A 54,281-nucleotide genomic window follows, 5' to 3' on the forward strand; every position below is an offset into this window, starting at 1 on the left:
AGGAACGACACCAGCGCCGCCCCCGTCTCCGGCTCGCGAGCGAGCGCCCGCAGCACGTCCAGGCACTGGATGTTGCCGCTGCCTTCCCAGATCGAGTTGAGCGGCGCCTGCCGGTACAGCCGCGGCAGCAGCGATTCCTCCACGTATCCAGCGCCGCCCAGGCACTCCTGCGCCTCGTTGACGAACCCCGCCGCCCGCTTGCAGATCCAGAACTTCCCGATCGCGGTCGCGATCCGCGCGAACGCCGCCTGCGACGCGTCGCGTGGCGCCGCATCCACCGCCCCGGCCACCCGCATCGACAGCGCCAGCGCCGCCTCCGCCTCGAGCGCCAGGTCCGCCAGCACGTTGCGCATCAGCGGCTGCTCCACCAGCCGCCGCCCGAACGCCCGCCGGTGCCGGCAATGGTGCAGCGCCTGCGCCAGCGCCATCCGCATCAGCCCCGCCGAACCCAGCATGCAGTCCAGGCGCGTGAGCATGACCATCTGGATGATGGTCGCGACCCCGCGCCCCTCCTCGCCGACGCGATAGGCCCGCGCCGCGTCGAACTCGATCTCCGAGGACGCATTGCTCCAGTCGCCCAGCTTGTCCTTGAGCCGCATCAGCCGGAAGCCGTTGAGCGCGCCGTCCGGCAGCCGCCGCGGCAGCAGGAAACAGGTCAGTCCGCCCGGCGCCTGCGCCAGCACCAGGAAGGCGTCGCTCATCGGCGCCGAGAAGAACCATTTGTGCCCGCGCAGCACGTATCCGCCATCGGCCTGCGGCGTCGCCGTGGTGGTGTTGGCGCGCACGTCGCTTCCGCCCTGCTTCTCGGTCATGCCCATTCCGAGCGTCACCCCCGGCTTGTCGGCCATGGGCACGTCGCGCGGGTCGTAGCGGCAGGACGCCACCTTGGCCACCCATTCCCCAAGCGAGGGCTCGCGCGCCAGCACCGGCACCGCGGCATGGGTCATGGTGAGCGGGCAGCTGGTACCGGGCTCGGCCTGGTAATGCAGGTAGGACAGCGCGGCGCGCGCCACGTGCGCGCCCGGTTCCGGGCTCGCCCACGACAGCGCGGCCACCCCGCCGGCGATCGCTGCCTCCATGATCCGGTGGTAGTGCGGATGGAACTCCACCGTGTCGATGCGGCGCCCCTGGCCGTCGTGCGTGCGCAGCCGTGGCCGGTCGCGGTGCGCATCGAAGGACCACGCCAGCAGCTCGCCACCGGCCAGCGCGCCGTAGCGGGCCACGGCGTCTGCGAACGCGCCGCCGCCCTCGCGCGCCAGCGCCTCGCGCAGCGCGGCATCGTCGCGCCACAGGTCGCACGGCCCGAACTGCGGCGGCTGGTTCTCTACGGCGTGGGTCGCGAACGCGTCCATCACTCTCCCTCATTCCCGGCGCCTGCGGCACGCCCGTGCCCGCGGCACCCGGCGTACCTGCCCGGCACGGTCGCGCAGCCGGGCGGCCATGTCCAGCCCACAAAAAAGCCCCGCCGGAGCGGGGCTTGAAGAGCGTGCCTGTCGGGCTTCTCAGGCGACCGGCTGGACCCCGGCGGCCTGCGCGCCCTTCGGGCCCTGGGTGACTTCGTACTGGACGCGCTGTCCCTCCTGCAGGCTGCGGAAGCCCTTGGCGTCGATCGCCGAATAATGGACGAACACATCCGCGCTGCCGTCTTCCGGCGCGATGAACCCGAACCCCTTGGCGTCGTTGAACCACTTCACTGTGCCGTATTGCATGACTCGTCGAACCTCGTGATGGCTGGTGGCGCCCGGTCGGCCATACAACAGCCGCCCTCCCCGGACCAGCCGAGTATGCAAAGCATCAGGGGCGTATGCAATCATCGGGCCAGAAGCGCCGACACCAGCGCCGGGATGCCGGCCGAGGCCGCGGCCACGTTCGCCAGCACCTCCTCGAGGGTAATGGTTTCATCCGGATCGGGCCCGGCGCCGGCCGCCCAGTTGGCGACGATCGCCAGGCAGGCGTAGTCCAGCCCCATCTCACGCGCCAGGCCCGCCTCGGGCATGCCGGTCATGCCGACGAGGTCGCAGCCGTCGCGGCGCATGCGCGCGATCTCGGCCTTCGTCTCCAGCCGCGGCCCCTGGGTGGCGCCGTAGCAGCCGCCGTCCACCACGGCGACGCGCGCCTCGGCCGCCGCGGCCAGCACCCGCGCGCGCAGCGCGGGCGTGTACGGATCTCCGAAGTCCACGTGCAGCACTTCGCTGCCCGGTTCCTCGCAGATGGTCGCGATCCGGCCCCAGGTGTAGTCGATCAGCTGGTCGGGACAGGCCAGCACCCGCGGGCCGAAGCGCCCGGTGATGCCGCCGACGGTGTTGAGTGCCAGTACGCGGCGGGCGCCCAGCGCCTTGAGCGCGGCGAGGTTGGCGCGGTAGTTCACCCGGTGCGGGGGCACCGAGTGCGACTCGCCGTGGCGGGCGAGGAAGGCGACCCGGCGGCCGCCCAGCGTGCCGACGCGGACCGGCCCCGACGGGGTGCCGTACGGGGTGTCGGGCTGGTGGCTGGAGACGTCCTGCAGCTCGGCCAGCGCGTACAGGCCGGTGCCGCCGATGACGGCAAGTTCGATCGGATCGTGGTGCATGTCGGGTCGGGCTGGCATGGGGCGGGCAGGATAGCGCGCCGCCTCGGCGCGGTGCCCGCGGGGGCTCAGTCGCCCAGCGCGTAGATCCCGGGCAGGTTGCGTCCCTGCTCGTGGAAGTCCATGCCGAAACCGAACACGTAGCGGTCGGGCACCTCGACCCCGCTGTAGTCGGCGCAGATGTCGTCCACGCAGCGGTCGTGGGCCTTGGTGGCGAGCACCGCGATCCGCACGTCGATCGCGCCCTGGTCCTCGCACCAGTACTTCACCGCCTTGAGCGTGTGGCCCTCGTCGAGGATGTCGTCGACCAGCAGCACCCGGCGCCCGCGCATCGGCGTGGCCGGGCGGTGCAGCCAGGCCAGGCGCGAGCCGGTGGTGGCGCCGCGGTAGCGGGTGGCGTGCAGGTAGTCGAACTCGACATCGAGTCCGCGTTCGCCCAGCGCGAAGGCCAGCTGGCCGGCGAACGGCAGGCCGCCATGCATCACCGTGACGAACAGCGGCGGCTGCTCGTCGTCGGCGTAGTCGGGATGGATCGCGTCGGCGATGTCCTCGATCGCATCCTCGAGCTCCTCGCGGTCGAACAGCAGTTCGGCCGCATCCATGATTTCCGAGAGCTTCGGTACGTTCATGCCATCTGCCCCATGCGTGCGGCCAGCCGCGCCTGCGCGCCGCCGTAGCGCGCATCGGCCAGCAGGCCGTCCCAGCCCAGCGCACCGCGGCCCAGCAGGCCGACCAGCGCCATCGTGTTGAGGCTGCGGTTCGCGACCGCCGCCAGCGATTCCTCCACCAGCTCCGGGTGGCAGACCAGGACCACGTCGCAGCCGGCGTCCAGGTGCGCGTCCACGCGCGCCTTCACCCCGCCGGCGGAGAACGCCGCGGCCATGCCGATATCGTCGGAGAACACCACGCCGCGGAAGCCGAGCTCGCCGCGCAGGATGTCGTTGATCCAGCGCGAGGAGTAACCGGCCGGCTCCGGCGCCACCTGCGGATAGACCACGTGCGCCAGCATCACCGCATCGGCCCCGGCCTCGATGCCGGCGACGAACGGCACCAGGTCGTGGGCGCGGATCTCGTCGAGCGTGCGCGGATCGACCGCGGTGTCGAAGTGGGTGTCCTCGCGCACCGTGCCGTGGCCGGGGAAATGCTTGAGCGTGGCGGCCATGCCCACCGCGTGCATGCCGCGCACGTAGGCGCGGGTGAACTCGGCCACCACCTGCGGGTCCTCGGAGAACGCACGGTCGCCGATCGCGAGGTTGCCGTGGCCGACGTCGACCACCGGCGCGAAGCTCAGGTCCAGGCCGGTGGCGCGGATCTCGCTGGCCATCAGCCAGGCGTGCTCCTCGGCCAGGCGCAGCGCGCCCTCCGGATCCTCGCGGTACAGGCGGCCGAAGCCTTCCAGCGCGGGCAGGTCGCTGAAGCCCTCGCGGAAGCGCTGCACGCGCCCGCCTTCCTGGTCGACGCAAATCAGCACGGGCCGCGGCGCGGCCTCACGGATCGCCGCGCACAGCTCGGTCACTTGCGCCCGCGAGGCGAAGTTGCGCTTGAACAGGATCACGCCCGCGCAGGCGTCGTTCTGCAGCCAGTCGCGCTCCTGGGCGCCGAGTTCAAGGCCGGCAATGCCGATCACGAGCATCCGGGCGGTCTCCTTCACGTGCGCGGTCGCGCACCGGCACATTGTGGCAGATGGCCGCGCACACGGCGGCCCCGCGACCGCCGGCGGTCTTCACACGCGGCAGCCGCCGGGCCCGCAATCCGCGCCCGCCCCGGCCGCGCCGTCGCCCGGCCCCGCCTCGCCCGCCGCCTGCCGCAGTGCCTGCGCGAACAGGTCCGGCGCCTGGGCACCCTGGACGGCGAAGCGGCCGTCGATGACGAACGTCGGCACCGCATGGATGCCCATGGCCTGGGCCCGCGCCACCGCGGCCCGGACCTCGGCCGCGCCTTCGTTTCCCGCCAGCAGGGTCCGGACGCGTCCGCCCGGCAGCCCACCGGCCTCGCCCGCCGCCACCAGCACCTCCGGGTCGGCCAGGTTGCGCCCTTCGGCGAAGTGCGCGTGGAACAGTGCTTCGCCCACCCGCCCGGCGTCGCCCTCGCGCGCGGCCAGCCACAGCAGGCGGTGCGCCGGCAGCGTCGTCACCCGCACCTGTCCACGATCGAAGTCCATCGGCAGCCCTTCCGCGCGCGCCGCGGCCTGCGTGGAGGCGAGGACCTGAGCGGTGCGTTCGGGCCCGCCGAACTTCGCCGCGTAGGCCTCGCGCAGCGGCACCGGATCGGTGCCGGCGTCGGGATCGAGCAGGTACGGATGCCAACGCAGTTCCACCGGCGGCGCGCCATCGCCCAGCAGGGCGAGGCCACGCTCGAAACGGCGCTTGCCGATCCAGCACCAGGGGCAGACCACGTCCGACCAGACATCGACCCTCAGCGGGCGGGTTCGGGCATGCATGGCGGCACCTCCGGTCGGTTCAGTCCTGGTCACCGCGCTCGGCCGCGATCCAGCGCGAGTACGGCCGCGAGGCCAGCGCCAGGTTGTAGTAGCGCGGTTCGTCGGTGACTTCGCGCCCTGCCCACGGCGGCAGCGCGAACGCCTCGTCGGGACTGCCGAGCTCGATCTCGGCCACCACCAGGCCGGCGTTGTCGCCAAGGAACTCGTCGACCTCCCACACGTGGCCCTCGTGGCGCACCAGGTGCCGGCGCTTGTCGATCATCCCGCCCACGCACAGCGCCAGCAGCGCACGCGCATCGTCCACCGGGACCGGGTAGTCGAACTCCTGCCGGCTGCGGCCGATCTCGCGCGACTTGATGTTCAGGAAAGCCTCGCCGCCCTGGATCCGCACCCGGATCGAGGCGTGCTGCTCCCCGCGGTCCATCGCGCCGATGTCGTTGAGATAGCCCTGCGCCATCGGCAGCACGGCGTGCGCGGCCTCGCGCCAGCCTTCGCCGGTCACCAGGAACTTGCGCTCGATCTCCAGGGCCATGTCAGCCGTGCTCGAACAGGGCGATGCTCTCGACGTGGGCCGTGTGCGGGAACATGTCCATCACCCCCGCACTCAGCAGCCGCCACCCCCGCTCGTTCACCAGGAACCCCGCGTCGCGCGCCAGCGAGCCCGGGTGGCAGCTGACGTAGACGATGCGGCCGAAACGCTCCAGCGGCAACTGCTTCAGCACCTCGATCGCGCCCGAGCGCGGCGGGTCGAGCAGCAGCTTGTCGAAGCCCTGGCGCATCCACGGCGTGCCGCGCTGGTCCTGGGTGAGGTCGGCGGCGTGGAACACGGCGTTGCCCAGGCCGTTGAGCGCGGCGTTGTCGCGCGCGCGCGCCACCAGCCCGGCCTCGCCCTCCACGCCCACCACTTCCGCGGCGGTGCGCGCGATCGGCAGGGTGAAGTTGCCCAGCCCGCAGAACAGGTCGAGCACGCGCTCGCCCGGCCGCAGGTCGAGCAGCTCCAGCGCGCGCGCGATCATCACCTCGTTCAGGCGCGCGTTCACCTGGATGAAGTCCAGCGGCCGGAATGACAGGGTGATGCCCCAGGGGTCGAGCCGGAACGCATGCCGCGGCCGTTCCGGCCACAGCGGGTGCACCGAGTCCACGCCACGCGGCTGCAGGTGGATCGCGACCCGGTGCCGCTGGCCGAACTGCCGCAGCGCCGCGAGATCCGCCTCGCCCAGCGGCTGCAGGTGACGGAACACCAGAGCCGCGCCGTCGAACTCCGGTTCCGGGTCACCGACGATGAACTCGATCTGCGGCACCTCGCGCCGCGCCTGCAGGCCATCGACCAGCGCCGACAGCGGCACGATCAGCGCGGCCACTTCCGGCACCACGGTGTGGCACTCGCGCAGGTCGGCCACGAAGCGCGGATCGCGCTCGCGGAAGCCGACCAGGGTGCGATCCTTCTTCTCCACCCGGCGCACCGAGAACCGGCCCTTGCGCCGGTAGCGCCAGGCACCGCCGGTGAGCGGCGGCAGCACCGCGCCGGGCGCGACGTGGCCGATCCGCTCGAAGTTCTCCAGCAGCACGCGCTGCTTGGCCAGGATCTGCCTCGACTCGTCCAGATGCTGCAGCACGCAACCGCTGCACACGCCGAAGTGGGCGCAGCGCGGCGCGACGCGGTCGGGCGAGGCCTCCAGCACCTCAAGGGTGGCGGCCTCGTCGAAATGGCGCGAGCGCCCGGTCTGGCGGGCCAGCACCCGTTCGCCCGGCAGGGCGTCGGCCACGAACACGGTCTTGCCGCCCTCGCGGCGGGCGACGCCACGCCCATCGTGGCTCAGGTCGATGATCTGGAGTTCGAACGGCGTCTGGTCGATCCGGGCCACGTGGCGTCAGCCTGTTTGCGGGGCCGGCGATTGTCGCAGATGTGGCCGCCCGGGGCTGCGCGGCCGCGCGTGGATCGCGGCTACTTCTGCTTCCAGCTCCCGCCCTGCTGGTACCACCAGCCCGGCCGGGCACTGGCGATCCACTGCCGCGCGAACACCTCGCGGATCTGCGGCTCCCATTCGGGATGGCCGTTGGCCACCGCGATCTCGCGGTAGACCGCGTTGCGGTCGCGGTTGTCGTCGGCGACCGCCGCGTTCACCGCGACCCGGTCCTGGAGCGCCAGCTTCGACGCGTCGCGCACCACGATCGTGCCATCGCCGGCAAAACCCAGCGCACCCGAATCGAAATGCTTGCGTAGCACGGAATTGAAGCGCGACTCCATCCGCGCCTGGATCGCCTGGATCACGGGCGTGCGGATGGTGATGTCCGGCGTCTGCGCATGCGCGGTACCGATGCCCAGCAGCATGAGGGGATCGAAGCGCAGGTTGCCCGAGGCCATGCCGCCGTCGCCGGGCGGCACGGCCCCGGGCGGCGGCGCTTCGCCGTCCTCGCCGATGACCTTCTCGACGAACTCGCGCGCCGCCTCTCGGGCTTCGGCGGCCGGGAAATAGACGTTGATGGTGACACAGGCGCACAGCACGAGCGCGATCAGGATGGGCATTCCCAGCAGGCGAGGCATGGTTGGCTCCCGTTTCGTTGCCGCCGGCCCGGCGACCGGTCAATCCACCACCGGCGCGACGTCGCCGGCCACCGCGGCGGCCAGGCGTTCCACCAGGGTCGGCCAATCGACGTTGCGATGGAACCCCACCACCTGCAGCCTGGGAACGCCCGAACCTTCGACGATAGTAAATCCAGCGCCCGCTGAATGCAGGCCCGACATCCGGCAGACCTCGTTGGCCAGCCGGCAGCCGATGCCGATGCGGCGGTAGCCGAAGTCGTCGAACAGGGCCACCAGCCGGCCCTGCAGGCTGCCGACGAACGAGGCGTCGCCCACGCTGGAGATGTCTTGCACCGCGCGCTGGCTGATGCGCTGGCGCACGCCCGGCGCGGGTTGGGTGTGCAGCCAGGCATCGAAGGCGGTGGCGGTCCAGTCGACCAGCCGCAGGCCGTCGATACGGCCATGCAGGCGCCCGGTGATGCTGCCGAAGTCGAAGGCGCCGGTCAGGCCTTCCAGGTCGAGGCCGTGCAACGAAAGATCGGCCGACAGCGAGGGCGCGACCCCGAACGGACGTTCCATCGACAGCGCGGATACGTCGACGCGGCCATCGAACACCCGCATCGAGAGGCCACCGTCGAAATCCAGCCGCTGGCTGGCGTAGCGCGCCTGCGGGATGCGGCCGTCCAGGGTGCCGCGGAACGCCGGCCAGCCGAGCGCCCCGGACAGCCGGGCCACGTCCAGCCCCTCGAGTTCGAGGCCGAAACCCAGGCGTGGGCCGTCGCCGGCATCGGGATCGAGTTCGAAATCCAGCAGCCGCAACTCGCCGCCGAGCACGGCCACTGCCGCGGGTTCGCGCAGCGACATCACCCCGTCGCGGCTGGATAGCGCCAGCGCGACGGGGCCGAAGCCCAATCCGTACAGCGCACCGCCGCGCCAGGCGAGTGCGCCCTGGGCCTGGCCACGGGCGCGATGGCGCACGGCGCCGGCCAGGCCCTGGATGCGCAGGCGTCCGCGCGGGTCCACCAGTTCCACCCCGTGCAGGCCCGCGTCCAGCGCCTCGAGCGCGCCTTCGGCCACCCGCACGGTCGCATCCGCGGCGCCCGCCAGTTCCAGCCCCGAGAGCCCCGCCAGGCCCAGCCAGCCCGACAGGTAGCGCGCGGGCAATCCCGCCAGCCGCGCGCTGCGTGCCTGCAGCGACAGCCGCTGCAGCGCACCGTCGGCCGCGAGCACGGCATCGGCCTCGGCCTGCAGCGTGTCGCCGTCGTGCAGCGCCAGGCGCGGCAACCGCCAGCCGCCCCCGGGCAGCCGCCGCACCTCCACGGCGACGCGGACCGGCACGCCGGACAGCGCCACGTAGGTGTTGCCGACCAGGATCTGGCCATCGTGCACGACGCCATTGGCGGCGAGCCGCATGCCCGCGGCGTCGGGCAGCACCCATTCGAACGCGACCCGGCCATCCAGCCCCGCCATGGCGACGGCGGCATCGGTGGTTTCCAGCGCGAGCCCGCCGACCTCGAGCGTACCCTCCACGCGCAGCGGCCGCCGGACCGGCGCGTGCACCTGGATCGTGCCGTCGGCCACGCCCGCACCCGGCTGCGCCTGCGGCCACGCGCGCGCCAGCAGCGACCGCGCCCAGGACACCGGCACGCACGCCAGGTCCAGCCGGGTCGCGTCGGGCGTGGCGGCGTTGCGCCGCAAGCGCAGGCGCGCTTCGCCCTGCGACAGGCGGGCGTCGGTATACGCCGGCGACAGGTCCACTTCCAGCCGCATCGGCGCGCCGCCACGACCCTGCAACGGCCCGGCGCAGCGCCAGTCGCCGGCACCGTCGCCCCGCAGCGGGCATCGCCAGCGCACCTGGCGGTACTCCGGCCCCAGCCCTGGCGCCGCGATGCGGTCGGCGGCGATCGACAGCTCGCCCTGCGCCGCGCCCGCGGGCCAGTGCAGGCGCACGACGAGCCGCTCGAACCGCACGCCCGCCACCTCCAGGCTGGCGATCCGCGCCGTCGCGGTGCGCGCCTGCACGGGCCAGGCGCAAAGCGCCAGCAGCAATAGCGTTAAGATGCGCGCGGGCATGGGCCGAGCATATCCGCAGCGCAGGGAGGCGAGGATGAACCCAAGGATCCTGCTGGTCGAGGACGACCCCACCAGCCGCGCGTTCCTGCTGGCCGCGACCCGCGCGCTGCCCGCCGAGGTGGACCTGGCCTGCGACATGGCCGGCGCGATCGAGGCGGCGACCGCGTGCGCCCATGCGCTGTGGCTGTTCGATGCCCGGCTTCCCGACGGCAGCGGCGCGCAGCTGCTGGCGCTGTTGCGCGAACGCGGCCTGGACACCCCGGCGATCGCGCACACCGCCTCGCCCGAACGCGACGAACACGAGGCGCTGCGCGCCGCCGGGTTCCGCGACGTCGTTGCCAAGCCACTGCCGGCGGCCGAATGGACCGCGGCCCTGCGCCGTGCGCTCGGCCAGGGCGCCGCCGGTACCGCCGAGGAGGCGGGCGTGTACGCGCGCACGCCCGGCGCCGTGCCGGTCTGGGACGAGGCGCAGGCGCTGGCCGCGCTGGGCCACAACCCGGCCCACGTCTCCGGCCTGCGCCAGCTGTTCGTGTCCGAGCTGCCGGGCGTGCGCGACGCGGTGGTGGCGGCGGCCGAACGCGGCGATGCGGCCGCGGTCGGCGACCAGCTGCACCGGCTGCGCTCGGGCTGCGGCTTCGTGGGCGCCGCGCGTCTGCTGCAGGCCACGCTGCGCTTGCAGGCGGCGCCGGGTTCGACGGCGGCGCTGCACGCGTTCCTCGACGCGGCTCAGGACACGCTGTCGTCGTCCTGACCGGGGGCGCGGATCGACATGCGCGCCAGGTCCGCGGCCAGCTGCCAGGAGCGCAGGCCGCGCGGCCCCACGTGCTGCGCGATCACCGTGCGCATCGCAAGGCGCAGGCTGTCGAGGTCCTCGGGATCGGGACGCACGTCCGCGGCCAGCGCCAGCAGCGCGCGTCCGGTGGCGTGGCGCTGGCGCGACTCGCCGCTGCGCTCGCCCAGCACCCGGCGCGGGCCGTGCTCGGCCTCGAGCCGGTAGCGCGCCGCCGGGTCGATCGGCGCGCCGTCGCCGTCGACGCCCGGATCGAAGCCCACGCCCAGCGCCTGCAGCAGGTCGCGTTCGAACCGGCGCAGGGTCCAGGCCAGGTCGGCCGCGTCGTGCAGCCGCGCGCGCACCTGTGCGTAGAGCGCGTACAGCTCGGGATGGGGGTCGTGGCCCGGGGCCAGCCGCAGCACCAGTTCATTGACGTAGAACGCGGCCAGGCTGGCGTGCCCGGCGAGCAGCGGCGGCGCGTCGAGCGCCTCCACCGACGACAGGTAGCCCAGTTCGCCGCGCTGGACTCCATCGAAGCGCACGTGCTGCAGCGGCTGCAACGCGGCCAGCTGCGCCTGCCGCCGCGGTCCGCGCACGCCGCGCGCGATCATGCCGATGCGCCCGTGCGCACGCGTCAGCAGGTCGACCAGCAGACTGGACTCGCGCCAGGGCCGGGCGTGGAGGACATAGGCGGTTTCCCCTGCGTAGCGCATGTCACCACCAGCGCCGCGCCCCGCCGGCGCGGTCAGTCGCCGTAGCCGAGGGTGCGCAGCGCCGACTCGTCGTCGGACCAGCCCTCGCGCACGCGCACCCAGGTCTGCAGGAACACCTTGGCGTCGAACAGCTGCTCCATACGCTCGCGCGCGCGGCGGCCGATCTCGCGCAGGCGCGCGCCGCCCTTGCCGATCACGATCGCCTTCTGGCCTTCGCGCTCGACCCAGATCACGGCGCCGATCCGGTACAGCACGCCCGCCTTCGGCGAAGGCTCCTCGGTGAAGGTCTCGATCTCGACCGTGGTCGCGTACGGCAGTTCGTCGCCGAGCTGGCGCATCAGCTGCTCGCGCACCAGTTCGCCGGCGAGGAAGCGCTGGCTGCGGTCGGTGATCTCGTCCTCGCCGTACAGCGGCGCCTGCTCGGGCAGCAGCGACAGCAGCGAGCCGACCAGCGGTTCGAGCCCCTGCCGGCGCAGGGCGGAAATCGGGTGCACGGCGGCGAAGTCGCGGCCTTCGGTCACCTGCTTGAGGTACGGCAGCAGGCGGGCCTTGTCGGCGATGCGGTCGACCTGGTTGACCACCAGCACCACCGGCAGGCCGCTTTCGCGCAGGGTGTCGAAGGCGAGCGCATCCTCCTCGTCCCAGCGTCCGGCCTCGACCACCAGCGCGGCGGCGTCCACGCCTTCGAGCGCACCGCGGGCGGCGCGGTTGAGCACCCGGTTGAGCGCCGACGACGGGCGCTTGCCGCCCTCGCGATGGATGCCCGGGGTGTCGACCAGCACCAGCTGCCCGCCGGGCACGGTGGCAATGCCGAGCAGCCGGTGGCGCGTGGTCTGCGGCCGGTTGGAGACGATGCTCAGGTCGGCGCCGACCAGGGCGTTGACCAGGGTCGACTTGCCGACGTTGGGACGGCCGATGACCGCGACGTGGCCGGCCCGGTGGGTCTGGGTATCCATGCGCGGATTGTCCGCGCATGCACCGGAGGAGGGCAAATCTCAGCCGCCCGCCAGCCGCCCGAGCACGGCTTCGGCCGCCACCTGCTCGGCGGCCCGGCGCGACCCGCCGACGCCCTCCGCGTCCAACGCCGGGTCGGCCAGGATGCAGCGCACGGTGAACACCCGCGCGTGCTCCTCGCCGCCCTCGTGCTCGAGCACGTACTGCGGCAGCGGCTTCTGCCGCGCCTGCAACCACTCCTGCAGCCGGGTCTTGGCATCCTTGCCGACCTTGCTGGCCGGCACCGCGGACACCGCCTCCTCGAACCAGGGCAGGACCACCCGGCGGCATACCTCGTAGCCGGCGTCGAGGTAGATCGCCCCGATCACCGCCTCCAGCGCGTCGGACAGGATCGAGTCGCGCCGGTGCCCGCCCGACTTCATCTCGCCCGGCCCCAGCACGAGCCGCTCGCCGACCTCCAGCCGCCGGGCCACGGCCGCCAGCGCCGATTCGCGCACGAGCTCGGCGCGGGCGCGGGTGAGCGAGCCTTCGTCGGCCTTGGGCCAGCGCGCGTACAGGGCTTCGGCCACGACCAGGCCAAGCACCGCGTCGCCGAGGAACTCCAGCCGTTCGTTGTGCGGCGCGCCGGCGCTGCGGTGGGTCAGCGCCTGGGCCAGCAGGGACGGCGTGGAGAAGACGTGCCCGGCGAACCGGTCGGCGCGTCCGTCAGTTGAGCTCACCGGAGCGGATCAGCTGCTGGGTGGCGTGGAACTTCCCGACCACGTCCAGGTTGGCGACCAGCGGCTTGCGCACCTCGTACTTGACGTCCACCTGCCAGCCGTTGTCGATCCTGGTGATTTTCACGTGTTCGCGCTTGATGTTGCTCGAGTAGCTCACGTACAGGCGCCGGAACAGCAGGTCCTGGATGCGCGAGGGCTCGTAGCGGGCGACGCCCGCTTCGGTGGCCAGTCCCTTGAGTGCCGACTTGACGGAGTAGTACTCGGAGTACATCGGGAACAGCTTGATGCCGATGAAGATGAAAAAGCCCACCACGCCGGCGACGATGATGAACCCCAGCAGCGTGATCCCGCCCTGCCTGCGACGCATGTTCATGTCCGCTCCCCCGTTGATGCAGTGCCCGCCAGCCGTCCCGGTGGACTACGGGATGCCACTGCCGATCCGGCTCCAGTCGACCCAGCCAGGCGCGGTCGAGTCGAGGTTCATCCAGACCAGGAAGGCCTTGCCCCTCAGCTGGCTCTCGGGGAGCGTACCCCAAAACCGGCTGTCGTCGCTCCTGTCGCGGTTGTCGCCCATCACGAAATACTCGCCCTCCGGAACCCGCCATTCGCCCTCCCCGGGATCGAAGCCGCCCGGCCTGCGGGTCTCGAGGATCTGGTGGGTGCGCCCGGGCATGGTTTCTTCGATCAGCTCGGCGCCGGTCATGTCGCGGCCGCGGCCGACGCCTTGGTACGGGCGCGGCGGGCCGTAGGCGAACGGCTCGCCGTTCACGTACACGGTGTTGTCGCGGTAGGCCACCACGTCGCCGGGCAGCCCGACCACGCGCTTGATCCAGTCCTGGTCGGGGTGGTGCGGCGGGCGGAACACCACCACGTCGCCGCGCTGCGGCTCGCCGATCCCGATCACCTTGCGGTTGGTCACCGGCAGGCGGATGCCGTAGCTGAACTTGTTGACCAGGATGAAGTCGCCGATCAGCAGGGTCGGCATCATCGAGCTGGACGGGATCCGGAACGGCTCGGCGACGAAGCTGCGCAGGACCAGGACCACGAACAGCACCGGGAAGAACGCCCGCGCGTAGTCGACGACGATCGGCTCCTTGGGCTCGAGCAGGCCCGCCCGCTGCGCGCGCCGGCGCGCGAAGAACAGGCGGTCGAGCATCCAGACCAGGCCGGTCGCGAAGGTGAGCACGACCAGCGCCAGCTCGAACCACTTCATCATGTCAGCCCATCCCCTACTTGTTGTCCACCTGGAGCACCGCCAGGAACGCTTCCTGCGGGATCTCGACGCGACCGACCTGCTTCATCCGCTTCTTGCCCTCCTTCTGTTTCTCGAGGAGCTTCTTCTTGCGGCTGATGTCGCCACCGTAGCACTTGGCCAGCACGTTCTTGCGCAGCGCCTTGACGTTGGTGCGGGCGATGATCTGCGAGCCGATCGCGGCCTGGATCGCCACGTCGAACTGCTGGCGCGGGATCAGTTCCTTCATCTTCTCGGTCAGCTCGCGGCCGCGGCGCTCGGCGTGGCTGCGATGGACGATGATCGACAGCGCGTCGACCCGGTCGCCGTTGATCAGGGTATCCACGCGCACGAACGGGCCGGGTTCGAAGCGGATGAAGTGGTAGTCGAGCGAGGCGTAGCCGCGGCTGACCGACTTGAGCCGGTCGAAGAAGTCCAGCACCACCTCGGCCATCGGCAGCTCGTAGCTGATCTGCACCTGGCTGCCGAGGTACTGGATACCCAGCTGCACCCCGCGCTTGTCCTCGCACAGCTTGATGATCGGGCCGATGTAGGCCTCGGGGGTGAGGATGTTGGCGCGGATGATCGGCTCGCGGACTTCGACGATCTGGTTCACCGGCGGCAGCTTGGCCGGATTGTCGAGCGGCATCACCTCGCCGTCGGTGCGCAGCACCTCGTAGATCACCGTCGGGGCGGTGGTGATCAGGTCGAGGTCGTACTCGCGCTCCAGCCGCTCCTGCACGATCTCCATGTGCAGCATGCCCAGGAAGCCGCAGCGGAAGCCGAAGCCCATCGCCTCGGAACTCTCGGGCTCGAAGCGCAGGGCGGCGTCGTTGAGCCGCAGCTTGTCCAGCGCCTCGCGCAGGTCCGGGTAGTCCTCGGCGTTCACCGGGAACAGCCCGGCGAACACCCGCGGCTGCATTTCCTGGAAGCCCGGCAGCGGTTCGGGCGCGGGATCGCCGGCCAGGGTCAGCGTGTCGCCCACCGGCGCGCCGTGCACGTCCTTGATCGAGGCCGTGATCCAGCCCACTTCGCCAGCCGAGAGCTTGCCGGTGGACTTGCGCTTGGGGGTGAACACGCCGACGTCGTCAACCTGGTGGGTGCGGCCGGTGGACATGACCAGCAGCTTGTCGCCGCGCTTGACCTCGCCCTGCATCACCCGCACGAGCGAGACCACGCCCAGGTAGTTGTCGAACCAGGAGTCGATGATCAGCGCCTGCAGTTTGTCGGTGTCGCGGCGCTTCGGCGGCGGAATGCGGTGCACGATCGCCTCGAGCACCTCCTGCACGTTCAGGCCGGTCTTGGCGCTGACCGCGACCGCGTCGGAAGCGTCGATGCCGATCACCGCCTCGATCTCGGCCTTGGCCCGTTCGACGTCGGCGGTAGGCAGGTCGATCTTGTTGAGCACCGGCACCACCTCCAGCCCCTGCTCCACCGCGGTGTAGCAGTTGGCCACCGACTGCGCCTCCACGCCCTGGGCGGCGTCGACCACCAGCAGCGCGCCCTCGCAGGCGGCCAGCGAGCGGCTGACCTCGTAGCTGAAGTCGACGTGGCCCGGGGTGTCGATGAAGTTGAGGTGGTAGGTCTCGCCGTTGCGGGCGGTGTAGGACACCGACACCGAGTGCGACTTGATCGTGATGCCGCGCTCGCGCTCGATCGGGTTGTTGTCGAGCACCTGCGCTTCCATCTCGCGCTCGGTCAGCCCGCCGCACAGCTGGATGATGCGGTCGGCCAGGGTCGACTTGCCGTGGTCGACGTGGGCGATGATGGAGAAGTTGCGGATCTGCCGCATCGGGTCTGACATGGGGGAGGCGGCAGCCGCTCGCTCGTTCCGGGACAACGCGGGATTATCGCACAGGGCCGGCCCCGCCCCGTCTGCGCGCGGCCGCGGCAGGCGCCGCGGACCGACCCCCGCGGCCCGTTCGCGCGGGCCGCGGGCGGGGCCGGCGGGGCGGCCGACCGGTCAGTCGTCGCCGTCGGGGGTGATCGCCACGAAGCGGGTGCCGCCGGACCGGCCGCGCACCAGCAGCATCACGGTCTGGCCCGGCTTGACCCCGCGCAGCTCGCGCTCGAGCGCGGCCACGCTGTCCACCGGGGTCCGGCCCACGCGCAGCACCACGTCGCCGGGCGACAGCCCCGCCTCGCGCGCCGCGCGGCCCTCGACCCGGGCGATGGCCACGCCCTCGCCCGCCTGCAGGCCCAGCTGGCGGCGCTGCGCCTCGCCCAGGTCCTGCATCACCAGGCCGAGCACGTTGGCCGCGCCGGCCGGGCCCGCGGACGGGCCGCCCGGGCGGGCGGGGGCAGCGCTGGCGACCGGATCGTCCTCGAGCTCGCCCAGCACCACGTCGAAGCGGCGCTCGCGGCCATCGCGGAGCACGACCACCTTGATCCGCGTGCCCGGCGCCTTGTTGCCCACGATCGGCGGCAGGTCCCCGGGCTGGCGGATGACCACGCCGTCGGCGCTGCGGATCACGTCGCCGACCTCGATCCCGGCCTTCTCCGCCGCGCTGCCGGGCACCACCTCGCTGACCAGCGCGCCGAGCGTGTCGGGCAGCTTGAACCCGCGCGCCTGCTCGGTGGTGATCGGCGTGGCCTGGAACACCACGCCCAGCTGCCCGCGACGCACCCGGCCGGTCTCCTTGATCTGCTCGGCCACGTTCATCGCCACGTCGATCGGGATCGCGAAGGCCACGCCCATGTAGCCGCCGGAGTTGCTGAAGATCTGCGAGTTGATCCCGATCACCTCGCCGCGGGTGTTGAGCAGCGGGCCGCCCGAGTTGCCCTGGTTGATCGCGACATCGGTCTGGATGAAGGGCACGTACTGCTGGTTGGCGTAGGGGTTGCTGCGCCCGACCGCGCTGACGATGCCGGCGGTGACCGTCTGCTCGAAGCCGAACGGCGAACCGATCGCCACCGCCCACTGGCCCGGCTTGACGGTCGAGGCGTCGCCGGTGCGCACCACCGGCAGGTCCTTGGCGTCGATCTTGAGCACCGCCACGTCCGAGCGTTCGTCGCTGCCCACGACGGTGGCCTCGAACTGGCGCCGGTCGGTGAGCGTGACCTTGACCTCGTCGGCCCGGTCGATGACGTGGTGGTTGGTCAGGATGTAGCCGTCGCCGGAGATGATGAAGCCGGTGCCCATCGCACGGCCCCGCGGCGCGGGGCTGCGGCCGCCCGGCCCGGGGAACTGGAAGCCAGGGCCGAAGAAGCGGCGGAAGATCTCGGGGATCTGCTCCTCGAGTTCCTCGTCGGTGGACTGGCTGCGGCGCGCGCCGATGGTGGTGTCGATCTTGACCACGGCCGGGCCCACCTCCTCCACCAGGCGGGTGAAGTCCGGCAGTCCCGAGACCAGCGGCGCGGCGGGCACGGTGGTGGGCTGGGCCGCGGCGGCCACCGCGGCCCCGGCGGGGGTCCGGGCGGTGGCGATCGGCAGCGCCACCGCGGTGGCGGCGGCGGAAACCAGCAGGATCAGGGCGAAGGCGGAGACCGGTGTTTTCATCGGGACGGGTTCTCGGATTCAACCAGGACGGGCCGTGCGCGCGGGCCTGGGGCCTGCGCCGCGGGTGGCGCCGCGCGCGGGCGCTGCGCCGACATCATGCACGCAACCGGCTCAGGGTTGGCGCGCGTCCGCCGCGGCCGCTTCGCCCGGATCGGCGGGCGGCGGCCAGGGCAGGGCCTGCGGCGTGGCGGGCAGGAACGGTTCGAATACCGGCGCGCGCGGGGCCAGGCCGCCACCGGAAACGGTATAGCCACCGGCCGAGGGCAGCAGCGATCGCGGCCAGGGACGCGTCGCACCGGCCGGCGGCACCGGGAACGGGTCGTTGGTGGCCGCCGCCGCGGGCGGTTCCGCGGCGGACATCGACGCCAGGGCGACGTCGACGGACGCGCGGTCCGGCGTCGCCTCCGGCGGGACGGCGGGGGACGCGTCCGGCCGCGCCTCGCGGACCCGCGCCACGGCCGGCGCCTGGGCACGCTCGCGGCGCTCGGCGGCCCGGCGCGGCGTGTCGGCCAGCGCCGCCGCGGACGCCGCCAGCGCGAGCGCGGCCTCCGAACCGGCGCCAGCGACCTCGCCGGGCGCATTGGCCACGGCGTCGGCCAGCTCCCGTCCGGCCGCGCCGGCCGGCTGTCGCGCGACCGGCGGAGCCGGCTCGGGAGCGGTGGGAGCGGCGAGTTCGGCCACCAGCGGCGTGCGCTCGCCCGTCGCCGGCGACTGGCCCGGCACCGGCAGTTGGCGGCTGGCGAACACCGCGAGCAAGGCCACCGAGGCAGCGATCGCCGCCCCGCCGCCCCAGCGCGCGATCCGCGGACGGACCAGGCGCACCGAAGCATCGCGCCCGCCCTCGCCCGCGTCGCCGGCCACCGCCTGCGCCACGCGCTGGGCGAAGTCGGGCGGCAGCAGGTCGTTGCGCTGGCCGCGCAGCACGTCGCCGCACACCTGCCAGCGCTCCCAGCACGCCGCCAGCACCGTGTCGTGCTGCAGGCGGCGCAGCATGAAGCGCGCCTCGTCGGGCGAGAGTTCGCCGTCGAGCATCGCCGACAGCTGCTGCCGGTGGTACAGGAACAGCTTGTCGGGATCGGGCCTGATCTGCACCGGCTCGTTGTCGTCGACGTGGATCATCGTGCCGCTCGCTCCGCTCTGGTATCGCTGTCCAACAGGGGCCTGAGCTCCTGGTCGATCGCCTCGCGCGCCCGGAAGATGCGCGAGCGGACCGTGCCGATCGGGCAACCCATGCGCTGGGCGATCTCCTCGTAGCTCAGGCCGTCGACCTCGCGCAGCGTGATCGCGAGCCTGAGCTCCTCGGGCAATGCTTCGACCGCGCGCATCACCGTTTGTTCCAGCTGCTGGCGCATCAGTTCACGATCGGGCGTGTCGCTGTCGCGCAGGCGGATGCCGGAATCGAACTGTTCGGCGTCCTCGACGTCGATGTCCGCGCCCGGCGGGCGGCGGTTGCTGGCCACCAGGTGGTTCTTGGCGGTGTTGACCGCGATCCGGTGCAGCCAGGTGTAGAACTGGGAGTCGCCGCGGAAGTTGCCGATCGCGCGGTAGGCGCGGATGAAGGTTTCCTGGGCGACGTCCTGGACCTCGCTCCAGTCGTGTACGTAGCGCCCGATCAGGGCCGCGATCCGGTGCTGGTACTTGCGCACCAGGAGGTCGAACGCGGCGTTGTCGCCGCGCTGTACGCGCCTGACCAGCTCCAGGTCCAGTTGTTGGGTATCGATCTCGGCCATCCGGCCCGGCGCTCCTGCCCTTGCAAAACCCTGCCCGGCCTGGCGACCGGGGCCTGTGACCGCGTCCAGGGCCGGAAGTTCCGCCCCGATCGCCCGAACTGGGGGCGCCCGGCAGGCGGCACAAGGCGCGGAGGCGGTTTGCCCCGGGCCCGGCCGGCGCCGGATTTGACTGCGGCGCAACACCCTCTGGATCATAAAGGGCTACCCATACCCTAACGGATGGTCCCGCATGATTGCTGGCCTGGACGGACTGCGCTTCAGCCACTGGCAGGTCGAGCAGCGCCCCGACGGCGTTGCCGTGCTGTCGTTCGATCGCGCCGGCGAGTCGGTCAACACCTTCAGCCAGGACGTGCTGATCGAACTCGAATCGCTGCTCGAGCGGCTGGCCCTGGATCCGCCCAGGGCCCTGGTCCTGCGTTCGGCCAAGGACAAGGGCTTCATCGCCGGCGCCGACATCCGCGAGTTCGCCGAGTTCGACCGCAAGGGCACGATCGGCGACTCCATCCGCCGCGGCCAGCAGGCGTTCCAGCGCCTGGCCGAGCTGCCCTGCCCCACGGTCGCCGCGATCCACGGCTTCTGCATGGGCGGCGGCACCGAGATCTCGCTGGCCTGCGACTACCGCGTGGCCAGCAACGACCCGTCGACCCGGATCGGCCTGCCCGAAGTCAAGCTCGGCATCTACCCCGGCTGGGGCGGCAGCGTGCGCCTGCCGCGCCTGGTGGGCGCGCCGGCGGCGATGGACGTGATGCTGACCGGGCGCAACCTGTCCGCCGCCGCGGCCCGCGCCATGGGCGTGGTGGACAAGGTGGTCGAGCCGGCGGTGCTGGTCGATGCCGCGGCCGAACTGGCCCTGCGCGGCACGCAGCGTCCGTTCCGCCAGCGCTTCCTGGGCTGGTTCACCAATACCTGGCCGGTGCGGCAGGTGCTCGCGCCGGTGCTGGCCAGGCAGGTCGCGCGCAAGGCGCGCAAGGACCACTACCCCGCGCCCTACGCGCTGATCGAGACCTGGCGCCGCAGCGGCGGCGGGATCCAGGCCCTGCTCAAGGCCGAGCAGAAGTCGGTGGTGAAGCTGGCCGGCACCCCGACCGCGCGCAACCTCACCCGCGTGTTCTTCCTGATGGAGCGGCTCAAGGGCCTGGGCGGCAAGGATCCGCACGACATCCATCGCGTGCACGTGGTCGGGGCCGGCGTAATGGGCGGCGACATCGCCGCGTGGGCCGCGTACAAGGGTTTCGAGGTCACGCTGCAGGACCGCGAACAGAAGTTCATCGACGGCGCCATCGCCCGCGCGCAGGAGCTGTTCGCCAAGCGGGTGAAGGACGAAGGCAAGCGCCCGGCGGTGGCCGCGCGGCTGAAGTCCGACCTCGCCGGCGACGGCGTGGCCGATGCCGACCTGGTGATCGAGGCGATCATCGAGCGCGCCGATGCCAAGCGCGAGCTGTACGCGAACGTCGAGCCGCGACTCAAGCCCGACGCGCTGCTGACCACCAACACCTCCTCGATCCCGCTCGAGGAGCTACGCGAACACATCGCGCGCCCGGCGCAGTTCGCCGGCCTGCACTACTTCAACCCGGTGGCGCTGATGCCACTGGTGGAGATCGTGCGCCACGACGCGATGGCGCCGCGCACCGGGCAGCGCCTGGCCGCGTTCTGCAAGGCCCTCGACAAGCTGCCGGTGCCGGTCGCCGGCACGCCCGGCTTCCTGGTCAACCGGCTGCTGTTCCCGTACATGCTCGAGGCGGCAACCGCGTACGCCGAGGGCATCCCCGCGCCGGTGATCGACAAGGTGGCGGTGAGGTTCGGCATGCCGATGGGGCCGATCGAGCTGATCGACACGGTCGGCCTGGACGTCGCCTACGGCGTGGGCCAGGAGCTGGCGCCGTTCCTCGGCCTGGCGATCCCGCCGGCGCTGTCGCAGCCGCCCGAGCCCGGCAAGCGCGGCAAGAAGGACGGCCAGGGCATCTACGCCTGGGAGAACGGCAAGCCGAAGAAGCCCGAGGTACCGAAGGACTACAAGGCGCCCGGCGACCTCGAGGACCGGCTCGTGCTGCCGCTGCTCAACGAGGCGGTGGCCGCGCTGCACGAGGGCGTGGTCGAGGACGCGGACCTGCTCGATGCCGGCGTGATCTTCGGCACCGGCTATGCGCCGTTCCGCGGTGGCCCGATCCAGACCATTCGCGAGCTCGGGGTCGAGAACGTGCTGGCGCGCCTGAAGGCGCTGCAGGGCCGCTACGGCGACCGCTTCGCGCCGCGCCCGGGCTGGGACAACCCGGCGCTGCGCGCGGACGCCGGCCAGGCGGCCTGACGCAAGCAGGCGCGACGACGACCCTGGGCCGTCGCGTCGCCGCGCGCCACGGGCGCGGGAGCGCGCGCGACCTCGATCCGTGCGACACGGTCTCGCGGTTCGACGACAGCGCCTGCGCCGCAGGCGCTTCGGGATTCGCGCCGCGCGGGCCCCTCAGGGCGCGAGTCCGACCTCGCGCAGGGCCTCAAGCAGCGCGGCGCGCTGGGCCTCGAGCGTCTCCGGCCCGTCGTAGGGCAGCACCGTCCAGGTCTCGGCCGCCCGCATCGATTCGCCCGGCGCGAGCCTGCGCAGCGGCGCGTGCACCTCGAGTTCGAGCAGGCCGGCGCCGGGGTCGTCGTGGTGCCACTGCTGGTAGACCTCGACCTGGCCGTGCTCGGGATGGATCGATGCGTCGGGCTGCAGGTCGAAGCGGATCAGCAGCAGCTGGCCGGCGTTGAAGCCGGCGAGCCAGCCCGCGGAGGGACGGATGAACACCTTGCCGCGACGCCCGCCCTTGCCCTGCGGCGGCGGTTCGGCCTGCAGCGAGTACAGCCCGTCCTCCCACCAGGCGACGGGACCTGCGAAGAAGTCATCGCCATCGGCGCGCAGGCGCGCGTCCTCCGGACCGGCCACCGGTACGAACACGCGGCTGGCGGCCGGCAGGCGGGTGTTGAACCACAGGTCGCGTTCGATCTCGCGGTCACGGACGTTGACCGCCTCGGCCTCCAGTTCGACCGTCGCCGGCGCCCGTCCCGACAGGCGATAGCGCTGGTGCGCGCGCAGGCCGCTGACCGGGCTGTCGACGCCTTCGAGCGCGACCGCGTGCGCGGAGCGTTCGACGACGCGGTTGCGGCCATAGGCCAGCCACGGGTCCGGTGGCCACGGCGCGGCGGCTTCGCGGCGCCCCGGATGCACGTCCTGGTCGAGCCACCAGCCCGACTGCGGGCCGGCCCACAGCACGTGGCCCAGGTAGGGGATGTCGATCCCGTCGGCCGCCGGTGCGGGCGGCGGCACCTGCGCCAGCGCGGCGCCGACCTTGAGCAGGTTGGGCCGGTCCGGCAGCGACAGGTGCACCACGCGGCCGCCCAGGTCCGGCGCGATCGCGAGCCGGACGTGGCCGTCGTCCAGCCACAGCCATGCCTCCTCGCGCTGCGTCTCGCCCTGCGCTGCCGCCGGCGCGGCGCAGGCCAGCAGCGCGGCCAGCAGCAGCGTCCACGTGCGACTGCGGCGGCCGGCCACGGCGCGCATCACATCGTGTGGGTGGGCTTTTCGGCGGTGAGACTGCCGGCGAGCAGGGTCTCGATCCGGTTCTTGACCGCCTCGCCCTCGGGCGTGTCGGAAAACTGCACGCCCACGCCGGCGGTGCGCGCGCCCTGGGCGCCGGTCGGCGTGACCCAGACGACCTTGCCGGCCACCGGCAGGCGGTCGTTGGATTCGGGCAGGGTCAGCAGCAGGAACACCTCGTCGCCGAGGAAGTAGCGGCGCGGGGTCGGCACGAAAATGCCGCCATACTTGAGGTACGGCATGTACGCGCTGTACAGCGTCGCCTTGTCCTTGAGGGCCAGCGACAGGATGCCCTGCCGTGCGCCGCCCGGGGTGCTGCTCATCGGTTACCCCCTCGCTCCTGTCCCGGCGCCTGTCGCGCCGGGACGGCGCGCCACGCGACCAGCAGCTCCGCGATCGCCAGGTCCGCGCGCACCGTGGTGCGCAGCAGGTCCCGCGTCCGGTTGGCCGCATCGAACCACTGCGCCAGCTTCCGGATTCGCGCCGGATCGGTCAAGCCTGAAGCTTCGGCCAGGGCGAGGTCGGCGGCGTGGTACAGCCGCAGCGCCGCGTCCTCGTCCGCGGCCCAGCGCTGCGCGGTCTCGATCGGACCGGACTCGCCGCGCGCGACCCGGGCAAGATCGGCGGCGACTTCCTTGCGCAGCGCGAGCCCGCCGTCGCGCAGCCACGCGTCGGCCAGGCCGGGATGGCCGCGCGCCGCGTCGAGCGCGGCCTGCGCGGTGTCCACGTCATGACCCTGCGCGTGCAGCCAGGCCAGCGCCTCGTCGCGCGGCGGCAGGCGCATCTCCAGGCGCTGGCAGCGGCTGCGGATGGTCGCCGGCAGGCGCGAGGGACTGGACGCCACCAGCCACAGGTAGCGGCCCGGCTGGGGCTCCTCGAGCGTCTTGAGGATCGCGTTCCAGGCGTTGTAGTTGACCGCGTCGGCCGGTTCGACGATCGCGATCCGCACGCCGTGCTCGGCCGACAGCGCCAGCCGCTCGGACAGCTCGCGCACCTGGTCGATGACGATCTCGGTGCGCGGCTTCGGCGGCGAGGGCTTCAGCCGCCACTCGTAGCCGACCAGGATGTAGTCCGGATGCGCGCTGTGTCCCCAGGGATGCGCCGGCGAGCCGTCGGGCCGCACCTCGACCGGGTCGCGCTGCGAGCGCGCGTCGAACAGCCGGCAGCTGCGACAGGTGCCGCAGGCGCGGCCATCGGCGCCGCGCGACTGGCACAGCACGTAGCGCGCCAGCGCTTCGGCGACCGCGCGCTTGCCCAGGCGCTCGGGCCCGCACAGCAGCAGCGCGTGGCCGAGCCGGCCCTCGGCCAGGGTCGCCACCGCCTGGTCGTAGGCGCGCTGCTGCCAGGGCGCGAGCTCCGGGATCATGCGCCGTCCCGCCATTCACGCAGCAGCCGCACCGCCTCGCGCGCCACCTCGTCGGCCGGTCGAGAAGCGTCGATGACGCGGAAGCGCGCCGGTTCGGCGGCGGCGCGCGCGCGGTAGGCGGCGCGCACGCGCTCGAAGAAGTCGTCGCGCTCGGACTCGATCCGGTCCGGCACCAGGTCGCGGCCGCGGGTGCGGGCGCGTCCGCGGGCGACGTCGATGTCCAGCAGCAGGGTCAGGCCCGGACGCAGGCCGACCACGCGCCGCTCGAGCTCGGCGATCCACGCCGGGTCGATGCCGCGCCCGCCGCCCTGGTAGGCGTAGCTCGAATCGGTGAAGCGGTCGCACAGCACCCAGGCGCCGCGCGCGAGCGCGGGGCGGATGGTCTCGTGCACGTGCTGGGCGCGGGCCGCGAACATCAGCAGCAGTTCCGCATCGGCGGTGGGCGTTTCGTGTTCGCGGTCGAGCAGCAGGCCACGGATGCGTTCGGCCAGCGGCGTGCCGCCGGGCTCGCGCGTGCTCACCACGTCCGCGCCGCCTTCGCGCAGCGCCTCGCGCAGCGCGTTGAGCACGGTGGTCTTGCCGGCGCCCTCGCCGCCTTCGAGCGAGACCAGGCGCGGGTGCACCTGGATGTCGTCCGGGCCGGCGGCCGGCAGGGTGGCGCCTGCAGGACGGCTCATCGCGGACCGAACCTCTCGCGATAGCGGCGCACGTACTCGCGCACCGCGTGGTTGTGCTCGGCCAGGGTGCGCGAGAACACGTGGCGGCCGCTGCCGTCGCCGACCGCGACGAAGTACAGTTCGTCGCCCTCGGCCGGCTGCGTCGCCGCGCGGATCGCGTCCGCGCCCGCCATCGCGATCGGCGTCGGCGGCAGCCCGTCGCGGGTGTAGGTGTTGTACGGCGTGTCGGCGAGCAGGTCGGCGCGACGGATATTGCCGTCGAAGCTGGCGCCCATGCCGTAGATCACGGTCGGATCGGTCTGCAGCCGCATGCCCAGCTTCAGCCGGCGCACGAACACGCCGCCGATGCGGGCTCGCTCCTCGGCGATGCCGGTTTCCTTCTCGATGATCGAGGCCAGCACCAGGGCCTCGTCGGGGCTGGCCAGCGGCAGGTCGGGCGCACGCTGGACCCACGCCTGCTCCAGCACCCGCTCGAGCGCGGCATTGGCGCGGCGGAGCACGTCGAGGTCGCTGTCGCCGCGCGTGTAGACGTAGGTCTCGGGCAGGAACCGGCCTTCGGGGTGCACGCCGGGACGACCCAGTTTCTCCATCAGCGCCGCGTCGTCCAGTTCGCCGATGGTCTGCACCAGCGGCGTGGCCCTGGCCAGCGCCGCGCGCAGCTCGCGCATGTTCCAGCCCTCGACGATGGTGAAGCGGTAGCTGATGACGCGGCCGTCGCGCATGCGCTGGAGCAGCGTGCGCGGCGTCATGTCCGGCTCCAGTGCGTACTCGCCCACCTGCACCCGCGCGTCGGCGCCGAGTTCGCGCGCAAGCAGCTGCCACTCCAGATCGTGGCCGTCGCGCACGCCGGCCTCGCGCAGCCTGGCCAGCACGCGCCGGAACGAATCGCCGCGCGCGACCTGCAGCGTCGTCCCCGCCTCGATCCCGGACAGCGGCGCGTCGGCAAAGCCGGTGTACCGGTCGTACAGCCAGTACGCCACGGCCCCGGCAACCAGGGCCGAGAGCACGAACAGCACGCCAAGCGTGCGCCTAGCCGATGCCATGCGGCTGCTCCGTCGGTGGGGCGGTCGGGATCATCGGGCTAGGATACCGTGGCCCCGCCGGGGTCGGCCGCGAGCGCCTGCAGCAGGCCGCGCGCCTTGGCACGGGTTTCCTCGAGTTCCCGTACAGGATCCGAATCGGCCACGATCCCGGCGCCGGTGCGGAAGCGGACTTCGGCGCCCTCCACCTCGGCGCTGCGGATCAGGATGTTGAGGTCGAGGTCGCCGTCGCGGTTGAGCCAGCCCATCGCGCCGGTGTAGCTGCCGCGGCCGGTGCCCTCGAGTTCGGCAATCACCTGCATGCAGCGCACCTTGGGACAGCCGGTGATCGTGCCGCCGGGGAACGTGGCCACGACCACGTCGCAAGGGCCGGCGTCGGCGCGCAGGCGGCCGCGCACGTTGCTGACGATGTGGTGCACGTGGGCGTAGCTCTCGATCGCCATCAGTTCGTCGACCTCGACGCTGCCGGGCACGCACACGCGACCCAGGTCGTTGCGCTCCAGGTCCACCAGCATCACGTGTTCGGCGCGCTCCTTGGGGTGGCCGATGAGTTCGCGCACCCGGACCTCGTCGTCGTCGCCGGGCACGCGCGGCCGGGTGCCGGCGATCGGGCGCGTCTCCACCAGGTCGCCGCGGATCGAGACCAGGCGCTCGGGCGAGGCGCTGGCCACCGCCCAGCCGTCGCCGGCGTACAGGCCGGAAAACGGCGCCGGGCTCGCCTCGCGCATGCGCGCGTACAGCCGCGCCGGATCCAGCGCGGCAGCGAACTCCGCGCGCCAGGCGCGCGAGAGGTTGGCCTGGAACACGTCGCCCGCGGCGAGGTAGTCGAGCACCCGCGCGACGCCGGCGGCGAAGTCGCCGGCAGGATCCTCGTGCACCGCCGCGGGTGGCGCCCAGGCCGGCCAGGCGGGCAGCGACCCGGCCGCGGCCAGGTCCCGTTCGACCCGGTCGAGCATCCCGCCATGCCCGTCCTCGGCGACCGCGACGCAGGTGCCGCTGGCGTGGTCGCGCAGGACCGCCGCCGGGCAGCGTAGCGCCTGCGCCACGGGCAGGCCGCCTGGCGCATCGGGCAACACCAGCACCGGTTCCAGCTGGCGCGCGAGCTCGTAGCACAGGAGCAGCGCCCAGCCGCCGCGGAACGGCCAACGCGGCTCCTCGCGCGGCAGGCGCCCTGCGCGCCAGGCGGCGTCGAGCGCCTGCAGGAACGTACCGGGAACGACGGCCCCGGAGGCGTCGCGGGTGACGCCGTCGCGGCCCAGGGTGAGCGAGCCGCCGTCGGCCAGCAGCAGCAGGTCCCAGCGCGCCTGCGCGGTGCCGTGCGCCACCGACTGCAGCAGCAGCCGGTAGCGGCCCGGATCGACGCGGTGAAGCGCCAGGAGGTCGGTGTCGGGCGGGAGCGGCCTGCTGATCAGCACGTCTGGACGCCTGGGGTCGGATCAGGTGGAACCGGACGCCATCGCATCCGGCCGGCCGGCGGACGCTCCACGGCAAGCGGACATCCCGCGGCGGCAACGCGGCACGCCACCACGGGCGCGCCGCTGCGGTTCAGGCGCGCCGGAAGACCAGGGTGCCGTTGGTGCCGCCGAAGCCGAACGAGTTCGAGAGCGCCACGTCCACTTGCGCCTCGCGCGCGGTGTTGGGCACGTAGTCGAGGTCGCAACCCTCGGATGGATTCTCGAGGTTGATCGTCGGCGGGATCACGCCGGTGTGCAGGGCCATCGCGGAGAACACCGCCTCCACGCCGCCGGCCGCGCCGAGCAGGTGGCCGGTCATCGACTTGGTCGAGCTCACCATCAGCTTCGAGGCGTGCGCGCCGAACACCGACTTGATGCCCATGGTCTCGGCCAGGTCGCCCTGCGGGGTCGAGGTGCCGTGGGCGTTGATGTAGCCGACTTTCGACGGGTCGATGCCGGCATCGCGCAGCGCCGCGACCATGCAGCGCGCGGCGCCCTCGCCATTCTCGCTGGGCGCGGTCATGTGGTGGGCGTCGCCGCTCATGCCGAAGCCGGCCAGCTCGGCGTAGATACGCGCGCCGCGCGCCTTCGCGCGCTCGTACTCCTCGAGCACCAGCACGCCGGCGCCGTCGCCCATCACGAAGCCGTCGCGGCCGGCGTCCCACGGACGCGAAGCGCGCTGCGGGTCGTCGTTGCGGGTGGACAGCGCCTTCATCGCGCAGAAGCCGCCCAGCGAGGTCGGCGTGGTCGCGAACTCGGCGCCGCCGGCGATCATCGCGTCGGCGTCGCCATACTGGATCATGCGCGCGGCCAGGCCGATGTTGTGGGTGGCCGTGGTGCAGGCGGTGACGACGGCGATGTTCGGGCCCTTGGCGCCGGTCATGATCGAGACATGGCCGGCGACCATGTTGATGATGGTGCTGGGCACGTAGAACGGGGAGATCTTGCGCGGCCCGCCGTCGTGGTACTTGACCGCGGTTTCCTCGATGCCCTTCAGTCCACCGATGCCGGCGCCGATGGCCACGCCGATGCGGTCGGCGTTCGCCTCATCGATTTCCAGCCCCGAGTCGGCGATCGACATCAGCGCCGCTGCCACGCCGTAATGGACGAAGGGATCCATCTTCTTGATGTCCTTCGGCGGGATCCAGCGGCTGGCGTCGAAGTCCTTCACCTCGCCCGAGATCCGGGTGGCGAAGGCGGACGCGTCGAAATGGGTGATCGGGCCGATCCCCGAACGCCCGGCAACGACGCCGTCCCAGCTCGAGGCCAGGTCGTTGCCGAGCGGCGACAGGATGCCGATGCCGGTGATGGCGACGCGGCGCTTGGACATGTTCGGCTTTCTCCTCTCGATTCCTGGTGGCGTCGCGCCCCGGCCGGGCGCCGCAAAACGCGCGAGGCCGCAACGCGGCCCCGGGGATTGTGTTGTACCGGCCGCCTCGGGCCGGGCACATTGGCCGGCGCGGCCACGCCCGGCGCGACGGCCAGGCGTGGCGCTCCGCGGGCATCACGCCTTGACGTGGGCCTTGATGTAGTCGATCGCCTGCTGCACCGAGGTGATCTTCTCGGCTTCCTCGTCGGGGATCTCGCACTCGAATTCTTCTTCGAGCGCCATCACCAGTTCGACGGTGTCGAGCGAATCCGCGCCGAGGTCGTCGACGAAGGAAGCGTTGGCGCTGACTTCCTCTTCCTTGACGCCCAGTTGTTCGACGACGATCTTCTTGACGCGTTCTTCGATGCTGCTCATTGGCTGTAGCTCCGCGGAGGATGTTACGGTGACAAGTTTAAGGTCTGAGCCGGGGCGAGGATAGCGCGTTGCCGCGGCGCAACCCCGGTGGCGGGCCGGCGCGGCTCAGGGTCGAGTCGCGCTTTCCCTTGGAAATCGGCAACTTACGGCGGCGACGCGGGTGCGTCCCCGCCCGGGAACGGCTGCGTCAGGGCATGTACATGCCGCCGTTGACGTGGATGGTCTCTCCGGTGATGTAGCCGGCGCCCGGCCCGGCCAGGAAGGCGACCGCGTTGGCGACGTCCGACGGCTGCCCCAGACGCGACAGGGCGATCTGCCCGACCAGCCCCTGCTTCACGTCCTCGGGCAGGGCGGCGGTCATGTCGGTCTCGATGAAGCCGGGCGCGACCACGTTCACGGTCACGCCGCGCGAGCCGATTTCCTTGGCCAGCGACTTGCTGAAGGCGATGATGCCGGCCTTGGCCGCGGCGTAGTTGGTCTGGCCGGCGTTGCCGGTCACGCCGATCACCGAGGCGATGTTGATGATCCGGCCCTTGCGCGCCTTCATCATCCCCCGCATCGCGGCCTTGCAGGCTCGGTAGACGCTGCTGAGGTTGGTGTCGATCACCGCCTGCCAGTCCTCGTCGCCCATGCGCATGAGCAGGCCGTCGCGGGTGATGCCGGCGTTGTTGACCAGGATCGACAGCGGCCCGACCTCCTTGCCGATCGCGTCGATCAGGGCCTCGACCTGGCCGGGGACGGAGACGTCCAGTACGCGGCCCTGTCCGCCGTGCGCGGCGAGCCGCTCGCCGATCGCCTGCGCGCCGGCCTCGCTGGTCGCGGTGCCGATCACGGTCGCGCCCCGGGCCGCCAGCGTGTCGGCGATCGCGGCGCCGATGCCGCGGCTTGCGCCGGTCACCAGTGCGATCTCTCCCTGGAGTTGCTGGGTCATTGCCTGTCCGCCTGTCGTGGAATGGGTGTGGTCGCGGCGCGCATTGTCGCCCAAACCGCGCCGGCGCCGGAAATCCCGGTGCCCGCGCGCATCAGCCGGCCCAAGCGCCGAGCGCCGCCTCGAGGTCCCCGGGGGTGCCGAGTGCGCGCGCGTCCAGGCCCTTGTCGATGCGCCTGGCCAGCCCGGAGAGCACCTTGCCCGGACCGCATTCGCCGATCCGGGTCGCGCCCGCGGTGGCCAGCGCCTGCACGCAGCCGGTCCACTGCACCGGCAGGTAGAGCTGGCGCACCAGGGCGTCGCGGATCGCCTGGACGCCCTCGTGCACCTGGGCGTCCACGTTCTGCACCACCGGGATCGCGGGTTCGTTCCATGCGACGTTGGCCATCGCTTCGTCGAGGCGGTTGGCGGCCTCGCGCATCAGCGGCGTGTGCGAAGGCACGCTCACCGCCAACTTCACCGCCTTGCGCACCCCACGCTCGCCCAGCAGCGCCAGCGCGCGCTCGACCGCCGCGGCATGGCCGCCGATCACGATCTGCCCGGGCGAATTGTGGTTGGCCGGCACGACGATGCCGTCCTGCGAGGCTTCGCGGCAGACCTCTTCCACCAGTGCGTCCTCGGCGCCGAGCACCGCCGCCATCGCCCCGGTGCCGGCGGGCGCGGCGTCCTGCATCAGCCGGCCGCGCAGGCGCACCAGGCGCGCGCCATCCTCCAGCGACATCGCGCCCGCCGCCACCAGCGCGGCGTACTCGCCCAGGCTGTGCCCGGCCAGCAGCGCGGGCTGCGCCCCGCCGGCGGCCTGCCATGCACGCCACACCGCGATCCCGGCCGCGAGCAGCGCCGGCTGGGTGAACTCGGTCTGGTTGAGCTGCTCCTCGGGACCCTGCTGGGCCAGCGCCCACAGGTCGACGCCCGCGCCCTGCGAGGCTTCCTCGAAGCTCTCGCGGACGACGGCGTGCGCCTCGGCGAGGCCGGCGAGCATCCCGATCGACTGGGACCCCTGGCCGGGAAACACAAAGGCGAGTTGCGGATCGGTCACGACGGCTCGGCGCGGGAAAAAACGGCCGCAGATGGTAACGGGCCGGCCTTGGGATTGTCTGTACCCGACCGTAGGGTCGAGGCGGAATCAGTCGAGCATGCCCGCCAGCAGGACCAGCAGTTCGATGTCGCCGTCGTGCAGAAGGTCGAGCGCCAGGGCCGCGGCCAGCGCGAGTACGCTCCCGCCGCTGCTCCCGATCGCACGCCGGAGGCTGCCCAGCGCCTTGCCGATGCCGGCCGCGCGCCCGCCCAGCCAGGCGGTCGGCCGGCGCAGGAAGCCCAGCCGCTCGACCGTCCTGGCCAGCGCGCTGCGCGACGGTGGCCGTTCACGCCGCAGTCCCGCCGCCAGCAGCCCGGCGAGTTCCTGCTCGTCGAACGGCACGTGCCGCGACACGCCAGCGCTGAACACCAGCCAGTCGCGCGCCTGCGCATCGGCGAGCGGCATGACTTCGCCCGGGTCCTCCTCGAAATCGATGAAGCCGATCCGGCCATCGGCATCCACGGTGAGGTTGCGGGCCACCGGCGCGCCCAGGTAGGCGCCACGCGCATGCACGGCGGCGATCGCCTCGACCGCGCGCGACACCAGCGTCCGGGCCTCGTCGGGCCCGCTGCGGCGCAGGCGGTCGGCGAGCGTCTGGCCCATGTCGCTCAGCAGCAGGCAGTCGTCGCCCTGCGCCAGGACGCGCGGGACGTTCACGTCGAGCGAAGCGAGTTCGGTCAGGCGGCGCTGTTCGACCCGGCGCCCGTCAGGCCCGACATGGCGCGGCGGGGCGCGCAGCGGGGTGACGCCCAGCCGCATCGCCGTCCAGTCCATCGCCCGCATGCGCAACGCGCGCCGCGCGCTGCCGTAGCGTTTGAACCAAGCGACGCCACCCTCGACGTCCAGGCGCCTGACCTGACCTTCCTTTCCCATCCGGCGTCCTCCTGTTGCCTTGCCATCGCGGCGCCCGTCCTGGACGCCGCCACTGCATCGATCAGTACCGCAGCAGCGCCGAACCCCAGGTGAAGCCGCCGCCGAAGGCCTCGAGCAGCAGCAGCTGGCCGCGCTGCACCTTGCCCGAGCGCACCGCCTCGTCCAGCGCCAGCGGGACCGAGCCCGACGAGGTGTTGCCGTGGCGGTCGACGGTGACGATCACGCGCTCCATCGGCATGTCCAGGCGCTTGGCCGTGGCCTCGATGATGCGCAGGTTGGCCTGGTGCGGGATCAGCCAGTCGATGTCGTGGCGGTCCAGGCCGTTGGCCTCGAGCGTTTCCTCGACCACCGAGTCGAGCGCCTTGACCGCGTACTTGAACACGTCGCTGCCGGCCATCTGGATGCGCACGCCCGCGTTGTGCGCGCCGGTGTCGAAACCCACCGAGACGCCGACCGGGTTCCACAGCAGCTCCTTCTTGCTGCCGTCGGCGTGCAGGTGGGTGCTGAGGATGCCGGTCTCGGCGTCGGCCTCGAGCACGACCGCGCCGGCGCCGTCGCCGAACAGCACGCAGGTGGTGCGGTCGTTCCAGTCGACCATGCGGGTCAGGGTCTCGGCGCCCACCACCAGCACCGTCTTCGCATCCCCGGTGCGGATGAACTTGTCGGCCACCGAGAGCGCGTACAGGAAGCCCGAGCAGGCGGCGTTGACGTCGAACGCGCCGCACCCGGCGATCCCGAGGCGCTGCTGCAGCAGGCAGGCCGACGAGGGGAAGACGAGGTCCGGCGTGGTGGTGCCGAAGACGATCAGGTCGATCTGCGAGGCCTCCACGCCGGCGGCCTCGAGCGCGCGCTGCGCGGCGTGCAGGCCGAGGTCGACCGTGGTCTCGCCCTCGGCGGCGATGTGGCGCTCGCGGATCCCGGTGCGGGTGGCGATCCATTCGTCGCTGGTGTCGACGATCTTCGCCAGGTCGTCGTTGGTCAGCACCTTGGACGGCAGGTAGCTGCCGGTGCCGGCGATGCGGGAATAGATGCGCTCGGTCATCTCGTGGACGGCCCTCGGGTCGGTGCGGGCGCTGGGCGCCGTGGGGTGCCGGCGGCGCAACCGTCCGCCGGCATGCCTGTGGTCGCCGGGTCCGCGCGGACCCGGGACAGGATCAGTCTTCCTCGACGATCCTGGCCTTGGGCTGGATCACCTGCCGGCCACGGTAGTAGCCGTCGGCGGTCACGTGGTGGCGCAGGTGGGTCTCGCCCGAGGTCGGGTCGGTGGCCAGCTGCTTGGCCGTCAGCGCGTCGTGCGAACGACGCATGCCACGACGGGACGGGGTGACGCGGGACTTCTGCACTGCCATGGGATTGCTCCGGGGACGATTCGGTTGTTGCGACTGCTCGGGGGCGCCATGACGGCGCGTGACGTTAACTCGGTTTGTCCGGCTTCTTCAGCGCCGCCAGCCCGGCGAAGGGATGGGCGGCGGCCTGCTCCTCGGGCGGCACGTGCCAGTCGCGCTCGACCGCTTCCGTGCCCGGTTTCACCGGGACCACCGGAATGGCGAGGATCAGTTCGTCCTCGACCAGTTCCAGTGGCCGGATCTCGCCGCTGGCCGGGACCAGCAGCGCTTCGTAACCCGGCGGCAGCGCGGCCTCGTCCGCCTCGTCGCGGATCAGGCCCAGGCGCTGCACCGTCCTGACCGGGAACAGGAACCGCTGCAGGGTGCGCTGGCATTGCAGCGGCAACTCCGCGGCGAGCTTCAGTTCCAGGTACGGAACCCGCAGGGCGTCGTGGTCGAACGCGAGCGCGAACTCCACCTCGCCCTCCGCGTCGGACAGCGCGTCGCGCAGCCTGGACAGCGCGGACAGCGCGGCCCGCCCCTCGAACTCCCGCCGCCCGGCGACCATCCGCCACGCGTCCAGGATTTCGGGCAGTTCCGCGGACATAAGCCGATGAATGTTAAGGAGGGGCCGACCTGGTGTCAAACCACGCCGCCGGCCGGCCGTGCGATTTGCCCGGACCCATGGGCTCCGGTCAGACTGGGGCTCCGTCCACCGGGAGCCCCGACGTGGCCATGGTCGCACTTTCCCTGCTGCTGGTCGCGGCCGCGGTCGCGCTGGCGACCTGGTACCGGCGCCGCGGAGAGCAGCGCACCCGCGCGGTCGCCCGGCTGCTGGACTCGGCCGACGCGCTCGAGGACCGGCTGCGCACCGCGCGCTCGGAGATCGAGGCGATCGCGGGCGACGAGCAGAACCCGGTGCGCGAGGCGATGCAGGAGATGCTGCGCCAGCGGCTGTGGCTGCAACAGCACGGCCAGGCCGCCTCGCTGGAGCAGCTCGACTCGGTGCGCGCCTCGATCGACGCCGCGCGCGAAAGCATCGACGACCAGCTGGTCCAGATCGAGCGCGCGCGCGCCTCGCTGCATTGAGCAGGGGCCCGACCATGCCGCCGCTGGTACTGGCCTCCACGTCCCGCTACCGCGCCCAGCTGCTGGCGCGGCTGGGGCTGCCGTTCGAGAGCGTGCGCCCCGAGGTCGACGAGCGGCCCCTGCCCGGCGAGCCGCCGGCCACCCTGGCGCTGCGGCTGGCCGCGGCCAAGGCCGGGGCCGTGGCGGCCGCACGCCCGGACGCGCTGGTGCTCGGGTCCGACCAGGTCGCCAGCTGTGATGGCCGGATCCTGGGCAAGCCGGGCAACCGCGACGCCGCCATCGCCCAGCTGCAGCGGATGTCGGGGCGCGAGGCGGTATTCCTGACCGCAGTCGCCCTGGCCCGCGCCGGCGAGCCGGTCGAGCAGGCCCTGGACACGACCACGGTGCGCGTGCGCCACCTGTCCGCCGACGAGATCGTGCGCTACGTCGATGCCGAGTCGCCGCTGGACTGCGCCGGGAGCTTCAAGTCCGAGGGGCTGGGAATCACGCTGTTCGAATCGATCGAATCGCGCGACCCCACCGCGCTGGTGGGGTTGCCGCTGATCGCGACCGTCCGCCTGCTGCGCGCCCGCGGCGTCGCGCTGCCCTGAGAAGGCGCGGCCGTCGAGGCCGCTCAGTCGGCCGGCCCGGCGCCGTCCGCCACCGGGTCCACCGTCACCGGCACTTCGCTCCAGTCCTCGATGCTGCCGTCGCGCCCGTGCAGGCGCAGCCCCAGCCAGCGACGGCCGGGGGGCAGGCGCCCGGGCTCCACCCGGGCGCGGAAGCCCACGCCGGGATGGTTCGGATCGTTGGAGATGCGCCAGTAGGCGGCGGTCCATGGGCTGGCCAGCCCGTACTCGGCCACCGCCGCCGGACGCCCGTCGACCAGCACCTCGACCCGCTCGAGCCCGATGCCGTCCTTGAACGCCCAGCCGGAGACCTCGAGCGGGGCGCCGACCCGTGCCCCGGCCAGCGGCCGGTCGATCCAGGCCATGGCCGGCGTGGTGCAGGCGGCCGGTTCCGCCGCCGCCGGCAGCCCGTCGGGCCAGGCCAGCAGCAGGAACCGCTGGCGCCCGTGGTCGATGTTGAGCGCGCGCGGCGGCGGCAGCGGCCCCAGCGCCCGGCACAGCGCGTGGTAGCGCTGCAGCAGGTCGCGGTAGGGCACGTCGGTGGCGCCCACCACGAGCAGCACGGGCGCATCGCCCAGGCCCTGGCGCGAGGCGTCCAGGCCCCACAGCGCCAGCTGCGGCGCGCGCCCGTGCGCGCGGTTGAGCGGATGGTCCAGGACCGGGATCCGGGTCTCGCCCAGGGCGAAGCCCAGTTCCGCGCCGATCTTGAAGTTGTCCGCGACCAGCCGGGTGCCGGGCGGCATCCCCGCGCGCACCCGGCGCACCTCGCCGGCCAGTTCGTCCCAGCCGGCGAAGTTGGACGGATACCATTTGAGCCCGGCCATGCGTTCGCGGGCCTGGGGCGTGGAGACCGCGAGGTAGTAGCCCAGCATCGCCACCAGCCCACAGCCGGCCAGGCCCCAGGTCGCGACCCGCAGGCCGCGCGGCCAGCGCGCGAGCACCGTCGGCAGCAGCGGCAGCAACGCGACGTAGCCGGGCAGCGGCCAGTGGAAGCTCACCCGCTCGGTGTCGGCGAAGAACCCGAGCACGAAGAAGCCCAGGATCAGGATCCCGCCGCTCGACGCGAGCAGCCGCTGCGCCGGCGTCCCGGAGCGCGCGAAGCGCCACGCGGCAAGCAGCAGGGCCACGAACAGCAGCGGGCTCACCAGGATCGCCTGGACCACCGGGAAGGCAGCTCCTTCGGCGTGCAGCGTCCAGGGATGCCGGTCGACCAGCTGGAACCGGAGCCCGGCCTCGGCGTTCTCCAGGTTCCACGCCAGCAACGGCATCCAGGCGGCGGCGCCGACGGCCAGGGCCACGAGCACCCGCGGATCGCGCAGCAGCGCGCGCCCCTGCGGCAGCAGCAGCAGCGCGACGAAGCCGGCGCCGATCGCGGCGATGAAGCGGTAGTGGCTGAGCGCGCCGATGGCCAGCGCCACCGCGAGCTGCGCCGCGTTGGCGTGGCTCGCGCCGCGCAGCATCCGGGTCAGCGCGTCGAGCGCCAACAGCGTGGCCGCGGCCAGCAGCACGTCCGGCAGCGCCATCACCCCGAGCATCGCGAACAGCGGCAGCACCAGCGCCCCGCAACCGGCCAGCCAGGCGGCACCCGCGTCGCCTTCGCGCCGCGCCAGCGACACCACCAGCCAGGGCAGCGCGAACGAGACCAGCAGGAAGAGCGAGCGCACCGCGAGCACGCCGTCGCCGAACAGTTCGCCGCCCAGGCGGATGGTCCAGGCGGTCAGCCCTGGCAGGTCCGAATAGGCCCAGGCCAGATGGTGGCCTTCCTGCCAGTAGAACGCCTCGTCGACGAACAGCGGCAGCCGCGCGGCCACCAGCAGCTTGGCCGGCACGAGCGCCAGCCAGAGCGTGATGAAGACCGCACGCGTGACCCCGTTTTCGCGCATGGCGCCACGACCCCCGCTACACTCGATCCGGTTTGAAACCAAGGGAGAGCGCCGTGCCTGCCGCCACCCAGGAACCGGCCATGCTAACCGAGCGCGACCAACAGGCGTTGACGCATGCCCAGGCGCAGGTGAACCGGCTGGTGCTGGGAAAGGCGCGGGAGGTGCGCCTGGCGTTCGTGGCCCTGCTGTCGGACGGCCACCTGTTGATCGAGGACCTGCCGGGGCTGGGCAAGACCACGCTGGCCCACGCCCTGGCGGCCACGCTCGGTCTCGGGTTCCAGCGCGTGCAGTTCACCTCCGACCTGCTGCCCACGGACATCGTCGGGGTCTCGATCTACGACGCCCAGGCGCGCCGTTTCGAGTTCCACCCCGGGCCGGTGTTCGCGAACGTGCTGCTCGCCGACGAGATCAACCGCGCGCCGCCGCGCACCCAGAGCGCGCTGCTCGAGGCGATGGCCGAGCACCAGGTGACGGTGGACGGCACCACCCACCGCCTGCCCGAGCCGTTCTTCGTGATCGCCACCCAGAACCCGGTGGACCTGTCGGGCACCTATCCCCTGCCCGACTCGCAGCTCGACCGGTTCCTGTTGCGCCTGACCCTGGGCTACCCCGACGAGGCGGCCGAACGCGCGCTGCTCGCCGGCGAGGACCGCCGCGACCTCATCGCCCAGGCGATTCCGGCGCTGGGCGCCGAGGACGTGCTGCGCCTTCGCCGCGCGGTGCTCGCCACCCACGCCAGCGACGCCCTGGTCGGATACGTGCAGGCGCTGCTCAACCGCAGCCGCCACGCGCCCGGCGTGCGCATGGGCCTGTCGCCGCGCGCGGGCATCGCCTTGCTGCGCGCGGCCCGCGCCCATGCGCTGCTCGCCGGACGCGACCACGTGCTGCCGGAGGACGTGCAGGCGCTGTTCGTCCCGGTCGCGGCCCACCGCCTGGTGCCGGAGAACGACGCCGGCGACGGCGCCACGCTGGCGGAGGCGATCCTGCGCGACGTGGCGGTGGATTGAGCGCCATGCCGGGGCCCGCGGCTTCGACGGACGTGGCACGCCCGGGAACCCGGCGCGCGCACGGCACGCGGCGCGCATGATGGCGGCCCCGCTGCGCCGGCGCGCACGCGCGCGCCTGGACCGCTGGCTGCGCGGACGCACGCCGTCGGCGCTGCCGGTGCGCTTCGACCGCCACGGCATCTACGTGCTGCCGACCCGGTTCGGCGCGTTCTTCGCGGTGCTGCTGACCACGATGGGCCTGGGCGCGCTGAACTACAACAACAACCCCGCCCTGCTGCTGTGCCTGGTGCTGGCCGGCGCCGCGGTGGCCAGCCTGCTGCACGCGCAACTGCAGCTGGCGGGGCTGGAGGTGCGCGCCATCGGCGCCGAGCCGGTGCCCGCGGGCTCGACGCTGAAGCTGCGCGTGCACGTGCGCGCCGTACCGGGCCGCGCGCGGCGCGGACTGCGGGTGGAGTGCGCCGGGCAGGCCGCCACGCTGTCGCTGGCCGAGGGCGGCGGCGAAGCGGTGCTGGCCCTGCCCACCGCGCGCCGCGGCTGGTTCGACCCCGGGCGCATCAGGATCTCGACCACGCGCCCGCTCGGGCTGGCGCGGGCCTGGGCCTACGTGTGGCCGGAGGCGCCGCTGCTGGTGTACCCGGCGCCGGAGCCCGACGGCCCGCCGCTGCCGCTGGGCCGGGGCGAAGGGCTGCAGTCCCGGCTGCATCCGGCGGGCGACGACGTCCACCACCTGCGCGAGTGGCGCGCGGGCGACAGCCGGCGCGCGGTGGCCTGGAAGGCGTCGGCGCGGCGCAACGCGCTGCTGGTGCGCGAGTTCGAACAGCCGCTGGGGACCGACGTGGTGCTGGACTGGGACATGCTCGCGGGCCAGGGGCGCGAATCCCGGATCCGGCGCCTCGCGCGCTGGATCGACGAGGCCGAACGCGGCATGCGCCGTTACCGCCTGCGCCTGCCCGGCCAGCCGGCGATCGGCCCGGGCAGCGGCCAGGCGCATCGCCATGCCTGCCTGCGCGCGCTGGCGCTGTTGCCCGGTGAGGCCGATGCGGCGCGCTGACCCGTCCATGCTGACCCCGGCCGGCCGCGCCTGGGCGCTCGCGGCCGCCGCCGCCTGCCTGCTGCCGCTGCTGCCGCAGCTGCCGCGGACGCTCGCGGCCGGCACCGTGGCGGTGGCGCTGGCCACCGCGCTCCTGTCGCGTCGCGGCCCGCTGCCCGGCTGGCTGCGCATCGTCCTGGCGCTGGCGCTGGTGGGCACGGTCCTGGTGACGTTCCGCTTCGGCGTGGGCCGGGACCTGGCCTGCGCGGTGCTCGCCGCGATGCTGGCGCTCAAGCCGGGGGAGCTGGCAGGGGTGCGCGATGCGCGCAGCCTGGTCGGGTTCGCGCTGTTCGCGCCGTTCGCCACCTTCCTCCTCGACCAGGGGCCACTGTCGCTGCTGCTCGGCCTGGGCGGCGCGTGCCTTGCGCTGGCGGCGCTGCTGCAGCTGTCAGCGGACGAATCCGGCGACCCGCAACCGGCCACGGTGCCGGGACGGCTGCGCGCGGTGCTGCGCCTGGTCGCGATCGGCCTGCCGCTGGCGCTGGCCGCGTTCTGGCTGTTCCCGCGCATCCAGTCACCGCTGTGGGGCGTGCCCGACCGGGTACTCGCGCAGCCCGGGCTCTCGGACGAGATGGCGCCGGGCCAGTGGATCGACTTCATGTCCGACGACCGGCCGGCGCTGCGGGTGAACTTCATCGGCGAGGTTCCGGACACCAGCCAGATGTACTGGCGGGGGCCGGTCCTCATGGACTACGACGGACGCACCTGGAGGCGCCCGCGCTGGCTCGGCCGGATCCCCGCGCCGGAGGTCGCACGCGCGCCGGTTCGCTGGGAGTACCGGATGGAGGTGGAGCCGACCGACCGTCGGACCCTGGTCGCGCTGGAACTCCCCGGCGCGATCCCCGAAGGCGCCCAGGCCGGCGGGGACTACGTGCTCCGGACCGCCCCGCTGACCCGGGTGACGCGCTGGCACATGCAGGCCTCGCCGCCACGCACGTTCGAGCCTCGGCTGCCGGCCCTGGTGCGGCAGGCGGCGCTGCGCCTGCCCGAGGGCTACAACCCCCGGACGCTCGCGCTGGCCCGGCAATGGCGGGCCGAGGCCGGACCCGGCAACGACGAGGCAATCGTGCGCCGCGCGCTCGCCATGATCCGCGACGGGTTCGGCTACACGCTCGACACGCCGCTGCCCGGCCGCCACGCCGCCGACGAGTTCCTGTTCGACTGGAAGCGGGGCTTCTGCGAACACTTCAGTTCGGCCTTCGTCATCCTGATGCGGGCGGCCGGGATCCCGGCCCGGATCGTGACCGGCTACGTCGGCGGCTACCGCAATCCGATCGGTGACTACTGGGTGGTGCGCCGCAACGACGCGCACGCCTGGGCGGAGGTGTGGCTGGCGGGCCGCGGCTGGGTGCGGGTGGACCCCACCGCCGCGGTGGCGCCCGAACACATCTACGACACGATCGACGATCGCGCCTCCGGCGGCGGCCTGGCCGGGCTGCCGGGGATCACCCCGGTGCTCGATTTCGGCGACTGGCTGCGGCGCGGCTGGAACGACCTGGTGCTGGGCTTCGACGCCGCGCGCCAGGTGGCGATCCTGCGGCCGATCGGGCTCGAGCGCACCGGCGTGCGGGGCCTGGCCGCGCTGTTCGCCGGCGCGGCCGGCCTGGCCTTGGCCTGGATGCTGTGGCTGGCGGCGCGCGCCGAACGCAGCGGCGATCCGGTAGTGCGTGCCTGGCGCAGGCTGGGCCGCCGCTACGCGCGGCTGGGCCTGGCGCGCGCGCCGCACGAACCGGCGCTGCAATGGGTGGAACGGGTCGCGGCCGCACGGCCCGGGGACGCCGGCGCGCTGCGTGCCCTCGGGCGGCGCTTCGCGCAATGGCGCTACGCTCCGGCCGCCGCCGAGGACCCTCGCCGGCTGGCACGCGACCTGCGGCGACACCGCCCGGCTTGAGTCCGGGTCGGTTTCGCCAGTTCCCGCCGGCCGCACGGTCCACCGCAGATATCGACCCCTGCTCCTCCCCCCGCTTGCGGGGGAGGCTGGGAGGGGGGCGCACGTCACCGCAGGCAATGATCCCGGGACCGGCGGCCCCCACCCCGGCCCTCCCCCGCAGGCGGGGGAGGGGGTCGCAGGTATTCACCCCCCCGGACTCCGCTCCGGCCGACCGGTCCTCTGCTCCTCCCCCCGTTTGCGGGGGGAGGCCCTCAGGCGCCGGTCCCGAAGCGCCCCAGGGACGCACCCGCCAGCAGGTGCAGGTGGATCTGGTACACGGTCTGGCCGCCGTCGCCGTTGCAGTTCATGACGATCCGGTAGCCGTCCTCGGCGAACCCCTGCGCCCTGGCGTAGGCGGCCGCGGCGAGCGCCAGGCGGCCGATGACTTCAGGCCGGTCGGCGGGCACGTCGTTGAGCGTGGCGAAGTCTTCCTTCGGCACGAACAGCACGTGCACCGGCGCTTGCGGTGCGATGTCGCGGAACGCGATGACGTGCTCGTCCTCGAACACGATCTCGGCCGGCAGTTCCCGGCGCATGATGCGGTGGAAGATGGTGGGCATGGAGTCCTGCGGGTCCGGTGGGGTGGAGCGCCGATTCTGCCGTTTCGCGCCGGCGACCACCAACCGCGCCGGCGTTCGCTCACTCCATCTCGCTGCGCGAACCGAACGCGTGCGACAAGGTGCCGCGATCGACGTATTCCAGCTCTCCGCCCAGCGGCACGCCGTGCGCCAGGCGGCTGGGCCGGACCGAATGCTGGCGTGCGATCTGCGCCAGGTAGTGGGCCGTGGCCTCGCCCTCGACCGTGGGGTTGGTGGCGACGATGAGTTCGTGTACTTCACCCTCGGCCAGGCGCTGCGCCAGGCGGTCGAGGCCGATCTCGCGCGGGCCGATGCCGTCGAGCGGGCTCAGGCGGCCCTGCAGCACGAAGTACAGGCCGCGATAGCCGGTGGCCTGCTCGATCGCGAGCCGGTCAGCCGGCGACTCGACCACGCACAGCTGGTGGCGGTCGCGCGCCTGGCTGGCGCAGGTGGCGCAGACCGGGGCCTCGCTGAAGTCCCGGCAGCGCTCGCAATGGCCGACGCGCTCGACCGCGTCGGCCAGCACCGCAGCCAGGCGGCGCCCGCCCTCGCGTTCGCGCTCGAGCACGTGGTAGGCCATGCGCTGGGCGGTTTTCTGGCCGACGCCGGGCAGGATCCGGAAGGCCTCGATCAGCTGTTCAAGGAGCGAAGACATCGGCGTGGCGGGCGGGTGCGGACGGGCGCCGAGTCGCGGCGCGCCGGCATGGCGGCATCGACCCGGCCGGCGGCGGCGGTCAGAATGGCAGCTTCATCCCGGGCGGGATCGGCAGCCCCGCGGTGGCGGCGGCCATCTTCTCGCGCGAGGCGGCGTCGATGCGGTTGGAGGCGTCGTTGAACGCGGCGGCGACCAGGTCCTCGGCCATCTCAGGGTCCGACAGCACGCTTGGATCGATCCGCACCTTGCGGCACTCCTTGGCGCCGGACAGGGTCACGGTGACCATGCCGCCACCGGCGCTGCCGGTGACCTCGAGCGCAGCGATCTCCTGCTGCACCTTCTGCATGTTCTCCTGCATCTTCTGCGCCTGCTGCATCAGCTGGGCGATGTTTCCACGCATGTTCACTGGCCTTCTTCGTAGGGTCGGATGGAGTCGGGCACCAGGCGGGCGCCCCGCTCCTGCATCAGCCGCTGCACCTGGGGGTCGGACAGGAACGCCTGCTCGGCCGCGGCCTGGCGCGCGTCGCGCTGGCGTTCGGTGCGCGCGTGCAGGGTTTCGGCCTCGGGCGGGACGGCTTCCTCGAAGCGCAGCTGCGGGGCCACGCCCAGGGCGGGCGCCAGCGCCTTCGCCAGCTGGTCCACCAGGAACGGGGTCTTGAGATGGTCGTCGGCGGGACTCAGGCCCAACCGCAACACGCCATTGTTCCAGTCGATGAACGCCGCGTGCGCGGCCAGCTCGCGCACCGGGCCGCGCAGGCCCAGGCCCGCGACCAGGTCCAGCCAGCCGGCCGCGTCCAGGTGGGCGGGGCCCGGCGGCGGCGCAATCGCGATCCCGCGATCCCCGGACACAGCCGCCGGCGGCGCCGGGGACCGGGATGGGGGCGGCGGGATCCGCGGTGCCGGCGCTGCAGGCGCGGCGCCATTGCGCCGGCCCGGGCCGGACCGTGCCGACGGCGGCTCGTCGGCCAGCGCCGCGCGCGCGGCCGCGGCAGCGTCGCGCGCGGCCCCACGGCTGGCGGCACCGCCGCCGGCCGTCGCGGTCCCCTGTCCCGCGCCGCCCGCCGGCCGGAACGCAAGCATCCGCAGCAGGCTCATCTCGAAGCCCGCGCGCGGCCCCGGCGCAAGCGGCAGGTCGCGGCGTCCGGTCAGCGCCATCTGGTACCACAGCTGCACCACCTCCGGCCGCAGCGCTGCGGCCAGCGCGTCCAGGTCCAGCCCGTCCGGGTCGACCGCGGCTTCGGGCACCAGCTGGCGCACCTGGATCCGGTGCAGCGCCGCGGCCAGCGCGTCGAGCACCCCGGCCCAGTCCGGCGACATGTCCGCCAGCCCCGAGATCCCGGCCATCAGGGCTGCACCGTCGCCGTCGGCCAGCGCTTGGAGCAGCGCGCCGATGCGGCTGCGGTCGACCGTGCCCAGCATCCCGGCCACCGCCTCTTCCGACAGCACCGCCCCGCCGGCGCCGGCGCCGCTGTAGGCGATCGCCTGGTCGAGCAGCGACAGGCCGTCGCGCAGGCTGCCGTCGGCCGCGCGCGCGAGCTGGCGCACCGCGCCGGGCTCGGCGGCGATGCCCTCGGCCTCCAGGATCTTCGCGAGCTGCCCGCCGATCTGCTCCTCGTCCAGGCGCTTGAGGTTGAACTGCAGGCAGCGCGACAGCACCGTGACCAGGAGCTTCTCCGGATCGGTGGTCGCGAACAGGAACTTCACGTGCTCCGGCGGCTCCTCCAGCGTCTTGAGCAGCGCGTTGAACGCCGGCTTGGAGAGCATGTGCACCTCGTCGATGAGGTACACCTTGTAGCGGCCGCGCGAGGGCATGTACTGCGCGTTGTCGATCAGGTCGCGCACGTTGTCCACGCCGGTGTTGGAGGCGGCGTCGATCTCGAGCAGGTCGATGTAGCGCCCGGCATCGATGGCCAGGCAGGTCTCGCACTCGCCGCAGGGGTCGGCGCCGGTGCCCTTCTCGCAGTTCAGGCTCTTGGCGAAGATGCGGGCGATCGTGGTCTTGCCCACGCCGCGGGTGCCGGTGAACAGGTAGGCGTGGTGGACGCGGCCCGACTCGAGCGCATTGCTCAGGGCCCGGACCACGTGTTCCTGGCCCACCAGTTCGGCGAACCGCCGGGGGCGCCACTTGCGGGCGAGGACGAGGTAGGACATGCGTCCATTGTGCCGTGCCGCGGCTCCGATTGCCCGGGTCCGATGCACGCCCCACCCTTCCCGGCCCGCGCCGTTCGGTTGTGGTAAAGGGTGGCGGCGGCTAGAATTTCCGCCCCCCTGCGCGCGGCAGGAACGCCGCCCGCCGGGCCTCCCGGAGAGGTGTCCGAGTGGTTGAAGGAGCACGCCTGGAAAGTGTGTAAGCGCCTAAACAGCGCTTCGGGGGTTCGAATCCCCCTCTCTCCGCCAGATATGCGAAGCGCCCCGCAAGGGGCGTTTTGCGTATCTGGCGGAGGGAGGTTGCGGTGAGAACCCCGAGCGGGGGTTCGACCACCCGCGCAGCGGGTGGCACCGTGGCGCAGCCGCGCCCCGGCCCACCAGAGCGCCGCGACCTGCCACCGTCGCCATGGGCGAGCACCTGTCCGCCCATGCGCACTAGCAACAACCAAGGCCACACATGGCGATGGCCCCGCCAGCTTGCCTCGGCACCCGCGTCGATCGATACCGTTGCTGCCTTCCGGCCCTGGCGGGGTTTTCGACCTAGCGTCGCGAGGGGCCGACGGGGCCACCATTGAAGACGCCGGCCACGCGATGCGTGGCCGGGATGCGGATTCTAGCAGGGTTCGCGACCATGCCCGGCGCCGGCGCGCTAGCGCGCCGGACCGTAGCCGCGCGCTAGCGCCCCTCCGCAGCGCCCTGGCGGCCGCCGCGCAGTTCGACGACGGGTTCGCCGTCGCGCTGGCTGAATCCGAACACGTACGACAGGCGCAGGGCCACCGGCGTCTCGACCACGTCCGGCTCCGCGCAGGCGTCCTCGGACGGGCGACCGTCGGGCGTGCCGCAGACCAGCGCCGGCTCGAATGTCCACTGGCCAACCGCGTCCTCGAGCAGTTGCGCGAAGCGCGCCTCGTGCGGCCCGGCCTCGCCCGGGCAGGCCTCGTCCACGCGCCGCCGCACCTGGCGGACCACGCCGTCCTCGCCGATCACCACCTCCACGCACAGCTCCAGCGGCGCGAGCCGCAGCGGCAGCAGTTCGGGCGGATAGACCGGCATCGCCACCGGTTCCTCGAGGTTCGGGTAGACGAAGCGCTGGCTCGCAGCGAGTTCCATGCGCGTGGCGCCGGGCGGCGGCGTCACCAGGCCCACCTCGACGCTGCCGGTGGGCGGCGGCGGCTCCACCGGCACGCTGCGGCAGGCCACCAGCAGGACCGGGACGACGGCGCACGCGGCGATCGCCCGGCCCCGCCGCGTCGTCATCGCGCGCCTCCGCGGACGATGCCCAGCGCGTCGGGCTCGTTGCCGGTCTCCCAGGCATCGACGACCTTCCATTCCGCCGTGTCGACGACGGCGATGCGGTTGGCGCCGCTGATCGCCACGTACGCGCGCGGCGCGGCGGGATCGACCGCGATCCCGATCGGCAACGCGTCGCGACCGAGCATCGTGTCGCGGAAGGCCTCGCCCTGCGGCTTGAGCGCGACCGTCGCCACCGGCGCGCGGGTGGCGACGTCGAACACCGACAGCGTCGCGGCGGTGGCGTTGCTGACCAGCGCGTGGCGGCCGTCGGGGGTGAAGACGACGCGGATCGGGAAACCTTCGCTGGCGAGCGTGGCCAGCACCTCGAGCGTGTCCGGATCGTGCACGGTGACGGTGTCCTCGCCGCGGTTCGTCACCCATACCGTGCCGTCGGGCGCGACCTCGATGCCTTCGGCGCCCTTGCCGGCGGGGCGCTCGTGGGTGACGCGGCCTTCGGCCAGGTCCACGCGCACCACGGCGCCGACGACGATCTTGCTCACGAAGGCGATCGCCCCGTCGCGCGAGAGCGCGACCATGTGGCCGAGCCCGTCGCCGACGTCGATCGCCTGCACCACCTCGCCCGCGTCGAGGTCCACCTTCAGCAGCGCATGGCTGCGCTCGGTGGTGACGAGCACGTCGCCATCGGGCAGGAAGCGGACGCCGTGCGGACGGCGGTGCCCGCCGAGATCGATGGACCGCAGCACCGTGCCGGTGGCGACGTCGACCAGTGTCAGCGAGCGACCGGGCTCCTCCTGGCCGTAATCGGTGACCACGGCGACACGGCCGTCAGGAGACACCGCGATCTCATGCGGGCCGGCGCCGCTGGCCAGTTCGTGGACGCGCCTGCCATCCTCGAGCGAGAGCTGCCAGACGGTGTCGTCGGTCTTGTTGCCGACGAGGAGGAGGTCTTGCGCGGTGGAGTTCGTGGTCGCGAAGGCGAGCAGGAGAAGGGCGAGGCGGGCGGTCGGGTGGCGCATGGCAGTGGTTTCGGAATCCTGGACTTGTGTGCGTGGTCGCGGAGGCGGTTCTGGCGGCAGGTTGGGGCCGGCTGTCGGCTTGTGTTGCCCGTGGCGACGGTGTCAGTGCGATTCGGCGGAGCGATCAGATTGGCGCGGCGCGGTTGTTCACTCTCCTTCGCCCGTACCGGGGGGGGGTGCAGGACCTATGGCTCGGATGGATCCGTCTGGCAGGGATGCAGCCAGTCCGCTTCGCCGTCGGCGTAGCGCTCGTGCTTCCAGATCGGGACGCGCGCCTTGACCTCGTCGATGATCCAGCGGCAGGCCTCGAAGGCGGCGTCGCGATGGGCGGCGCTGGCGCCGACCCAGACCGCGAGCTCACCGATCGCCAGCTCGCCGGTGCGGTGCACGGCGCAGGCCTCGAGGATGTCGAACCTGGCCAGCGCTTCGTCCAGGATGCGTGCGCCCTCGGCCTCGGCCAGTTCGACATAGGCCTCGTAGCGCAGGCCGCGCACGGGGCGGCCATCGTTGTGGTCGCGCACCCGGCCCTCGAAACTGGCGCACGCGCCGGCGCGCTCATGCTGCAGGCGCGCGTGCAGCGGCGCGATGTCGAACGGTGCATCGGCGATCCGGAAACGCGGCGACGGCATGCGCGCGGCTCCCGCTCAGCCGCCGGACACCGGCGGGATGAAGGCGACCTCGCTGCCGTCGCGCACCGCGTCGCGCCAGTCGGCGAAGGCGCCGTCCACCGCCACGCGCAGGCGTTCGACGGGAAGCGCGAAGCCGTGCCGCGCCTGCGCCTCGGCATACAGCGCGACCAGGTCCGGCGCCGCGGTTTCCAGCGGTTCCGACGCCGCGCCGGCGGCATCGCGCAGGCTGGCGAAGTACAGCAGCGTCACCCTGGCCATCAGCCCACGCTCCCGAAGTCGCGCTTGCCGCCGCGCTTGCCCAGCAGCTTCGCCGGGCCGAGTACGATCGCATGCGAGAGCGCCTTGCACATGTCGTACACGGTGAGCGCGGCGACGGTGGCGCCGGTCAGGGCCTCCATCTCGACGCCCGTGCGGTGGGTGGTCTTCACCGCGCACTCGATCCGAAGCTCGCGCTCGCCGTGCCAGTCGATGGCGATGCGCACGCCGTCGATCGGCAGCGGATGGCAGAACGGGATCAGTTCGTGGGTGCGCTTGACCGCCATCGTCCCGGCGATTACCGCGGTGTCGACGATGCCGCCCTTGGCGCTGCGCAACCCGGACCCGCGCAGTGCGGCGGCGACCGGGGCCGGAAAGCGCACCCGGCATTCGGCCCGCGCCTCGCGCGTGGTGGCCGCCTTGGCGGAGACGTCGACCATGGCCGGACGGCCCTCGTCGTCGAGGTGGGTCAGCTTCGGCTTCGCGGCGCGACTCATGCGGGCATGATAGCCGCGCTGGCGCAGGCCCTGCCCGCGGACCCGCCACGGGCGGCAGGCCTCAGCCACCGACCAGGAACATTTCCACCCGGCGCCGGGGCGTGCGGCCGCTGCCGCGGATCTCGCTGTAGCGGTCGGCGCGCGCGCGCCACAGCTCCGCAAGGCGGGCGGCCACGGCTGCCTCCCCGGCTTCGATCGCGGCCCGCAGGTCGGTGCCCGCGTCCGCGAACAGGCAGGTGTAGAGGCGCCCGTCCGCCGACACCCGCGCCCGGTGGCAGTCGCCGCAGAACGGCGCTGTCACCGAGCTGACGAACCCGATCTCGCCCCCGCCGTCGAGGAAGCCATGGCGCTCGGCCACCTCGCCGCGGTATTGGGCGTCCAGCGGCCGCAGCGGCCAGCGCGCGTGGATGCGCGCGCGCAGCTCGGACGAGGGCACGACGCCGTCGCGGCGCCAGCCGTTGCACGTGCCCACGTCCATGTACTCGATGAAGCGCAGCACGTGGCCGGTGCCGCGGAACCGCGCCACCAGCGGCAGCACCTGGTCCTCGTTGACGCCGCGCTGGACCACGCAGTTGATCTTCAGCGGGCCGAAGCCCGCGGCCTCGGCCGCGGCGATCCCCGCCAGCACGTCCTCCACCCGGCCGCGGTGCCCGGACAGCGCGCGGAACACGTCCGGATCCAGCGCGTCCAGGCTCACCGTCAGCCGGCGCAGCCCCGCCGCCCGCAGGGCCGCGGCGTGCGGCGCCAGCAGCGCGCCGTTGGTGGTCATGGCCAGGTCTTCGATGCCCTCGACGCGGGCCAGCCGCGCCACCAGCGCCGCCAGCCCCTTGCGCAGCAGCGGCTCGCCGCCGGTCAGGCGCAGCTTGGTCACGCCCAGGCGCGCCGCGGCGCGCACCAGGGTCTCGATCTGGCCGAACGACAGGCGGCTGGCGGCATCCAGGCCGTAGTCGTCGGGCACCCGGTCGGCGGGCATGCAGTAGCCGCAGCGAAAGTTGCAGGCCTCGATCACCGACAGCCGCAGGTCGCGCAGCGGCCGGCCGAGGCGGTCGCGCGGCGCCGCGGGCGGCTGCGGCGCCATGCTCATCCGCCGGCGTCCGGCGCCACCGGCGCGTCCAGGGTGAACGCCTCGCCCGGACGCGCCACCCGGAAGCCGCGCGCGGCCAGCGCCTCGCCGTCGGCCCGGGACCCGTAGTGGTAGAGCACGCAGCGCGACAGCAGTTCGGGCGGGTATTCGCGCTCGAGATCGTCGATTCCGGTGTGGGACGGATTGCCGTGCAGGCCGCAGTCGTGCGCCACCAGCTCCCCGGCATCGGCGTGGCGCCGCAGTTGCTCCGGGATCGGCCGGGTGTCGCCGGTGTAGGCCAGGCTGCCGCGCAGGCGCAGGCCGAAGGCGGTGTCGGGCCAGTGGTGGCGCGCCGGGAACACCTCCAGGCGCTGGCCGTCGTGCCAGAACGCCTCGCCCACCGGCACCAGCCGGAACGCGTCCCAGAAGTTCGCCCCGCCCTCGGCCAGTACATTGGGGTAGTCGGCCACGCGCCGGTGCAGCAGCGGCACGACCGGCGCCGGCACGTACAGCGGCATCCGCCCCCGCCTGGCCGGGTCGAAGTATTCGGACACGAACAGGCGCTCGAACCCGCCCACGTGGTCCAGATGCACGTGGGTGACGAAGATCGCGCGCGGCGGCTCTCCGTAGTGGTCCAGGTAGGCGCTCAGGCCCTCGCTGCCGCAGTCGATGGTCAGCCAGGGCGCGCCGGCGCGCTCGATCGTGGCCATGGGCGTGCCGAGCTCCGTGGCCGAGGCATTGCCCACGCCCTGGAAGCGCAGGGCCCATGCCGGCGCGGCGACCGCGGCCATCGTCAGATCCCCCGGGCCCAGCGCGCGTCGTAGGCCTGGCGCAGGCGCGCGAAGCCGGCATCGACCGCCTCGCGGCCCTCCGGCCCCGCCAGCTTGCGCAGCGATCGCTGCAGCCGCGCCAGGTTGCGCTCGCGCCAGGCGGTGGCCGGGATGTGCATGCGGCAGCGGTCGAAGTCGATCATCCAGCCCTTTCCGGCGGAGTCGAACAGGATGTTGTGGGCATTGAGGTCGACGTGGTCGAGCCCTTCGCGGTGGACGCGCGCCACCAGCCGCCCCGTGGCCTCCCACGGCGCGCCCTCGGGGTCGGCCAGCGCCAGCGCCCCGAGCGACTGCACGTCGGTCAGGCGCTCGATGATGATCCAGGCCCGGTAGGTGGCGCGCCCGCGCAGGTAGCACGCGGCCACCGGCACCGGCACCGGGCACTTGCGCCGCAGCAGTTCGCGCAGCAGGCGGAACTCGGCGAAGCCGCGGGTGCGGTGCGCGCCGCGCCACAGGTAGCGGTCGCGGCTGAAGCGGGCGGCCATGCCGCCGCGCAGGTACTGGCGCAGCACCAGCGGGCCATGGCTGGCCTCGATGAACCAGGCCCCGCCGCGGCCGCTGCCGCCCACTTCCTGTGCACGCGATCCCCACTCCAGCGGGTCGAACCAGCGCGGGTCGACTTGCCGCAACTGCGTGGAGTCGAACAGAATCGCGCCATATTCCCCGCTGCCACGCTCGTCGTGGAAGGGCGTCAGGCTCTCATTGGCGTCGAACGCGGCCATGACCATCCATCGAGTCTAGCAAGCCGTGGCGCATGTTCCCGAAGCCCCCCGTTCGATCTGCCTGCTGCGGCTGTCGGCCCTGGGCGACGTGACCCACGTGCTGCCGCTGGTGCACACCCTGCGCTCGGCCTGGCCGGAGGTGGCGCTGACCTGGGTGATCGGCACCGGCGAGCACCGGCTGCTGCAGGGCCTGCCGGGGGTCGAGTTCCTGGTCTACGACAAGAAGAGCGGCCTGGCCGGCATGCGTGCCCTGCGCCGCGAGCTGCACGGCCGCCGCTTCGACGCGCTGCTGCAGATGCAGGTGGCGGCCCGCGCCAACCTGCTCTCGGCCTTCCTGCCGGCGCGGCGCCGGATCGGCTACGACCGTTCGCGCTCGAAAGACCTGCACGGCCTGTTCGTGCGCGAGCGCATCCCCGACCGTCCCGGCATCCACGTGCTCGACGCCATCGGCAGCTTCTGCGAGCCGCTGGGCCTGCGCCAGCGGACCGTGCGCTGGGACCTGCCGGTGCCCGGCGAGGCGCACGACTGGGCCCGCGCGCAGTGGCCCGAGGACGGCACGCCCGCCCTGGTGATCTCGCCCTGCTCCAGCCACGTGCGCCGCAACTGGTACCCCGACCGCTACGCCGCGGTCGCCGACCACGCCGCGTCCCGCGGCTGGCGGGTGGTGCTGTGCGGCGGGCGCAGCCGGCTCGAGCGCGAGACCGCCGACGCCATCCTCGCCGCGATGCGGGCCCCGGCGCTGGACCTGGTGGGCAAGGACACCCTCAAGCAGCTGCCCGCCCTGCTCGCCCGCGCCGACCTGGTGATGACGCCCGACTCGGGCCCGATGCACATCGCCAATGCGATGGGCACGAAGGTGCTGGGCCTGCACGCGGCCAGCAATCCTGCCCGCAGCGGCCCCTATTCCGACCGCCGCTACTGCGTGGACCGCTACGACGACGCGGCCCGCAAGTACCTGGGCAAGCCCGCGGCCGAGCTGAAGTGGGGCACCAAGATCGAGTTCGACGGGGTGATGGAGCTGGTGACCGTCGACGACGCCATCGCCGCGTTCGAGCGCTACGTCGCCGACCGCGGCTGACCCGCCGGGAGGCCGCGCCGGGGCATGGCCTCCGGCACATGCCTCCCCCGGCCTGTGGCGCTAGCGTTGCCGCGACGACCCCGCACTGGAACGATGATGCGCGCGAACCAGCCCCCGTCGCCCAGGCCCCGGCTGCGCCGGGCCGTCCGCACCACCGCCCAGCCGCTGCTGCTGGCGGGCGCGCTGGCGCTGTGGATCGCCCTCGACCTCGACGAGGGCACGGCCGCGATCCTTTCGCTGGCCGGCGCCCACCTGGTGCTCGCCGTGCTGGAGCGGCTGGTGCCGGCGGTGCCGCGCTGGCGCCAGCGTCCCGCCGAAAAGGCCACGCTCGTCGGCCTCTACCTGCTCACCCTGGTGATGCTGCAGCTGGTGCTGACCTGGTACGGCCACACGCTGCTGCCCGCCCTGGCCAGGACCCGCGAGGCGCTCGGCCTCGGCTGGCCGACGGACTGGCCACTGCTGGCCCAGGTGCTGCTGCTGTTCCTGGCCTCGGACTTCATCTACTACTGGATCCACCGCGCGGTGCACCGCTGGGGCTGGCTGTGGCGGGCCAGCGGGCACGGCTTCCACCATGCCTTCCACAACCTGCACGCGCTCAACACCGGTGCCAACCACCCGTTCGAGGTCCTGCTGCTCGCGCTGCCGACCGTGCTGCTGGCCGGCCTGTTCGGGGCGGGCGCCAATGCCCTCGCCGGGGCGACCGTGCTGGCGGTGGTGAACACCTCGATCGCCCACGCCAACCTCGACATCGACACGCCGCTGCTGCGCTGGGTGTTCACCAACGCCAACCAGCACCGCAGGCACCACTCGCTGGTGTTCGAGCAGAGCAACACCAACTACGCCTGCAACGCGATCCTGTGGGACCGCCTGTTCGGCACGTATTCGGAAGGGCCGGTGGAACAGACCGGGATCGGGCCGCGCGAGCCGGGCCTGCTCGAAAAGCTGCTGCTGCCATTCCGCGAACCCGACTACGCCGACACCGCGGCGTCGCGCCGCGGTCCGGGGCAGGGATGACCGGCCCGGACGCTCAGGCGCCCGAGCCGCTGCCGTAGTCCTGGTAGGACTTCTCTTCCACGTAGGCCGAGCCCAGGGCGAGGTTGATCTCCTTCTTCACCCGCGCCCGCACGTCGTTCTCGAAGTACACGCTGCGCGCCAGGCGGATGAATTCCTCGTCGAAGGCCTGGTCGCGCTCCTTGAGCCGGATCCGGTCCTCGATGTCCCACAGCCGCTCGTTCACGGCCTTGAGTTCGGCGCGCAGGCGGGCGATGTCCTTGCCGGCCGCCGGATGCGCCATCCAGGTGTTCTCCAGCGCGGCCAGTTCCTTGCGCACGTTGGCCAGCTTGCCGGGGTCGGTCATGCGCTCGGACTTGATCTGCAGGATCGAGATCTTGTCCAGCAGCTCGCCGAACGAAACGGGCACCGAAATCTCTGACATGGGGACGGTTTCCAGCGACGTTGGGGCCGGCCAGTCTAGCCTCGCGCCTTGTCCGGGGGCAGCCCGGCCCGTATCATTGCGCCCCCGGCATTCAGCGCCGGGACCGCGCGACACCCGCGTCCCGGGGAGGTGGCAGAGCGGTTGAATGTACCTGACTCGAAATCAGGCAGGCGTTTATAGCGCCTCGGGGGTTCGAATCCCCCCCTCCCCGCCAGATCCGGTCCGAGCCCCCGCCCAGGGGGCTTGTCCGTTTCAGCCACGACGCGCAGGCGCCGCCGCGCCAGTCCGCGGCAGTCGACCGGCGGGAACCGACGCAATGCGTCACTCAAGGCCCCGATTTCCGTGCTCCCGTTCGCGCTTCGGCCGGGCACGGATCCTGCTTGCTGCTGCGTACATGCCCGTGGGGAAGGCGGGCGAGGACGACGTCGATGCGCGTTCCGGACTTCAGGTTCCGCAGGCTGGGTGAGCAGGCCGGCATCCTGCTGCTGCGCGCCGCGCTGGTGCTGGCACTGGTGTTCGCACTGGCCAATTCGCTGCCCGGCTGAGCCCGGCCGCGGTGCGGCCGGGCCCTGCCGGCTGGCCGCGCCGCTGCATACGGCCGTCGCGGGGCCGCGCCGCGGCCCCGCCCCGCCACCCGGCTAGCGCCCCTCGAGCAGGGCCTGGGCCGCGTGCACCAGGTAGATGTAGCTGGCGCCCAGGTTGATCACGTACTCGTTCTGGCCCCAGAAGAACGGCCAGTCTTCCTTGTTCTCGGGGAAGTCGGGCTTGAGCACCAGCACCCCCGGCACGATCCCGCCGGCGATGAAGCTGAAGTCGGCCCGGTTCATGCCGTAGGCCACCTGCTTGGACTTCGCGCCCACCGCCGAGACGAACGAGATGTTCGAGTCGGGGTGGGTGCCGTAGAGGTAGTTGAGCCCCTGCAGGGTCGGCTCGATGTCGAACAGCTCGGGGAACGCCTTGTGCAGGCGGTAGTTGCCGTTGGCCATGCCGATCACCGCGCCGTTGCCGGCCCAGCCGCCGCGGGTGATCAGCACCCCGTACGGGTTCTCGGCCACCATCTGCGCGCGCTCGTCCCGGAACCTGGCGGCACGCTCGCGCATGCGCGCGCGGAACTCCGCGTCCATGTGGTCGAGCACCTGCACCACCAGCGGCCCGTTGAAGCCGAAGCGCTCGTCGATCGCCGGCCACAGCTCGACGATCCGGTCGGCGTACCTGGCCTCGCCGGTGGTGGCCAGCAGTT

57 protein-coding genes, 2 tRNA genes and 1 other RNA gene (2 of these 60 cut by a window edge) are annotated in these 54,281 nt (G+C 72.9%); 11 read left to right on the forward strand and 49 right to left on the reverse strand.

Features of this window, described 5'->3' with window-relative positions:
• The 10 genes from FQY79_RS05705 to FQY79_RS05750 form a co-directional block, all read right to left on the reverse strand.
• Window positions 1-1,352, reverse strand: the 5' portion of a protein-coding gene (locus FQY79_RS05705) for an acyl-CoA dehydrogenase family protein (protein ID WP_146311589.1). The gene continues 271 nt to the left of window position 1, outside the view; the window shows 1,352 of its 1,623 coding nt (coding positions 1-1,352); its start codon is at window positions 1,350-1,352; its stop codon lies off the left edge, out of view.
• 150 nt (window positions 1,353-1,502) lie between these two features.
• Complete coding sequence (locus FQY79_RS05710) at window positions 1,503-1,709, reverse strand: cold-shock protein (protein ID WP_027072570.1); 207 nt, start codon at window positions 1,707-1,709, stop codon at window positions 1,503-1,505.
• Between the two features lie 101 nt (window positions 1,710-1,810).
• Window positions 1,811-2,569: an S-methyl-5'-thioinosine phosphorylase gene (locus FQY79_RS05715; RefSeq protein ID WP_146311906.1), complete on the reverse strand. Its 759-nt coding sequence runs from the start codon at window positions 2,567-2,569 to the stop codon at window positions 1,811-1,813.
• Between the two features lie 65 nt (window positions 2,570-2,634).
• A complete protein-coding gene (locus FQY79_RS05720; RefSeq protein ID WP_146311591.1) occupies window positions 2,635-3,195 on the reverse strand; it encodes a hypoxanthine-guanine phosphoribosyltransferase in 561 nt (186 codons plus the stop codon).
• The gene (gene nagZ / locus FQY79_RS05725; protein ID WP_146311592.1) at window positions 3,192-4,199 is read right to left on the reverse strand and encodes a beta-N-acetylhexosaminidase; all 1,008 of its coding nucleotides are present in this window, start codon (window positions 4,197-4,199) and stop codon (window positions 3,192-3,194) included. Before nagZ ends, FQY79_RS05720 begins: the two co-directional genes overlap by 4 nt.
• Window positions 4,200-4,289: 90 nt before the next feature.
• Entirely contained in the window at window positions 4,290-4,985 is a 696-nt protein-coding gene (locus tag FQY79_RS05730; protein ID WP_146311908.1) for a DsbA family oxidoreductase, read from the reverse strand.
• A 40-nt stretch (window positions 4,986-5,025) separates the two neighbouring features.
• The gene (locus FQY79_RS05735) at window positions 5,026-5,538 is read right to left on the reverse strand and encodes a CYTH domain-containing protein (RefSeq protein WP_146311594.1); all 513 of its coding nucleotides are present in this window, start codon (window positions 5,536-5,538) and stop codon (window positions 5,026-5,028) included.
• A 1-nt stretch (window position 5,539) separates the two neighbouring features.
• The gene (gene rlmD / locus FQY79_RS05740) at window positions 5,540-6,871 is read right to left on the reverse strand and encodes a 23S rRNA (uracil(1939)-C(5))-methyltransferase RlmD (protein WP_146311596.1); all 1,332 of its coding nucleotides are present in this window, start codon (window positions 6,869-6,871) and stop codon (window positions 5,540-5,542) included.
• Window positions 6,872-6,951: 80 nt separating this feature from the next.
• Complete coding sequence (locus FQY79_RS05745; protein ID WP_246123018.1) at window positions 6,952-7,533, reverse strand: YdbL family probable chaperone protein; 582 nt, start codon at window positions 7,531-7,533, stop codon at window positions 6,952-6,954.
• A gap of 57 nt (window positions 7,534-7,590) precedes the next feature.
• Window positions 7,591-9,603, reverse strand: coding sequence for a translocation/assembly module TamB domain-containing protein (locus FQY79_RS05750; RefSeq protein ID WP_146311600.1), 2,013 nt, complete (start codon window positions 9,601-9,603; stop codon window positions 7,591-7,593).
• Window positions 9,604-9,637: 34 nt separating this feature from the next.
• Here FQY79_RS05750 and FQY79_RS05755 point away from each other — a divergent pair, with 34 nt between their 5' ends.
• Complete coding sequence (locus FQY79_RS05755; protein ID WP_146311602.1) at window positions 9,638-10,354, forward strand: response regulator; 717 nt, start codon at window positions 9,638-9,640, stop codon at window positions 10,352-10,354.
• On the opposite strand, the gene recO is transcribed toward FQY79_RS05755, so the two are convergent.
• The 9 genes from recO to rpoE all read right to left on the reverse strand — a co-directional run bounded on the left by recO (window position 10,330) and on the right by rpoE (window position 19,221).
• Entirely contained in the window at window positions 10,330-11,088 is a 759-nt protein-coding gene (gene recO, locus FQY79_RS05760) for a DNA repair protein RecO (RefSeq protein ID WP_146311604.1), read from the reverse strand. The genes FQY79_RS05755 and recO overlap by 25 nt on opposite strands.
• Window positions 11,089-11,120: 32 nt before the next feature.
• On the reverse strand, window positions 11,121-12,044 hold the full coding sequence (gene era / locus FQY79_RS05765; RefSeq protein ID WP_146311606.1) for a GTPase Era: 924 nt from the start codon (window positions 12,042-12,044) through the stop codon (window positions 11,121-11,123).
• Window positions 12,045-12,083: 39 nt separating this feature from the next.
• Window positions 12,084-12,761, reverse strand: coding sequence for a ribonuclease III (gene rnc / locus FQY79_RS05770; protein WP_146311608.1), 678 nt, complete (start codon window positions 12,759-12,761; stop codon window positions 12,084-12,086).
• Window positions 12,748-13,134: a DUF4845 domain-containing protein gene (locus tag FQY79_RS05775; protein WP_425463180.1), complete on the reverse strand. Its 387-nt coding sequence runs from the start codon at window positions 13,132-13,134 to the stop codon at window positions 12,748-12,750. Before FQY79_RS05775 ends, rnc begins: the two co-directional genes overlap by 14 nt.
• A gap of 45 nt (window positions 13,135-13,179) precedes the next feature.
• The gene (lepB, locus tag FQY79_RS05780) at window positions 13,180-13,974 is read right to left on the reverse strand and encodes a signal peptidase I (RefSeq protein ID WP_146311911.1); all 795 of its coding nucleotides are present in this window, start codon (window positions 13,972-13,974) and stop codon (window positions 13,180-13,182) included.
• Window positions 13,975-13,990: 16 nt separating this feature from the next.
• The gene (gene lepA, locus FQY79_RS05785; protein ID WP_146311913.1) at window positions 13,991-15,784 is read right to left on the reverse strand and encodes a translation elongation factor 4; all 1,794 of its coding nucleotides are present in this window, start codon (window positions 15,782-15,784) and stop codon (window positions 13,991-13,993) included.
• Window positions 15,785-15,955: 171 nt separating this feature from the next.
• Window positions 15,956-17,491: a DegQ family serine endoprotease gene (locus FQY79_RS05790; RefSeq protein ID WP_146311610.1), complete on the reverse strand. Its 1,536-nt coding sequence runs from the start codon at window positions 17,489-17,491 to the stop codon at window positions 15,956-15,958.
• 111 nt (window positions 17,492-17,602) lie between these two features.
• On the reverse strand, window positions 17,603-18,610 hold the full coding sequence (locus FQY79_RS05795; RefSeq protein ID WP_146311612.1) for an RseA family anti-sigma factor: 1,008 nt from the start codon (window positions 18,608-18,610) through the stop codon (window positions 17,603-17,605).
• A complete protein-coding gene (rpoE, locus tag FQY79_RS05800; protein WP_146311614.1) occupies window positions 18,607-19,221 on the reverse strand; it encodes an RNA polymerase sigma factor RpoE in 615 nt (204 codons plus the stop codon). Before rpoE ends, FQY79_RS05795 begins: the two co-directional genes overlap by 4 nt.
• 229 nt (window positions 19,222-19,450) lie before the next feature.
• Between rpoE and FQY79_RS05805 the strand changes: the two genes are divergently transcribed.
• Window positions 19,451-21,526 (forward strand): 3-hydroxyacyl-CoA dehydrogenase NAD-binding domain-containing protein, encoded by a 2,076-nt coding sequence (locus FQY79_RS05805; protein ID WP_146311616.1) that lies wholly within the window; start codon window positions 19,451-19,453, stop codon window positions 21,524-21,526.
• 153 nt (window positions 21,527-21,679) lie between these two features.
• On the opposite strand, the gene FQY79_RS05810 is transcribed toward FQY79_RS05805, so the two are convergent.
• From FQY79_RS05810 to FQY79_RS05875, 14 genes are all read right to left on the reverse strand, one after another.
• Window positions 21,680-22,753 carry a DUF4380 domain-containing protein gene (locus tag FQY79_RS05810; protein WP_146311618.1) on the reverse strand — a complete coding sequence of 358 codons (1,074 nt, stop codon included), beginning with the start codon at window positions 22,751-22,753 and terminating at the stop codon, window positions 21,680-21,682.
• Window positions 22,753-23,112: a PilZ domain-containing protein gene (locus FQY79_RS05815; protein ID WP_146311620.1), complete on the reverse strand. Its 360-nt coding sequence runs from the start codon at window positions 23,110-23,112 to the stop codon at window positions 22,753-22,755. The genes FQY79_RS05810 and FQY79_RS05815 overlap by 1 nt, the downstream gene beginning before the upstream one ends.
• A complete protein-coding gene (locus FQY79_RS05820; RefSeq protein ID WP_146311622.1) occupies window positions 23,109-24,155 on the reverse strand; it encodes a DNA polymerase III subunit delta' in 1,047 nt (348 codons plus the stop codon). Before FQY79_RS05820 ends, FQY79_RS05815 begins: the two co-directional genes overlap by 4 nt.
• Window positions 24,152-24,832, reverse strand: coding sequence for a dTMP kinase (gene tmk / locus FQY79_RS05825; RefSeq protein WP_146311624.1), 681 nt, complete (start codon window positions 24,830-24,832; stop codon window positions 24,152-24,154). The genes FQY79_RS05820 and tmk overlap by 4 nt, the downstream gene beginning before the upstream one ends.
• Complete coding sequence (mltG, locus tag FQY79_RS05830; protein WP_146311626.1) at window positions 24,829-25,875, reverse strand: endolytic transglycosylase MltG; 1,047 nt, start codon at window positions 25,873-25,875, stop codon at window positions 24,829-24,831. Before mltG ends, tmk begins: the two co-directional genes overlap by 4 nt.
• A 38-nt stretch (window positions 25,876-25,913) precedes the next feature.
• The gene (locus FQY79_RS05835) at window positions 25,914-27,287 is read right to left on the reverse strand and encodes an aminodeoxychorismate synthase component I (RefSeq protein ID WP_146311628.1); all 1,374 of its coding nucleotides are present in this window, start codon (window positions 27,285-27,287) and stop codon (window positions 25,914-25,916) included.
• 130 nt (window positions 27,288-27,417) lie between these two features.
• On the reverse strand, window positions 27,418-28,656 hold the full coding sequence (fabF, locus tag FQY79_RS05840) for a beta-ketoacyl-ACP synthase II (RefSeq protein ID WP_146311630.1): 1,239 nt from the start codon (window positions 28,654-28,656) through the stop codon (window positions 27,418-27,420).
• A gap of 174 nt (window positions 28,657-28,830) precedes the next feature.
• Window positions 28,831-29,070, reverse strand: coding sequence for an acyl carrier protein (acpP, locus tag FQY79_RS05845; protein ID WP_027072546.1), 240 nt, complete (start codon window positions 29,068-29,070; stop codon window positions 28,831-28,833).
• Window positions 29,071-29,257: 187 nt separating this feature from the next.
• Window positions 29,258-30,001 carry a 3-oxoacyl-ACP reductase FabG gene (gene fabG, locus FQY79_RS05850; RefSeq protein WP_146311632.1) on the reverse strand — a complete coding sequence of 248 codons (744 nt, stop codon included), beginning with the start codon at window positions 29,999-30,001 and terminating at the stop codon, window positions 29,258-29,260.
• A gap of 91 nt (window positions 30,002-30,092) precedes the next feature.
• Window positions 30,093-31,037 carry an ACP S-malonyltransferase gene (gene fabD / locus FQY79_RS05855; RefSeq protein WP_146311634.1) on the reverse strand — a complete coding sequence of 315 codons (945 nt, stop codon included), beginning with the start codon at window positions 31,035-31,037 and terminating at the stop codon, window positions 30,093-30,095.
• A gap of 87 nt (window positions 31,038-31,124) precedes the next feature.
• Entirely contained in the window at window positions 31,125-31,949 is an 825-nt protein-coding gene (locus FQY79_RS05860) for a BUD32 family EKC/KEOPS complex subunit (protein ID WP_146311636.1), read from the reverse strand.
• A gap of 61 nt (window positions 31,950-32,010) precedes the next feature.
• Complete coding sequence (locus tag FQY79_RS05865; protein ID WP_146311638.1) at window positions 32,011-32,991, reverse strand: beta-ketoacyl-ACP synthase III; 981 nt, start codon at window positions 32,989-32,991, stop codon at window positions 32,011-32,013.
• A 112-nt stretch (window positions 32,992-33,103) separates the two neighbouring features.
• Window positions 33,104-33,298, reverse strand: a complete 195-nt coding sequence (gene rpmF / locus FQY79_RS05870; protein ID WP_146311640.1) for a 50S ribosomal protein L32 — start codon at window positions 33,296-33,298, stop codon at window positions 33,104-33,106.
• 64 nt (window positions 33,299-33,362) lie between these two features.
• Window positions 33,363-33,881 (reverse strand): YceD family protein, encoded by a 519-nt coding sequence (locus FQY79_RS05875; RefSeq protein ID WP_146311642.1) that lies wholly within the window; start codon window positions 33,879-33,881, stop codon window positions 33,363-33,365.
• 128 nt (window positions 33,882-34,009) lie between these two features.
• On the opposite strand from FQY79_RS05875, the gene FQY79_RS05880 reads away from it, so the two are divergent.
• Together FQY79_RS05880 and FQY79_RS05885 are read left to right on the forward strand one after the other, a co-directional pair.
• Window positions 34,010-34,363, forward strand: a complete 354-nt coding sequence (locus tag FQY79_RS05880; protein WP_146311644.1) for a hypothetical protein — start codon at window positions 34,010-34,012, stop codon at window positions 34,361-34,363.
• Between the two features lie 14 nt (window positions 34,364-34,377).
• Complete coding sequence (locus FQY79_RS05885; protein ID WP_146311646.1) at window positions 34,378-34,953, forward strand: Maf family protein; 576 nt, start codon at window positions 34,378-34,380, stop codon at window positions 34,951-34,953.
• A gap of 23 nt (window positions 34,954-34,976) precedes the next feature.
• Here the strand turns inward: FQY79_RS05885 and FQY79_RS05890 are convergent, their stop codons facing one another.
• On the reverse strand, window positions 34,977-36,854 hold the full coding sequence (locus FQY79_RS05890; RefSeq protein ID WP_146311648.1) for a glycosyltransferase family 39 protein: 1,878 nt from the start codon (window positions 36,852-36,854) through the stop codon (window positions 34,977-34,979).
• An 80-nt stretch (window positions 36,855-36,934) separates the two neighbouring features.
• Between FQY79_RS05890 and FQY79_RS05895 the strand changes: the two genes are divergently transcribed.
• From FQY79_RS05895 to FQY79_RS05905, 3 genes are all read left to right on the forward strand, one after another.
• Window positions 36,935-37,861, forward strand: a complete 927-nt coding sequence (locus tag FQY79_RS05895) for an AAA family ATPase (protein WP_146311650.1) — start codon at window positions 36,935-36,937, stop codon at window positions 37,859-37,861.
• 76 nt (window positions 37,862-37,937) lie between these two features.
• The gene (locus tag FQY79_RS05900) at window positions 37,938-38,912 is read left to right on the forward strand and encodes a DUF58 domain-containing protein (RefSeq protein ID WP_425463181.1); all 975 of its coding nucleotides are present in this window, start codon (window positions 37,938-37,940) and stop codon (window positions 38,910-38,912) included.
• A 7-nt stretch (window positions 38,913-38,919) separates the two neighbouring features.
• Window positions 38,920-40,842, forward strand: coding sequence for a transglutaminase TgpA family protein (locus FQY79_RS05905; RefSeq protein WP_246123019.1), 1,923 nt, complete (start codon window positions 38,920-38,922; stop codon window positions 40,840-40,842).
• 251 nt (window positions 40,843-41,093) lie between these two features.
• Here FQY79_RS05905 and FQY79_RS05910 read toward each other — a convergent pair whose 3' ends face one another.
• The 4 genes from FQY79_RS05910 to dnaX form a co-directional block, all read right to left on the reverse strand.
• Window positions 41,094-41,441: a histidine triad nucleotide-binding protein gene (locus tag FQY79_RS05910; protein WP_146311654.1), complete on the reverse strand. Its 348-nt coding sequence runs from the start codon at window positions 41,439-41,441 to the stop codon at window positions 41,094-41,096.
• Between the two features lie 79 nt (window positions 41,442-41,520).
• Window positions 41,521-42,114, reverse strand: coding sequence for a recombination mediator RecR (gene recR / locus FQY79_RS05915; RefSeq protein ID WP_146311656.1), 594 nt, complete (start codon window positions 42,112-42,114; stop codon window positions 41,521-41,523).
• A 79-nt stretch (window positions 42,115-42,193) separates the two neighbouring features.
• A complete protein-coding gene (locus tag FQY79_RS05920) occupies window positions 42,194-42,514 on the reverse strand; it encodes a YbaB/EbfC family nucleoid-associated protein (protein ID WP_146311917.1) in 321 nt (106 codons plus the stop codon).
• A gap of 2 nt (window positions 42,515-42,516) precedes the next feature.
• Complete coding sequence (dnaX, locus tag FQY79_RS05925) at window positions 42,517-44,265, reverse strand: DNA polymerase III subunit gamma/tau (protein WP_146311658.1); 1,749 nt, start codon at window positions 44,263-44,265, stop codon at window positions 42,517-42,519.
• A gap of 153 nt (window positions 44,266-44,418) precedes the next feature.
• Here dnaX and FQY79_RS05930 point away from each other — a divergent pair.
• Window positions 44,419-44,511: transfer RNA gene (locus FQY79_RS05930), tRNA-Ser, on the forward strand.
• A 217-nt stretch (window positions 44,512-44,728) separates the two neighbouring features.
• Here the strand turns inward: FQY79_RS05930 and ffs are convergent.
• The 9 genes from ffs to FQY79_RS05975 form a co-directional block, all read right to left on the reverse strand.
• Window positions 44,729-44,825: signal recognition particle sRNA small type (ffs, locus tag FQY79_RS05935), an RNA gene on the reverse strand.
• A 112-nt stretch (window positions 44,826-44,937) separates the two neighbouring features.
• Window positions 44,938-45,519, reverse strand: coding sequence for a hypothetical protein (locus tag FQY79_RS05940; protein WP_146311660.1), 582 nt, complete (start codon window positions 45,517-45,519; stop codon window positions 44,938-44,940).
• A complete protein-coding gene (locus FQY79_RS05945; RefSeq protein ID WP_146311662.1) occupies window positions 45,516-46,532 on the reverse strand; it encodes a Vgb family protein in 1,017 nt (338 codons plus the stop codon). Before FQY79_RS05945 ends, FQY79_RS05940 begins: the two co-directional genes overlap by 4 nt.
• A gap of 185 nt (window positions 46,533-46,717) precedes the next feature.
• Complete coding sequence (locus FQY79_RS05950) at window positions 46,718-47,161, reverse strand: molybdenum cofactor biosynthesis protein MoaE (RefSeq protein ID WP_146311664.1); 444 nt, start codon at window positions 47,159-47,161, stop codon at window positions 46,718-46,720.
• 15 nt (window positions 47,162-47,176) lie between these two features.
• Complete coding sequence (locus tag FQY79_RS05955) at window positions 47,177-47,422, reverse strand: MoaD/ThiS family protein (protein WP_027072527.1); 246 nt, start codon at window positions 47,420-47,422, stop codon at window positions 47,177-47,179.
• Window positions 47,419-47,913 carry a cyclic pyranopterin monophosphate synthase MoaC gene (gene moaC, locus FQY79_RS05960; RefSeq protein WP_027072526.1) on the reverse strand — a complete coding sequence of 165 codons (495 nt, stop codon included), beginning with the start codon at window positions 47,911-47,913 and terminating at the stop codon, window positions 47,419-47,421. The genes FQY79_RS05955 and moaC overlap by 4 nt, the downstream gene beginning before the upstream one ends.
• A gap of 61 nt (window positions 47,914-47,974) precedes the next feature.
• Window positions 47,975-48,991, reverse strand: a complete 1,017-nt coding sequence (gene moaA, locus FQY79_RS05965) for a GTP 3',8-cyclase MoaA (RefSeq protein ID WP_425463186.1) — start codon at window positions 48,989-48,991, stop codon at window positions 47,975-47,977.
• Between the two features lie 2 nt (window positions 48,992-48,993).
• The gene (locus FQY79_RS05970) at window positions 48,994-49,767 is read right to left on the reverse strand and encodes an MBL fold metallo-hydrolase (RefSeq protein ID WP_146311668.1); all 774 of its coding nucleotides are present in this window, start codon (window positions 49,765-49,767) and stop codon (window positions 48,994-48,996) included.
• Window positions 49,768-49,769: 2 nt separating this feature from the next.
• A complete protein-coding gene (locus FQY79_RS05975; protein WP_146311919.1) occupies window positions 49,770-50,528 on the reverse strand; it encodes a 3-deoxy-D-manno-octulosonic acid kinase in 759 nt (252 codons plus the stop codon).
• Window positions 50,529-50,553: 25 nt separating this feature from the next.
• Here FQY79_RS05975 and FQY79_RS05980 point away from each other — a divergent pair, with 25 nt between their 5' ends.
• Both FQY79_RS05980 and FQY79_RS05985 read left to right on the forward strand, forming a co-directional pair.
• The gene (locus FQY79_RS05980; protein WP_186759810.1) at window positions 50,554-51,606 is read left to right on the forward strand and encodes a glycosyltransferase family 9 protein; all 1,053 of its coding nucleotides are present in this window, start codon (window positions 50,554-50,556) and stop codon (window positions 51,604-51,606) included.
• Window positions 51,607-51,702: 96 nt separating this feature from the next.
• The gene (locus tag FQY79_RS05985) at window positions 51,703-52,620 is read left to right on the forward strand and encodes a sterol desaturase family protein (protein ID WP_222434248.1); all 918 of its coding nucleotides are present in this window, start codon (window positions 51,703-51,705) and stop codon (window positions 52,618-52,620) included.
• A gap of 13 nt (window positions 52,621-52,633) precedes the next feature.
• On the opposite strand, the gene FQY79_RS05990 is transcribed toward FQY79_RS05985, so the two are convergent.
• A complete protein-coding gene (locus FQY79_RS05990; RefSeq protein ID WP_146311672.1) occupies window positions 52,634-53,041 on the reverse strand; it encodes a DUF6165 family protein in 408 nt (135 codons plus the stop codon).
• 123 nt (window positions 53,042-53,164) lie between these two features.
• On the opposite strand from FQY79_RS05990, the gene FQY79_RS05995 reads away from it, so the two are divergent.
• A tRNA-Ser gene (locus tag FQY79_RS05995) sits at window positions 53,165-53,255 on the forward strand.
• Window positions 53,256-53,679: 424 nt separating this feature from the next.
• On the opposite strand, the gene FQY79_RS06000 is transcribed toward FQY79_RS05995, so the two are convergent.
• Window positions 53,680-54,281 carry the 3' end of a glycoside hydrolase family 9 protein gene (locus FQY79_RS06000; protein WP_146311674.1) on the reverse strand. It continues 1,879 nt past the right edge of the window, so the window shows 602 of its 2,481 coding nt (coding positions 1,880-2,481); its start codon lies beyond the right edge, outside the window; it ends in the stop codon at window positions 53,680-53,682.

It is taken from the genome of Luteimonas wenzhouensis (assembly GCF_007859305.1).
Taxonomy (GTDB): domain Bacteria; phylum Pseudomonadota; class Gammaproteobacteria; order Xanthomonadales; family Xanthomonadaceae; genus Luteimonas; species Luteimonas wenzhouensis.

Coding starts and splice junctions, on each gene's coding strand:
- mltG (WP_146311626.1), bottom strand. CDS start 25,875: ATGGCATCGGCTAGGCGCACGCTTGGCGTGCTGTTCGTGCTCTCGGCC.
- FQY79_RS05860 (WP_146311636.1), bottom strand. CDS start 31,949: ATGGGAAAGGAAGGTCAGGTCAGGCGCCTGGACGTCGAGGGTGGCGTC.
- fabF (WP_146311630.1), bottom strand. CDS start 28,656: ATGTCCAAGCGCCGCGTCGCCATCACCGGCATCGGCATCCTGTCGCCG.
- FQY79_RS05900 (WP_425463181.1), top strand. CDS start 37,938: ATGATGGCGGCCCCGCTGCGCCGGCGCGCACGCGCGCGCCTGGACCGC.
- recR (WP_146311656.1), bottom strand. CDS start 42,114: ATGTCTTCGCTCCTTGAACAGCTGATCGAGGCCTTCCGGATCCTGCCC.
- FQY79_RS05940 (WP_146311660.1), bottom strand. CDS start 45,519: ATGACGACGCGGCGGGGCCGGGCGATCGCCGCGTGCGCCGTCGTCCCG.
- FQY79_RS05750 (WP_146311600.1), bottom strand. CDS start 9,603: ATGCCCGCGCGCATCTTAACGCTATTGCTGCTGGCGCTTTGCGCCTGG.
- rpmF (WP_146311640.1), bottom strand. CDS start 33,298: ATGGCAGTGCAGAAGTCCCGCGTCACCCCGTCCCGTCGTGGCATGCGT.
- FQY79_RS05775 (WP_425463180.1), bottom strand. CDS start 13,134: ATGAACATGCGTCGCAGGCAGGGCGGGATCACGCTGCTGGGGTTCATC.
- recO (WP_146311604.1), bottom strand. CDS start 11,088: ATGCGCTACGCAGGGGAAACCGCCTATGTCCTCCACGCCCGGCCCTGG.
- FQY79_RS05810 (WP_146311618.1), bottom strand. CDS start 22,753: ATGCGCGCCGTGGCCGGCCGCCGCAGTCGCACGTGGACGCTGCTGCTG.
- nagZ (WP_146311592.1), bottom strand. CDS start 4,199: ATGCTCGTGATCGGCATTGCCGGCCTTGAACTCGGCGCCCAGGAGCGC.
- FQY79_RS05970 (WP_146311668.1), bottom strand. CDS start 49,767: ATGGCCGCGGTCGCCGCGCCGGCATGGGCCCTGCGCTTCCAGGGCGTG.
- moaA (WP_425463186.1), bottom strand. CDS start 48,991: ATGGCGCCGCAGCCGCCCGCGGCGCCGCGCGACCGCCTCGGCCGGCCG.
- FQY79_RS05920 (WP_146311917.1), bottom strand. CDS start 42,514: ATGCGTGGAAACATCGCCCAGCTGATGCAGCAGGCGCAGAAGATGCAG.
- FQY79_RS05950 (WP_146311664.1), bottom strand. CDS start 47,161: ATGCCGTCGCCGCGTTTCCGGATCGCCGATGCACCGTTCGACATCGCG.
- FQY79_RS05990 (WP_146311672.1), bottom strand. CDS start 53,041: ATGTCAGAGATTTCGGTGCCCGTTTCGTTCGGCGAGCTGCTGGACAAG.
- FQY79_RS05720 (WP_146311591.1), bottom strand. CDS start 3,195: ATGAACGTACCGAAGCTCTCGGAAATCATGGATGCGGCCGAACTGCTG.
- FQY79_RS05875 (WP_146311642.1), bottom strand. CDS start 33,881: ATGTCCGCGGAACTGCCCGAAATCCTGGACGCGTGGCGGATGGTCGCC.
- FQY79_RS05865 (WP_146311638.1), bottom strand. CDS start 32,991: ATGACCGAGCGCATCTATTCCCGCATCGCCGGCACCGGCAGCTACCTG.
- FQY79_RS05795 (WP_146311612.1), bottom strand. CDS start 18,610: ATGATCCACGTCGACGACAACGAGCCGGTGCAGATCAGGCCCGATCCC.
- FQY79_RS05945 (WP_146311662.1), bottom strand. CDS start 46,532: ATGCGCCACCCGACCGCCCGCCTCGCCCTTCTCCTGCTCGCCTTCGCG.
- FQY79_RS05910 (WP_146311654.1), bottom strand. CDS start 41,441: ATGCCCACCATCTTCCACCGCATCATGCGCCGGGAACTGCCGGCCGAG.
- FQY79_RS05985 (WP_222434248.1), top strand. CDS start 51,703: ATGCGCGCGAACCAGCCCCCGTCGCCCAGGCCCCGGCTGCGCCGGGCC.
- moaC (WP_027072526.1), bottom strand. CDS start 47,913: ATGAGTCGCGCCGCGAAGCCGAAGCTGACCCACCTCGACGACGAGGGC.
- FQY79_RS05880 (WP_146311644.1), top strand. CDS start 34,010: ATGGTCGCACTTTCCCTGCTGCTGGTCGCGGCCGCGGTCGCGCTGGCG.
- FQY79_RS05820 (WP_146311622.1), bottom strand. CDS start 24,155: ATGATCCCGGAGCTCGCGCCCTGGCAGCAGCGCGCCTACGACCAGGCG.
- lepB (WP_146311911.1), bottom strand. CDS start 13,974: ATGAAGTGGTTCGAGCTGGCGCTGGTCGTGCTCACCTTCGCGACCGGC.
- FQY79_RS05735 (WP_146311594.1), bottom strand. CDS start 5,538: ATGGCCCTGGAGATCGAGCGCAAGTTCCTGGTGACCGGCGAAGGCTGG.
- FQY79_RS05890 (WP_146311648.1), bottom strand. CDS start 36,854: ATGCGCGAAAACGGGGTCACGCGTGCGGTCTTCATCACGCTCTGGCTG.
- era (WP_146311606.1), bottom strand. CDS start 12,044: ATGGATACCCAGACCCACCGGGCCGGCCACGTCGCGGTCATCGGCCGT.
- acpP (WP_027072546.1), bottom strand. CDS start 29,070: ATGAGCAGCATCGAAGAACGCGTCAAGAAGATCGTCGTCGAACAACTG.
- FQY79_RS05975 (WP_146311919.1), bottom strand. CDS start 50,528: ATGGCCGCGTTCGACGCCAATGAGAGCCTGACGCCCTTCCACGACGAG.
- dnaX (WP_146311658.1), bottom strand. CDS start 44,265: ATGTCCTACCTCGTCCTCGCCCGCAAGTGGCGCCCCCGGCGGTTCGCC.
- FQY79_RS05745 (WP_246123018.1), bottom strand. CDS start 7,533: ATGCCCATCCTGATCGCGCTCGTGCTGTGCGCCTGTGTCACCATCAAC.
- FQY79_RS05905 (WP_246123019.1), top strand. CDS start 38,920: ATGCTGACCCCGGCCGGCCGCGCCTGGGCGCTCGCGGCCGCCGCCGCC.
- FQY79_RS05895 (WP_146311650.1), top strand. CDS start 36,935: ATGCTAACCGAGCGCGACCAACAGGCGTTGACGCATGCCCAGGCGCAG.
- FQY79_RS05715 (WP_146311906.1), bottom strand. CDS start 2,569: ATGCACCACGATCCGATCGAACTTGCCGTCATCGGCGGCACCGGCCTG.
- FQY79_RS05755 (WP_146311602.1), top strand. CDS start 9,638: ATGAACCCAAGGATCCTGCTGGTCGAGGACGACCCCACCAGCCGCGCG.
- tmk (WP_146311624.1), bottom strand. CDS start 24,832: ATGAGCCGTCCTGCAGGCGCCACCCTGCCGGCCGCCGGCCCGGACGAC.
- lepA (WP_146311913.1), bottom strand. CDS start 15,784: ATGCGGCAGATCCGCAACTTCTCCATCATCGCCCACGTCGACCACGGC.
- FQY79_RS05815 (WP_146311620.1), bottom strand. CDS start 23,112: ATGAGCAGCACCCCGGGCGGCGCACGGCAGGGCATCCTGTCGCTGGCC.
- FQY79_RS05885 (WP_146311646.1), top strand. CDS start 34,378: ATGCCGCCGCTGGTACTGGCCTCCACGTCCCGCTACCGCGCCCAGCTG.
- FQY79_RS05805 (WP_146311616.1), top strand. CDS start 19,451: ATGATTGCTGGCCTGGACGGACTGCGCTTCAGCCACTGGCAGGTCGAG.
- rpoE (WP_146311614.1), bottom strand. CDS start 19,221: ATGGCCGAGATCGATACCCAACAACTGGACCTGGAGCTGGTCAGGCGC.
- FQY79_RS05710 (WP_027072570.1), bottom strand. CDS start 1,709: ATGCAATACGGCACAGTGAAGTGGTTCAACGACGCCAAGGGGTTCGGG.
- fabG (WP_146311632.1), bottom strand. CDS start 30,001: ATGACCCAGCAACTCCAGGGAGAGATCGCACTGGTGACCGGCGCAAGC.
- FQY79_RS05790 (WP_146311610.1), bottom strand. CDS start 17,491: ATGAAAACACCGGTCTCCGCCTTCGCCCTGATCCTGCTGGTTTCCGCC.